This is a genomic window from Pedobacter sp. AK013 (assembly GCF_014205835.1).
Lineage (GTDB): Bacteria > Bacteroidota > Bacteroidia > Sphingobacteriales > Sphingobacteriaceae > Pedobacter.
The window spans coordinates 1-57,671 of the sequence record NZ_JACHCQ010000023.1; the positions used below are offsets into that span (position 1 = coordinate 1).

The following is a 57,671-nucleotide window of genomic DNA, read 5'->3' on the forward strand; positions in this document are numbered from 1 at the left end:
GATCAAAGCTTTTAGGGCAACCTCAAGAGGTGTAAGGGATATTAAATTCTTCTTATTCAGATTGTCGAAAATATATGCTTAAAACATCCCCCCCCCAACTTTTCCGCTTGATCCAACTATCGCTATATTTTAATCTCTGTTTTAAATACTACCGTAGCATTCCCTTTTATTTTAATTATTGCAGGGAGGTCATTTTCGATTTTAACACTCACATTTATCACTCCAGGCCTTTTCATTTTTTCGCCTTGTTTACCATTAAATTCGAATAGGTCATTCTTAGCGTCAATGATTTTATTCTGTATTAAATATCCTCCGAATGGCCCGTTTGCATTACCTGTAACCGGATCCTCGTTTATTCCGATTGCCGGAGCAAACATTCTTCCGTGTATCAATATGTCGTTATCATCTGAGTCGAATGTAAATACAAAGTACCCATTACATTTAATCTGTTTGCTTAGATCAGTCAAACTGGTGTAGTTTGGGTTTAAATCATTAAGTTTTTTCCTGCTTTTTATCCCAATCATCACTTTAGAATGTCCTGTAGAGGCAATTTGAATAGGACATCTTTCATCTGTATCAGAATAATCAAGTCCTAGGGCATTTAATATTTTTTTAGCGGTGTTGGTATCGAATGTAGGACTGAGTTCAAATTTACCCTGGGTCATGATTACCTGGTAATCTTCATTTTTCTTAACGATTTCAAAAGGAAGTATGCCAACCTGGGTTTTAAACCTTAAAATGCAAGAGTCTAAATTGTGTTCAATAGCTTTTGCATACATTGCGGCAATCGTAGCATGACCGCAAATCGGAACTTCTGCTAATGGTGTAAAATATCTGATTAAGCCGTCAGAATCATGATCATCAGGTGAAAAAAGAAAAGCCGTTTCAGAATTGTTTAATTCTTTTGCAATCTGTTGCATTTGTGTGTCTGTCAATCCATCGGCATTTACAACCACGCCAGCTGGATTTCCACTAAATCTCTCCTTTGTAAAAGCATCTATCTGATATATTTTAAAAGTTTTCATAATCTTTTCGGGGTTTTACGGGCTTCTTCTCTGTAAATAGTTTGCTTGGTGCGTATAGATCAAATATATTGAAATTTACAAGCAGGACTGAGATTCTGGATAGATAAGATGAGTAAAGACTTATTTTATGACGATTTGTTGAAAAAGTAAAAAAAACTTTTAATAAAACTTGCGTAGTTAAATGACTACATTTATATTTGTAGTCAAATAGCTACATAATGAATTTAAGAAGAGATGTATTTCAGGCCATTGCCGATCCTACCAGGAGGGCCATATTATTGTTAGTGGCTTCGCAGTCTATGACGGCGGGGGCCATAGCGGCCAATTTTAATACGGCAAGGCCAACTGTTTCAAAACACCTGCAAATTCTTACCGAGTGTGAATTGTTAGCACAAAAACAAAATGGGAGGGAGATTCATTACCACACTAACGCAAAAAAAATGAAAGAAATTGCCGATTTTATTGAGCCGTTCCGCAAAATGTGGGACGACAGATTTAATAAGCTGGAAGATATTATGAAAAACTACAGACCAAGTAAATAACATGGAGCAGAAAACAAAAATTGATGCCGAAAATGGCAAGCAGGAAATAATCATTACAAGAGAATTTGATCTGCCTGTAGCATTGCTTTTTAAGGCTTACATTGAGCCCGAAATTATAGCGCAATGGATGGGGACCAAAGTGTTGAAGCTTGAAAACAAAAAGTATGGTAGTTACCAGTTCGAAACAGCTGATGTCAAGGGAAACGTAGCTTTTGTGGCCACTGGAGTTATACACGAGTTCATAACCGATGAAAAAATTACGCGTACATTCGAAATGGAGCATACCCCTTTCGGTGTTCAGCTCGAGTTTTTAACCTTCGAAAAACTGACCGATAACAGAAGTAAACTTACTATGCATGTGGTTTATAAGTCGGTAGTGGTGAGGGATCAAATACTTGCTTTACCTTTTGCTCAGGGTATTAATATGGCACATCATCGTTTAGAAAACATTTTAAAACAAATAAAATAATGCATCATGGCAAAAAGTAATAAAATTATCTATTGGATTGCCACTGTTTGGCTTTCGCTAGGCATGTTATCAACTGGAATAGTACAGTTAATCAAAATGAAAGAAGAAGTAGCGTTATTTACCCAATTGGGCTATCCGCTTTATTTTCTGACGATATTAGGTGTTTGGAAAATTTTGGGTGTTATTGCGGTCTTAATCCCTAAATTTATGTTATTGAAAGAATGGGCTTATGCCGGCTTTTTCTTTGCCATGTCTGGCGCTGTTTTTTCGCATATCGCCATTGGCGATACCAGTGTTTCAGCATACTTTGGACCAATATTATTGCTCGTGTTAACCGTGTTGTCGTGGTATTTCAGGCCAGCAGATAGAAAGATTAATTTCGGTTAACTTTAATGATCAAAAGTTGAATAGTTAAAATGGAACAGCACAAAAATACAACTGAACCAGACCATACAGCTGTAAGGACTGCTTTATGGAGAGCGTTACATGTGCAGGTAGATGCACAACCACACATTCTCGAAGATGAAATTGGATTGAAATTGGTTATGCCTCCTGATGATTGGATGGAGCGCCCCGATATGAAATACACCAGGCGTCTTCGCGCTTCGATTGTTGCACGCAGCCGTTTTATCGAAGATTTAATTGTTGCACAAAGCCAGGAAGGAATTGATCAATATGTTATCCTTGGTGCTGGGCTTGATACTTTTGCTCAGCGTAGAACGGATGTTGCTTCCAAACTACAGATTTATGAAATTGACCAGCTTGATACATTAGTATGGAAACAAAAACGCTTAGCTGATATTGGTTTAGCTAAACCCAACAATTTACATTTTGTACCAGTAGATTTTGAAGTGTCTTCCTGGTGGAGAGAATTGTTAAAATCGGGCTTCGATATTAGGAAACCAGTGGTGATTGCGTGTACCGGAGTAACTTTATACTTGAGCAAAGCAGCAATTCTTGATACACTAAGTCAGTTGGCAAAACTTGCCCCTGGCTCAACGCTGGCTATGGCATTTTACCTACCTGTTGAATTACTGGATGAAGAGGATAAAGCTATGCAGGAAATAGCAGAAAAAGGTGCCCGTGCTAACGGAACTCCATTTGTAAGTTTTTTTTCGCCCGAGGAAATAGTAGATTTAGCGCATACAGCACAATTTAAAGAAGCAGAAACCATATCAACCAAAGATATGGAACAACTTTATTTTATAAATAGAGCCGATAGTCTTTCCCCGGCGAGCGGAGAAGTATTTTTATTGGCGAAAACATAACCCGCAAAATTCGACCGATATGCAAACGAATCCAAAAGTTGATTTTTATTTTGATAAAGCTAAAAAGTGGCAGGAAGAACTGTTGCTATTAAGGACAATCGCCTTAGATTGCGGGCTTACTGAAGAATTGAAATGGGGCTGTCCCTGTTACACTTTTAACGGAAACAACATCGTTTTAATACATGATTTTAAAGAATACTGTGCGTTTTTGTTTTTTAAAGGTGTTTTATTGAATGATGCAGCTGGAATCTTGATTCAACAAACGAAGAATGTACAGTCGGCGAGGCAGGCGCGTTTTACCAATGCCCTCAAAATAGTAGAACTGAAAGCCGTTTTGAAGACTTATATTTATGAAGCTATTGAGGTAGAAAGAGTTGGTTTGAAAGTTGAACTGAAGAAAACTACCGAATATAACATTCCTGCGGAGTTTCAAAGTAAATTGGATCACATTCCTGATTTAAAAACAGCTTTCGAAGCCTTAACCCCAGGACGCCAAAGGGGATACCTTTTATATTTTTCGGCGGCCAAACAATCTAAAACGAGAGCGGCGAGGGTCGAAAAATTTATACCGAAGATTTTAAACGGTAAAGGATTGGACGATTAGTTTTAAAGGATTGTCATTTCGACCGTAGTGAAGAAATCTATATGTTTAATTTGTATTGCCAGATGGCAACCAACTAAATAGTCAATGCAAAGTAGTAGTCGAGAATCACAAAACACCCTGGAGGAGCTAAATTTGCCTATATAGATCTCTCTATTTCGCGTTGCACCAGTCGAGACGACTTATTTGTACGAGCTGCTACTCCTTTTTCACTACATTTAGTTCCAAAACTGCAATATGTAGGAAGCTTATTATTTACACAGGCCTTACGCTATATATAAATTGGTATTTTTAAAACTAGGAACCTGAGCAACTATAACTGAACCATCATCATGAGCAAAAAAGAACTATCTGTAGAACAAACGCATGAATTGTTGAATACGCTAAAAACCCGTTTCGAGAAAAATATGAGTCGCCATAAAGATATCGAATGGGCTAAAGTAGAAGAAAAATTAATTGGAAGGTACGAGAAATTCTGGGTACTCAACGAAATGGAAGTAACTGGTGGCGAGCCTGATGTCGTTGATTTTGATAAAGAAACAGGCGAATACATTTTTTATGATTGTTCGGCGGAAAGCCCTAAAGGCCGTAGAAGTATTTGTTATGATCAGGAAGGGCTAGAATCAAGAAAGGAACATCAGCCTGAAAATAATGCGATTGATATGGCCGCTATGATGGGGGTAGAGCTCTTAACAGAAGAACAATATCGCTTTTTGCAACAACTCGGAAAGTTCGATACTAAAACATCGAGTTGGATTGTTACCCCTCCCGAGATCAGAAAATTGGGTGGCGCCATTTTTGGCGATCGCCGTTACGATCATGTATTTGTGTATCATAATGGCGCACAATCTTACTATGCTGCAAGAGCATTTCGTGGTTTGTTAAGAGTGTAACTCATGTTTACAGCAACTTTTGATAACAAAAGAAATGTAGGCCTGGGCGCTTGGCCAGGCTAATTTCACCACTAAATTGATAACCAAGCTTCAGGAAAAGTGCTTGGGTTGTCATGTTTTTGCTATTGGTATCAACCCTTAAGATAGAAACGCCTGAAGCTTTTGCCACCCGCTCGGCCTGGTTCACTAAAGCTTTGGCAATGCCTCTGCCCTGGCAATTAGGATCTACCGCTAAGCGGTGTGTAACAATGGCTTTTTCGGTAATGTCCCAACCCGCATCGGCATACTCGGGATCTTGATCTGTAGTAATTGCAGAAACACCAACAAGCTTATCTTCCAGCTCAGCTACTCATAATTGACCGATAGTAATATCGTTGGCAAATACTTCTGGGTTGGGGTAATCATCTGCCCACTGGAAATTTCCAGCAGCATGCATTAAAGGTATAACCTCGCGTACCAGTTGCATAATAAATGGTATATCTTCTGTAACGGCTAATCTTATTGTCATGGGGGTAAAAATAAGTTTTTTGGTCGACTGTTTAAATTGCTTGATCGGTTAATTGTAGCCAAGCGCTAAACTGAAGTAACTATTGGTGCATTAGTCTCCTGGTCATTAATCATTTGTTAACAGATGCAGGTTTGAGCAGTGCTTAACATGGTCGTCACCGCCAGGCGCCAGGCTTCAGCCCTAACTGCTTTAATCTTCTTGGTGCTGCATACTAAACACTCCAAGCTTCCTGATAAGTAAATCTTCATGTAATCTTCATCTTTATGCCTGATATTTGATCATATTGCTCTTTATCATATTCCGGCTTCTAAAGGGCTGTTAAGGAATTGTTTTCGCATTGTTTAATTTCAATTTTCATATTGTTAACCTAAGGTTAAACTTAATTTACTGTTAATATTGAATTAACATTAAGACTGTTGTTTTGTGCCAAAATAAAACAACAGAAAATGAAATCACGTATACTATCCCTAGTAAGTATTCTTGTGCTCCTGGTCACATTAGCTCAGGCGCAGGTTACAACATCTAGTATTAATGGAAAGATTAAGGATAACAAAGGTATCATCCCAGGGGCAACCGTTGTGATGGTGCACGTTCCAACGGGTACTGTATCTAAAGGTTCGTCAAACGAATCAGGGCTTTTCCGTATTGGCAACTTAAACCCAGGCGGACCATACAAAATCACTGTAACCTTTGTGGGTTATAGCCCAGTGGTAAAAGAAAATATTTATTTAACATTAGGTTCGGATGTAAAGCTTGATATTGATCTTCAGGAGCAAGGCAATCAATTAGCCGAAGTAAGTGTTAAGGGTCAAAAAGGCGGAACAAAATCTGGTGCAGGTACAAGCATTGGCGAAGGCCAGATTAAAACCCTGCCTACTATGAACCGCAGTTTGCAGGATGTAACAAGGGTTACTCCTCAAGGCAGTAAAGATAATACCTTTGGTGGAACCAATTTTAGGTACAACAACGTAACTATCGATGGTGCAATTAACAATGATGCTATCGGTTTTAGTCCTTCATTGGGAGGTCAGAGTGGAAGCTCTGGTATGCCAGGAAGCAGCACACGTACCAATCCGGTTTCGCTTGATGCGATCCAGGATGTTACTGTTTTACTTTCTCCATATGATGTTAAAGTGGGTAACTTTTTAGGTGGTAGTATTAACGCTGTTACGCGTGGTGGTACCAACGAGGTAGTGGGTTCGGTTTACGGTTATGGCCGTAATGCAGCATTGATCGGTAGAAATAAAATCGGCGATAACAGCAAAGAGCCTTCTGCTTTTCACGATTACCAAACTGGTTTCCGTGTTGGTTTTCCGATTATAAAAGATAAATTGTTCTTTTTCACCAATGAGGAGATTACCCGCCGTCAGGATCCGGTAATTTTAGGTGCAGGATCATCTGACATGAAATTGCTTACTGCAAGTGATGCGCAACAGATTTCTGATCGTATGGCAAGCGCTTATGGTGTAGATGCAGGTGCGTTCGGTAATTATAACATTTATTCGCAATCTAATAAATTCTTTAACCGTTTAGATTGGAATATCAGTGAAAATACCCAGTTAACCATCAGAAATAATACCATCATTTCGAAAGCAACAAACTTAGAAAGAGATCAGCTTAACTTTAGGTTTGGCAGTATCGATTTCAGACAGAACAATAACCAAACCTCAACCGTTGCTGATTTGAAAACCCGTTTCGGGAATTCGGCCACCAACAACCTGATTGTAGGTTATTCTACCATTCACGATTACCGTGATCCGCTTTCTAATCCGGCTTTGCCACAGATTGAGATTGCTGCTAACGGAGGAACATTGTTTTTAGGTACAGACCGCGAGGCGAGTATCTTCAATATGAAACAGAATACTTTCGAATTTACGGACAACTATACTTATAGCAAGGGTATCCATACTTTTACGGTTGGTACACACAATGAGTTTTATAACATCAACTATGGTTTTGTAAACTCATGGAACGGCCGCGTAGCTTATAGCAGTATTGCCGATTTCCTTGCTAACAAGCCGAATAGGGTGCGTACAAGTTATAACTATGACGACAATACGCGTGATAACATTATTGCGAACCCAACTGCGAAATTTAACGTGAACATGTACAGTGTTTATGGTCAGGATGAAATCCGCATAGGCGACCGTTTTAAATTAACACCTGGTTTGCGTTTTGATATGGCGAACCTACCTGACATGCCATCATTAAGTCCAAAAACAACCAATTCACCGGTTGACCCGAATTACGGTACAACTTATACTTATACAAAGCCATCGTCAATTACCGGAAAATTCCTGAACAAAATCCAGGTTTCTCCACGTGTTGGCTTTAATTTCGATGTATTGGGCAACCAAAGCCTGGTGATGCGCGGTGGTACCGGTTTATTTACCAGTCGTGTGCCTTTTGCATGGATCGGTTATGCTTATTACAATAATGGTGTAAACTATGGTGCTTTTGATAAATCGTACGTTTATGCAAATGCAGATCCTAGCAAAATTGTTATACCGGCAGCAGGTTCTGATCCGATTAAAGATGCTTTAACTGGTAATGGCGAAGCTGGTTATGTAACTAAACAGAATGTTAATGTTAAAGATGCAAACGGGGCTACGCAGGTAGATTTGGTTGATAACAACTTTAAAATGCCAAAAGCCTGGAGAAGTAACCTGGCTTTTGATTATAAAACAGACGATCAGTGGAAATTTACAGTTGAGGGAATTTTTAGCCAGGTGATTAAAGATGTGCAGTTTCAGCAGATTAACTATGTAGATAACCCTACTTACATGGTTTACGATACACAGAAACAACAGCCGATCTACTCTGGTGCTAAAATCAATCCATTATATACCAATGCTTATTTATTATCGAACACCGATAAAGGATATAAATACAGTTTAACGGCACAGGTAAGCAAATCACTTCCTTTCGGTTTGGATATGATGGTTGCCTACACTTATGGAAGATCGAAAGATATTGCCAACGGTATCCGTAACTCCATGGAATCTAACTGGCAGTTAAACCAGTCGCTTAGCCCGAACAATGCAGGTTTGGCTTATTCTAACTTCGATATTCGTAACAGGATTATCTCTACCATCAATTATAGGTTAGATTGGGCTAAAAACGGTAAATATGTATCTAACTTCTCATTATTCTTCAGCGGCCAGTCGGGTTCTCCATATTCATTGGGTTTAGTAAATACCAGGATCAACGGAACTGGACAAACGGTAAGTTTGATGTACGTGCCGGCTGTAGGCGAAACACAGAAATTCTTTGCCAATACACCTGATGGAATTGCACAGGCAGCAGCGTTTGATAGCTATATCAACGGTGACAAATACCTAAGCACCCGTCGTGGCAATTTTACAGAACGTAACGGTGCACGTACGCCTTGGAATGTTCAGGCTGATTTCCGTTTCTCTCAGGATATTCAGGTAGCAAAAGGAAAACACCCGCACGTTTTAACTTTAACTTACGATATCATCAACCTGACCAATTTGGTAAATAAAGACTGGGGTATTCAGTATTTTTCTCCTAATACTTATAACTCTATGGCTAGCATGGGTATCAAAGTTGCAACTGCGGGAACACCAACTGCTTACCCGGTTTATACTTTTGCGCAAAAAGATGTAACCTCTTATTCAAAAGATTTCTTTGCCTCTCGTTATCAGATGCAATTGGGATTAAGATATAGTTTCTAATCTTTTTTAATATCAATATACAACGGTCTGATCTTATAAGGTCAGGCCGTTTTTTGTTTGGCCGTGAACACCATAGTAATAATCCTATTTACTGCAAAAGCCTATAAGCAAGGCATGAGCGTGGACTTGTAACGGAAAGAAGGAATAAAGTTACCGATGAAATACCAACTTTCATTTTCAAATGATGGAAACATATTGATGTCAAGCATAGATATCTCCACTTTGCATTACTTCGCTCGGGTTGACGACCATTCGAAAACGCAGAAAATCTTTTTGACGTATCTAATTAAACCTTTCTTGTGCGCTCCCCGTCAAAATAAAACACACAGCGTAAAGCTTGATTTATTTTTCACTTAAAAGGTTAGGTTATGAAAAGGATTGTAAATGCATTGCTCTTATTGGTTATGGCAGTTAATTTTAGTGCATGCGTGGTAAACGCACGTGCACCAAGGGCACACTGGGTACGTGGGCATTATACTATTGGCCCTTATGGTGGCCGGTATTGGGTACCCGGACATTACCGTTAAGTTTTTATTATCGCCGCCATCAAGAAAATGGCGGCGATTGTTTTCGTAACCATGTTAAAAAATGTGGACATGCAACTTATGCGATTGTTGATTTAGATTGTAGGAATAAAATAATACATTAGCGTTATTAATACGATTTTAGCATATGCAAGATGAAATTCTTTTACAGATAAGCGGAAAAATTAAGGAAAGACGTAAAGAACTTGGCATTACCGTTCAGGAGCTTGCAGATAAAGCAGAGGTAAGCAAAGGCCTTATTTCTCAGATCGAAAACAGCAGAACTATTCCATCATTGATGGTATTGATGGATATTATTAAAAGCCTGCAGATAGATCTGAACAGCTTTTTTAAAGATATCAATTTTCATAAAAAAGATGCTCCTGTTCTGGTGAAACGAAAAGATCAATACCAGAAATTCGAAAAGGAACAGGCTTTGGGTTTTAACTACTCTCGTATTTTAACCAAGAATATTAAATTTTCTACTGCCGATTTTGTATTGCTCGAGTTGGAGGTAAATGCGCATCGCCCAATGGTGAAAACCGAAGCCTTCGAGTTTAAATATATGATAGAAGGTAAGGTAGAATACCAGTTTTCGAAAAAGAAAATTATACTCGAGAAAGGAGATTCTATGCTTTTCGATGGAAGGCTTTCGCATACCCCGGTTAATGTTGGCGATAGCAAGGCGCTAATGCTGGTAATTTATTTTTTTGAGTAATATTTTTATAAACAAAGTTTATTAATACTTAACAAATATTTATCTTCATCTTTATAAACCAACCTTTGGTTCGGTAATAGAAATATGAAACCATCATGATTTTTCAAACCACATAGTGGGACGAACGGATTCTGATGGCTTTACAACAATTGAACTAAATTATAAATTGATGAAAAAGTTTTTGAAAAGTACATTAGTGTTACTTTGTTTATGTGTATTTGCCCAGGCACAATCTAAAAAAATTAAACACGTTATCTTAATCGGTTGCGATGGCTTTGGCGGCTACGCTTTGCCAGAGGCGAATATGCCTAATCTTAAAGCATTAATGGCCAATGGCTCCTGGACCACGCAGGCGCGCTGTGTATTGCCTTCTTCCAGTGCTGTAAACTGGGCTTCTTTATTAATGGGGGCAGGACCGACTGAACATGGTTATACCGAATGGGATAGTAAAGTACCCGAAATTCCATCTATCACCAAAACATCTTGTGGTCTGTTCCCTGGCATATTTAGTGTAATCAGAGATCAAAAAAAACAGGCTAAAACCGCTATTGTTTATAGTTGGAGTGGTATTGGCTATTTATTCGAAAAAGAAGCAGTAAATATTATCGTCAACGGGAATGATAACGATGATTTTTGTACGGATACCGCTGTTGCGATTATCAAAAAAGAAAAGCCCTATTTTACTTTTCTTCATTTAGATGAACCTGATGGTACAGGACATTCTATCGGCCACCGCACACCGGCTTATTATAAGCAACTGGAGTTGGTAGATCAGCGGATTGGTAAAATTGTAAAAGCGGTTAATGATGCAGGAATAGCAGATGAAACCGTTATCCTGGTTACTGCAGATCATGGAGGTAAGGGCAAAGGCCATGGTGGTAAATCGCTCGATGAAGTGCAGATCCCGTGGATTATCTCAGGCCCTGGCGTTCGTAAAAACCACGAATTAAAAGATGCGATTATTACCTACGATACGGCAGCAACACTGGCCTGGTTAATGAGGTTGCAACAACCGCAAAGTTGGAGAGGAAGGCCGGTATTAGAGGCTTTTACGAAATAAAATACAAGTCTTACACGGTAAAAACTTAACAATTTGATAACCTTGATATTGTTTACTAATAATAAACAATGTTTACTATTGTGTTTTTAAATAAAATACATATGTCAATCAAATTAGTGGTGTTCGGTATGATAAACAACATAAGCAGATATTAGGATGAGTTTACTTCATCTTGCCCGCAAAAAAGCACTTAATTGGCCTTATTGGTTAATTACAATGCTTGGTGGTATAGCAGCATTTGGTTGTTATACCAGTATGTATGCCTTTCGTAAAGCTTTTGCTTCTGCTACTTTTGAACATCAGGAATTTCTGCATATCGATTATAAAGTTTGGTTGGTTATTGCACAAATGGTAGGTTATACCTTAAGTAAGTTTTATGGTATCCGTTTTATTTCCGAATCGGGGAAAAGTAACCGGGCAAGGAGTATCATTTTTCTGATTCTTTTTTCTTGGCTTGCCCTGCTCGGATTTGCTTTGGTACCTGCTCCCTACAATATTGTATTTCTTTTCCTCAATGGTTTCCCTTTGGGCATGATCTGGGGTTTGGTGTTCAGTTATTTGGAAGGAAGAAAAACAACCGAATTTATGGGGGCCTTAATGTCGATCAGTTTAATATTTGCTTCAGGTTTTGTTAAAACGGTTGCACGTACGCTGATGTCGTTTGCTTTGGTAAGCGATTATTGGATGCCTTTTCTAACCGGACTGGTTTTTCTGCTTCCATTGTTCCTGTTTGTTTTTTGTCTGGAGGTTATTCCGCCGCCTTCCAAAGAAGATCAGGAGTTACGTACCAAGCGGGTGCCAATGGATGCAAAACAGCGCAGAAAGTTTATCACCACATTTTTGCCGGGTATCATCTTAACCATTATCATCTACGTATTGCTTACCTGTATCCGCGATATGCGCGATAATTTCGAAGTAGAAATCTGGAACGGCTTAGGTATTCATAACAACCATATTTATACGCAGATCGATACCCTGATTTCGGTTGTAGTATTGGTGATGATGGGGCTTTTGATCCTGATTAAAGATAATCTCAAAGCTTTTACTGTGATCCACGCCATGATTATTTCGGGCTGTTTGCTAATTGGCGTAAGTACATTCTTTTTCGATAGGGGCTACATTGGGCCTGTGAGCTGGATGGCTATACTCGGGATGGGCCTATTTATGGCATACATTCCGTATAATGCTATATTTTTTGAACGGATGATCGCCAATTTTCATTACAAAGGCAATATCGGTTTTATTATGTACGTGGCCGATTCTATTGGTTATGTAGGTAGTTTTTCTGTATTGATGATGCACGAATTTGGCGAAACTAATATTAGCTGGATGCATTTCTTTAAACAGTGTTTGTTTGCTGTGCCACTCATTGGAGGAGCTTGCAGTGTGCTCTCGCTCATTTATTTCAGGAGGAAAACATTCGCTACAAATAAAAAGATGCAGGTGGCTGGGGGTGCAATTTTAGCAGGAAAGTGAAAAGATGTTTTTTTGGATGTCATTTTTACCATGTAAGTAATATAAGGTCATAAGCTTATATGTTTCTAACATTTCTTAAATGGTAGAAGTACAGGGCGCGGTGGCTCGCAAGAGATCGTCATTCTTAACTCGACTGGGAACCAGGTAGTGCTCATGAATGCTTTTGAAGAGAAGAAAGCTTATGTATAATCGTAAAATAGGCTTTAAGATTCCCGCCTGCGCGGGAATGACGCATAATTTTTAAAAGATAAAGCAGCTAAACAATATTAACTTAACATTGATGCCTGGATGAATTAAAACATCTTGACATCAGCAAAAAATAAACAATGAATAAACATTTCGATCTTATTGTAATAGGCGGGGGAATTTTAGGGACTTTTCATGCTTACCATGCTTTACTTTTAGGAAAATCGGTTTTACAGCTCGAAAAAGATAATTTTCCGGTAGGTGCTACTGTGCGCAATTTTGGTCAGGTGGTACCCTCGGGTATGGAAGCCGAGTGGTTCGGATATGGTGTTGCTGGTTTAGATATTTATAAATCCATTCAGCAGGAATTCGATATTTCCGTGCAGCAAAATGGCAGTGTGTACATCGCATCAGATAACGATGAGCAGACCTTGATCCATGAGCTGAAAGCACATTACGATACCATCGGTTATGAAACCGAATTGCTTAGCAAGGAAGCAGTTTTAAAGAAATATCCTGCTATTAAATCTTCTTATGCCAAAGAAGCCATCTTTTTTCCGCAGGAAATTAGTGTAGCGCCAGATCAAATGATCCATCGCCTGCATAAATATATGCAGACTAAATTTGAACAGTACACACTTCAATACAATAGCCCAGTAACGGCCTGCGAAAGCAAAGGTACTGGCATAGCGGTTGGTTTAAGAAACAATAGCGAACTTTTTACGGCAGAGAAAGCTATTATCTGTAACGGTTACGAATTTAAATTGCTTTATCCTGAACTGTTTAGTGAAAGTGGTATTGTGGTAAGTAAGCTACAGATGATGCGCAGTATCCCTATGCCAGAGGTTGCTTTAGCTGGTAATATTTTAACAGGACTAACCACCAGGCGCTATGAGAGCTTCGAGCACTATTGCCCTTCTTTCAAAAGCATTACAACTCCTGAACATTACGAAGAATTGAAAAAATGGGGTATTCATATCCTGTTTAAAAAGGCTGCAGATAATACGATCATTATTGGCGATTCGCACGTATACGCTGATGTAAATCATTTCGATGAGCTTGGTTTCGATTTAAGCCAGCATATTAATGAGCTCGTGCTCGAAGAAGCGGCCCGGATTGTTGATTTCGATGTGCGCAAACTGCAAAATACCTGGGCCGGATTTTATCCGCAGCACGCAACAAAACACATTGTAACTTACGATCTCGACGATCGAATCCATATCCGCACTGCCATTGGCGGCAAAGGAATGACCGCGAGTGCAGGTTATGCTGCAGAAAGCATTAAGAAAATATTTAGTTAACAAATACTAAACAAAAATATGGTTTTTTGTTAACTAAAAGTTGGCATTAGGCTAACATATACATCTTATCATTGCATCTATAAAACCTAAAAAATTATAGATAAATGAAACATCTCTACAAGATGAAGATGTGCATGGTAGCTTTACTGCTGTTATGCCTCACGCCTTATTTTACTTGGGCACAAACAAAAATTGCCGGTCTGGTTAAAGATGATGCTCAACAACCAATTCCTGGTGTTAGTGTACTGGTAAAAGGGACTAAAAAAGCTACTTCTACTGATCAGTCGGGTCGCTTTACCCTTGACGCCAAAGCAGGCGAAACACTTGTTTTTAGTTCGATCGGATTCCTTCCGCAAGAAGTTCAGGTTACAGGCGCAAACCTAACTGTAACATTAAAAACAGACTCAAAAAACTTAAACGAGGTAGTGGTTACTGCGCTGGGTATCCGTAAAGAAAAACGGAACCTGGGTTATGCCATTCAGGAGGTAAAAGGTGCCGATCTGGTAAAAGCCAGGGAAGCTAATCCGGTAAACGGTTTGGTGGGAAAGGTTGCCGGTTTAACTGTTGGTGTATCTTCAGAGCTTTTGGGCCGTTCGTCGCTTTACCTTCGTGGCAACGATGTTAATTTGGTAGTGGTAGATGGGGTGCCGATCAATTCGGATACCTGGAACATCAATCCCGATGATATCGACACTTATACTGTGCTTAAAGGGCCAGCAGCTGCTGCGCTTTATGGTTATCAGGCTTATAATGGTGCATTATTAATTACCACTAAAAGAGGTAAGCTAAGCGATAAGGGTTTTACTGTAGAGTTAAATTCGAGCACCCAATTTAACAAAGGATTTATCGCTTTGCCGAAAAGCCAGGATGAGTACGGACCAGGCGAGCACAGTGCCTATGCCTTTGGCGACGGAAAGGGTGGTGGCTTAAATGATGGTGATTATGATATCTGGGGGCCAAAATTCGATGGTCAGTTGATTCCTCAATATGATAGCCCGATTGTAAACGGTGTGCGCCAGGGTACACCTTGGGTAGCGCGCGGAAAAGATAACTTAAAACGTTTTATCCAAACGGGACTGCTTTCTGCAAACAACATTGCCTTATCTTCTGCAACAGATAAGTATAATTTAAGGGTTTCTATTTCTAATAATTACCAAAAAGGAATTATACCGAACACACAATTAAATATCAACAATTTTAATTTGAGCGGTTCGTATAACATCAGCCCGAAACTAAGGGCCGAAGCCTATATCAATTACAGCCGCCAGTTTTCTGATAATATTCCGGATGTAAACTATGGTCCGAACAGTATAATTTATAACATGACCCTTTGGGGCGGTGCAGATTGGAACATCGACGATATGAAAAATTACTGGCAGCCGGGCAAAGAAGGTATCCAGTCTATCTATGCCGAATACCAACGTTACCATAATCCTTATTTTATGTCATACGAATGGTTGCGCGGACATAAAAAGAACGATATTAACGGTTATGCCTCATTAAACTATAATGTAACCAAAGGATTGGATGTGTTGTTAAAAACGCAGATTTCGACTTACGATCAGTTAAGAACAGAGAAAATGCCATTTTCTGCTCACCCTTACGGACGTGAAGAAGGTTTGGGCGATTATAGGGAAGACCGCCGTAGCATGTTCGAAAACAATACCCAGTTGATATTAAAATTTAACAAAAACATTGGTGATTTATTCGAAATCAGTGCTTTTGGTGGCGGTAATGCCCGTAACTTCAGTTACAATTCGAGTTTTACCACAACCGATTATTTAAACGTTCCGGAAGTGTATAACTTCTCTAACTCTAAAAACCCTGTAAAGGCATTCAATTTTAATTCTAAAATGTTGGTGTTAAGTGCTTTTTACTCAGTTGATTTAAGCTTTAAAAAATATTTAAACATCAATACTACTGGTCGTGTAGATAAAAACTCTGCGCTTTCGCCACGTAATAATTCAGCGTTCTATCCTTCGGTTTCATTAAGTTCGGTAGTGTCGGATTATGTAAAAATGCCTGCTTTTATCTCTTTTGCAAAAGTAAGGGCATCGTATGCCAATGTTAAAGACCCTGGTTTGGGCACGCAGGACTATATCGGTGCCACGCCATTACAAACTTATCCAATCGGTTATGGTGCAGAGTACACTTCATCGTACGGTGGTCCAAGATACAGTCTTTCTTCTCCGTATAACATCAGGCCAACCTATAACAACCAATCGGGAGCTTATTATGCCAATAACCTGATTGATCTAAATACCATAAAAGCACAGAGCAGAACCAATTACGAGGGTGGTATCGATCTTAAGTTCCTGAAAAATAGGTTAGGTTTCGAGGCTACTTATTTCAGGTATATCGATGGGCCGAAAATTGTCCAACAACGTATCACAACAGCTACGGGTTATGAAACAAACACCATCAACGGCCGTAAAACGCAGAACAGTGGTGTAGAGTTGAGCCTATCAGGTTCGCCGATTTTGACCGACAAATTTGGTTGGGATGTAATGATCAACTGGTCTACCTACAAACAGGTTTACAAAGAGCTGGCAACAGGAGAAACCTCAGTTGATCAATTCTTTAAAGCGGGCGATCGTATCGATAATATCTATGGCTCTGTTTTAGCTAAAACCCCAGGCGGACAGGTGATCCATACTTCAAGCGGAACACCCATTTCATTGCCGGTTAACCAGTTGTTAGGCCATGCCGATCCAAACTGGGTATGGAGTATCGGTAATAAATTCAGATATGAAAATTTCTCTTTCAGCTTCCAGTTAGATGGTAAAGTGGGTGGCGTGATGCAAGATTATGTGCGGCTAAAATCGTTCCAGGGTGGTCGCCAGATCGAAACTATCCAAGGTAAAATGGGCGAAGCCAGATACCAGGATTACTTGCGTGTAAACGATCCAACTTACAAAGGTACATGGGTAGGCGACGGGGTAGTGATTGCCAATAACGGTAAACTTAATTTCGATCCGATAACGGGTGTAATTACCAATTATGGCGACCTTTCTTTTAAACCGAATACAACTCCTCAGTTACTGCAGGATTATTTGGGTGTTTTTTATGGTGCCAAAGAAAACACTATGATGAGCCGTACCTATGCCAAATTACGCGAAGTAACCTTTGGCTACCAGTTGCCCAAAAAGTTATTGGAACGCACGTTTATCAAATCGGCCAATATTTCGGTAGTAGGGCGTAACCTGTTGTATTTTATCAATTCTACCTATAACGATGTGGATGTAGATCAGTATTCGGGTAGGGAAGGGACTTCTACGCTGCAAACACCAACTACAAGAAGTGTAGGCTTTAACCTTAATGTTACTTTTTAATCACTAGAACATGAAATCAATATATAAAATACTGTTCCTCTTCATCATCGTTGCTGTTTGTGGCGGATGTAAGAAAGAATTTGAAGAAAATTTTAAAAATCCAAACCAGGCCGAAACTGTTCCGCCGAACTTATTGTTGAACGGTATTTTGTTCGATATGTATGAAGCACCTTTTTCGGGCTCAGAAAGATGGAACCAGTATACTGCCGCCAACTATTTCTACTATGCAACCAATAATTATGATTGGACAGGTGCTTCTTTAGATTATACTACCCTAAAAAATGTAGTAAAGATGGAAGAAGAAGCCAACCGTTTAGGTGGTGCAGTAGCTAAACCTTACCTGGCTTTAGCTAAATTCTTTAAAGCGTATTTCTTTGTGAAAATGAGTTTGAAAGTGGGTGATTTACCGATGGTGGAAGCCCTAAAAGGTTTTGCCAACCTTACTCCAAAGTACGATACCCAAAAAGATATCTTTAAACAATCGTTAACCTGGTTAGAAGAATCGAACAACGATTTAACGACTTTAATTGCTGCGGGCAACAAAGAATTAAAAGGCGATATTTACCTTAAAAATGACCTAATTGCCTGGCAGAAAGTCGTGAATACCTTTAAATTAAGAACCTTGATTCAGTTGAGTGTTAAAGTAGACGATACTGACCTACAGGTAAAACAACAGTTTGCTGCGGTATTGAATAATCCTGGTCAATACCCGGTAATGGATAGCATGGCCGATAACCTGCAGTTTGTGTACAACGAAAGTTTTAACAAATATCCAAACAACAAAGATAACTTTGGTAACGATGCTTTGCGTTATAACATGGCTGGTACTTATTTGAATACGCTTTCGAGTTATAAAGACCCTAGAGCTTATATGGTTGCTGAGCCAGCAAGAGGAGTAGCAGAGGCCAACGGTTATGCCATTACCGATTACCGCAATTTTGTGGGTGCAAGTACGGGCGAAGATCAGGGTGTGATGTTGGATAAGGTACAAAAGGGTTTGTATTCGCTTATTGGCCGGAACAGGTATTATAGTGGTTATACTGCCGAAAATACCTTCATTATTTCTTATCCCGAGCTCTGTTTTATCAAAGCGGAAGGTATTAACCGTGGCTGGGCTACAGGCGATGCCGAAAGCTGGTATAAAAAAGGTATCCAAGCCTCTATTGGTTTTTATGGTATCAAGGATGGTGTTAATGTGGTTACTTTCCTTAAAAAAGATGGTAAACTCGGCGAATTTGAAACTTACAATGTAAACTTCACTTTCGAGACAGATTATTATGCACAGCCCGTAATAAAATATGCTGGCAACACAGCTGAAGGCTTAAAGCAGATCCTTACCCAAAAATACCTGGCCTATTTCCGTAACTCTGGTTTTGAAGCTTATTATCAATATCGCAGAACGGGTATCCCTGAATTCCAGGTAGGGCCAGGTATAGGTAATAGCCAAAGGATTCCGAAACGTTTTCAGTATCCTACTATTGAAAGAACGACTAACGGCGAAAACTTAAAACAGGCTTTACTTCGTCAATATAACGGAACCGACGATATTAATCTGGCACCGTGGATTGTTAAACCTTAATTGTTAACGATCTGATATTCAGTTTGAAATATGGAAAACAATCCTCCGCTATAAAGGGAGGGTTGTTTTCTTAAATAATAATTGAATTAATTTTTGCATAAATAGTTTAAAAGCGCTAATATTGCACTCCCAAAACGAACAAGGGTGTTTAACTACAAAGTGTAAATAAACCTCGTTTTAGGAAATGACCAGTACTCCTTCTTAGCTCAGCTGGTTAGAGCATCTGACTGTTAATCAGAGGGTCGCTGGTTCGAGCCCAGCAGAGGGAGCCAAAACCCGCAACGAAAGTTGTGGGTTTTTTGCGTTTAGAGCTGAGCGAGAAGTTTTCAAGTCTGAAAATCGTATAAATCCTCATTTTCTGGCTAATTTTTGGTGTTAATTGAGATAATCTTTGAAGGTTACCCCTTTAATAACTTCAGCTTTTTAGAATAAAGCATTTGTTAAATGTGAAAGCATGAAGGAACACTAGTCGTTTATCTTGTTAATATTTTGCATATCTAAATATTTTATGTATTTTTATAATAAGATAAACGATATTTAGTCGTTTATCTTGCTAATATTTTACAATGGATATTCGAACAGCATTAAGAGAACTATCTAACCAACCGCTGACCCACCAGCTCCTAGCGGGTCTTCTGAAAGACTATAAACGGCCAAATGATAAAATATTATCTTTAAAATCGGATGGCCTGATCGAGCCGATCAAAAAAGGACTTTACATAGCGGGTAGGTCTCTTGGTGCTGAACGGCCTGAAAGCGCACTGTTAGCCAACCATATACTCGGACCAAGCTACCTTTCAATGGAAAGTGCACTCGCTCATTACGGGCTAATTCCAGAGAAGGTTTTTGCGGTCACTTCAATGACTACAAAAGCCTCAAGGAAATTCCAGACCAACATTGGACTATATACCTATACCAACCTATCATTGCCTTATTACGCATTCGGCCTTGCCACTGTGAGCTTGTCTAAAGACCAGCAAGCCATAATAGCAATCCCCGAAAAGGCACTATGCGATAAAATAGCTACAACAGCAGGCATAACCTTAAGAAGCCGATCTTCTGCAAGGGATTATGTTTTTGGAAACCTGAGAATGGAGGAAGAAGATCTAGCTAAATTTGATCTAAATGTGATGTTGAGCTGGCTCGAAAATGCACCCAAAAGGGAAAGCCTGGAAATGTTAATCAAAATGATCGAAAAAATATGATAAAGGAGTGGCTCGAAGATTATCATCCCGTAAACAGGGAAGAAGCCAAAGATGCATTGAGAGAAATCATGCAGGAGATCACATTAGCGGGACTTAACCGTGCCGGTTTTTTTGAAAAGGCGGCATTTTATGGCGGAACTGCGCTCAGGATATTCTACGGACTCGACCGATTTTCAGAGGATCTGGATTTTTCGTTGCTTGCCGTTGACCTGGATTTTTCATTGGAAAAATACCAAGATGCTATCATAAATGAGTTCGCTGCCCTCGGGATGCAGGTATCTATTTCGGAAAAACAGAAGGCAGTGAAGAGCAACATCAACTCTGCCTTTTTAAAATCGGAAACCATTTGGAAGGAACTTGTGTTGGAGGGTATCATCCCGCAGAACGGACTTAAGGAAGTAGCCAGCATCAAGATCAAGATAGAAGTTGATACAGCCCCTCCATTGGGGTTTGCTACTGAGGAAAAATTATTACTCAAGCCTTTTTCGTTTTATGTGAAGTGCCTGTCGCTCCCTGACCTTTTTGCCGGAAAGATGCATGCATTACTTTTTCGCAAGTGGGGCACGAATGTAAAAGGGCGGGACTGGTATGATATGGAATGGTACATCAAAAAAGGATATCCTCTTAATCTCGACCATTTCCTGCTAAGGGCGATAGACAGCGGGGACTGGAAAAAAGAGACCATCAATGAGGAGGAGTTCAGGAAATTATTGAGCGAAAAGATCGAAAGTGTCAAAATGGATTTTGTCAAGGCTGACATCTCTAGATTTATAAAGGATTCAAAGGTACTTGAAATATGGTCCCCAAGTTATTTTCATGACCTGAGTGCAAAACTAAAAATCAATAGATCGAATTAAGGCTCAGACCTTTTTTGTTTAAAATTTACGTTGGACAAGAAGTTTATCCTGAGCGCAGGGCAATGTCATTAAGTTATAGGATAAATCACAAAAAGACGTCACCTTGAGGAGTAATTTATCTTATAAAAATTAATATGGATGACAGCCCTCTCCGGGGTCGTCATTTCGAGCGGAGTGCAACGCAGTCGAGAAATCTGTCTCTATAGATTTCTCCATTTCGCTGCGGGAAAAAAAAACGGCTAGCTTCAGTCGAAATGACGATTTTTCTATAAGATCTGTCAATGGTAGCGTACTATTTGCAATTTATCAAGCTCAAGAAGTCTTCGACCTCGCTCAGACTGACACTGCCGCGCTTAACTTAATGACATTGAGGTGTAAGGAGCCATGAAGAAGGGGGAAATTCTGTTTTAGCCCTTTGACTAGAACGGTCAGTTAAACTTTGAGTGCCTTGCCATTTAAGAAGTACAAGCCCATTTAGGCTGATTGTTCTTATATGATTTAGCCTTTAGCCCAAGAATATCTACATTCAATTGTTGAGCATTATTTATCTCTGGTTTTAAAATCAATCAGGTAAGGTTTGATCTTTACGCCATTCAAATCTCTAAAACTCTCTCCAAGTACAATCTGATATTGTCTATTGGGTTTTAACTGAACATCGAATTCGGCAGTGACACCGTCCGCCGAAAAGCCAATAAAATTTTTAATAAACATTGCGTTTTCCTTGCCCAAAGGTCCAAAATCAAAGTTTCTGAAGCGCCTATCCATGGGTTTTGAAAAAACGACTTTAAATTTGTAGTTCAAGGTATCACCTAAATCTGCTATTTCTTCTGGGGTGGCACTCACCACAAAAGGACGGCTTTTTTCATACCCATCTTTTAATTGCTTAACGGTTTGATCAAAATAACCAGATTGATCTACGTATGTAGCTAGGGCTTCTATATTATTATAATCAAGCTCAATCATTTCGCTAATCGCCTTGGTTTTATCTTTTGCTTTTGTATAATATTGGTCGGCAATGGCATAACCCACATAATATCCTAGATCCCTTATCCCAAATTGATTTTCAGCATTGCTGTATAGCCAAAAACCATTTCCGGTATTGAACATCTGCAGTGCAAATGCCTGTTTGATACTTTCGTTATGTGCTTTGCCATAGGCAAGTGCAGGAAGTGTAGAAGGAATGGCCATTACCTTTTCAGAAACAAATTCTGCAACACCTTCCAATACACATTGCGCCAATAAATTGTCTCCGATATTTGTTTTTTGTTGGGTATGCACATATTCGTGGATATTGGTGAAAACCAAATTATCAAGATGTTCTTGTGCCATGGCAATTTCACTTCCAATCAATACCATCTTACCCATGGTAGTTCCGCCGCTTCTAAAGGCACCTACAGTGAAATAGATTTCTGCAGGTTTTAAAGCTGGGTAAAGTTGTTTAAGCTTGTTAATTTTGAGAGCAATGGCTTTTGCATAATCTTTCGCTTTTAAGGTATTGGAACGGATAGAATTAAAATAAGTTTGCTTTTGGGTAATGGCATCCAGGTACTCTTTTGGGGTATAATTCCTTGCCTGTATCATCGCTTTTTGTCCGGGTGTTCCCTTCTCCAGAAATAAATTTTTAAGATAGTTGTATTGTAAACTCGTATCTTTTGTTGAACTGATTTTATCGTAAGCCTGCCAGAAATGATCCAGATCTGTGGTGATCAGGTTTACGGTTCGTTGCGCCCAAAGATTCTGGGTAATGGAGGCGCACAAAAGGGTTGCAAAAAGTATGGCTCTATTCATATCCATAAAAGACACCTAAAAAATCTTTGTGTGACAGTATGATTGTTTTTTTTGATCAATTAACTTTGGTGTTCAGGTGCCTCATTTGGACACTCTATATATTTCCAATGGTGGCCAACAAGATCGTTCAAAATTAAGGGGGCAAAAGCGACTAAAGATTTTGGTTAAAACAAGGTCCGCCTGCTTAACTGTGGTTTTCCTGCTCCTGCAAAGCGATCCGTTCTCTAAAGGATTTATATCGCGACCGGCCAATAGGTAAAATTTCTCCGTTTTTAAGCTTTAATGCGTATTTGGTGCCCGAAGAGATTAAGATCTGCTCCATTTGTTTCATTTGAACCAAATACGATTTATGGATGCGTTCGAAACCAGCCGGCAAAATTTGCTCCAGTGTATCAAGTCCCTTATCGTGCAGCGTGCTGCTGCCATCCAGAAGATGCAGTTCGCTGTATATACCTGCACCCTTAATATAGTTGAGCTGGCTAAGTTCGATGAGGCGGACACTGCCGTTTTTTCGCACGGTGAGGTAGCGTAAGTTGCTGCTGAGTTCTTTTTTTGTAGCTGTTGCCCTGCTGAGCGCCAGTGTAAGCCGTTCCTGATCGAAAGGCTTTGGAACAAAATCGAGTACACCCAACTCGAAAGCACGAAGTGCATTTTCGGTATTGGCCGAAACCACTATGGTTTGAAAAGAGCGCGAGGTTAAAGATTGTAATACTTCAAAACCGTCTTTCCCATTGAGGTTAAGATCAAGTAACAAAATATCAATGCTGTTCTTTTCCAGAAAATCCATTCCCTTTTTAAGCGAATCGCAGATCTGGATTAAAGCATTACCTTCGAAATGAGCGGCAGTCATTCGTTCAACCCTTTTCGCTATCCGTGCCTCATCTTCTATTATCAGTATTGTCATTTTGATTTATTGTTTATTTTAATGATACTCGTCCAGCCCTGTGCTGATGCTGCGGATGAAAATTGCCAGCAGCCCGGATAACTTTCTTCGAGCCTGGCCTTAATGTACCTAAAACCGTTTCCACCACTGCGGTTGGTTTGTAATTCTCTATTTTTGCCTAAGGTTTCGAAGGTGTATTGGCAAAAATCATCGTTTTGGCTAAAAGAAAGTTTAAATCTAATTGTACCATTGTCTTGTGGTGTATTGTGTGTAATGCCGTTTTCGAGCAGGGTATGGATAACGGCCGGTGGTATGGTTGCCGAAGTACTAATTCCGCTATCTTCCCATTCGTAACTAATTTCTTTTCTAAAACCCATCACTTTGAGGTGCATCTGGCATAAAGCAATTTCCTGTCTGATGGGGATTAAACTTTGTTCAGATATGGCATTCATGATATCAAACTCATTGGCCAGTGCCTGAATAAATTCGGTTCCTTTTTTAGGCGACTCTTCTACCCAGTCGATAAGCGAGGTTAAGGTGTTTTTGATAAAATGCGGCTGGATGTTTTTCTTTAAAAGTTCGAGCTGTAACCTCGATGAAAGCAGCAATGAATTGGAATGTTCCTGTTCTATTTTTTTCATCCTGATGGTATGCAGATAAAGCATAGACACAACAATAAAAGTATAGAAGATAAATATGCCAAAATCGTAAAGCAAATAATAATTCATGCCGGCACTTGCTAAAATGCCTGCCATTAGCAGCCAGCTGCCTTTTTGTTTCCGGTAAACCGCATCGAATGCAATAAGCAGCATGGTAAGCCACATGGCCCTACTGTAATAAATGGCCGATAGATCGTAGTGGCCATAATTGCGGATATAAATAAATAGCAGCACACCAAAAAGTAAGCAAAGCAACAGGTATTTTCTTTTAATGCCGAACTGGATACAGAAGTAAAGGGGCACCAGGAGCGAAATAGAAAAAGTTAGCCACCCGATTACTTCCATTCGGATAAAGAATTTGGGATAGGGGATTTCAATATAAAATTTAATGTACTCGGTAATCAGGAGTAAAAAGAAGAGCAGGCAAATTACAGAAAAGATAAGTACCGGATATTGTTTTTTATGGCTGTTGAAATATAGAAAAATATAATATAGCGAGGCAACCAGAAAAGCACCAGCCATGATAAACATGAGTGAAGAAATAAGCAGCGGCCTGCGAATGAGATTAACATATGTATCAAGCTTTACGCCCACGTTACGCTGCACCCTGGGGTAACTAAACTGTGTGCTGCGCAAGGCTACGGTGTGCTTGCCAGGTTTGGAAAGTGAATCGGGAACAGGAAGAATTATAGTTTCGTTACCCGGAACTTCATCAACAATGGGCGAGCCGGGTTTCCCATTGATCCCTATTTTAACCCCATCCCAATAAATTTCATAAGCCCCAAAGGCAATTACCTGAAGGCCCAATGCACCTCCGCTGTTGGCAATCAGTTCGGTTTTTTCCCTGATCCAGAAAACCTGCCGGCCGGTAGCGCCACGCTCTTGTCGCCAGCCAGTTTCGTTTAAGCTTTTAGCAGCCCAGGCCACATCATCGCCTGTTTTAAATATGGGATCGTATTCTTCGTACAATACCTGTCGTTTGCAGGAGCAAAATAAAACTACGGAAAATATAAACAGGATAATACGTTTCATAATCCAAATGTAAGATAAAGATAAACCGACTTGATGCATTTCAAAAGGATATAGAGCTGTTTGCATGTTTTTTTATTTAGTGCTCAGTTGGGAGGACTAATCTTGCAGTATGAAACATATCGCTATCACCTTTACCCTCTTTGTTTGTTTTTGGTTAAACAGTACCGCACAATTAAAAGAGCGTTCGTTTTCCGGTCATGTTAAAGAGAAAACAACCAACGCAGCAATACCTTTTGCAAGTGTTACCATTTTAAATGAAGCCGGTAAACTACTGGTATCTGGCATTGCCGATGACAAAGGGAAGTTTACTTTAGGCACCACACAACAAGGCAAGCTGAGCATCGAATTCAGTTTTATGGCCTACCACAAAGTAAGTGTAACCATTGAGGCTGATAAGAATAAAGTTGATTTGGGAACTGTTTTAATGGAACCCGATACAAAGATGTTAGACGAAGTCTCTGTTACGGCAGAAAAAGCAGCTGTAAGTTTAAAGTTAGATAAAAAGGTTTTTGAGGTTGGAAAAGATATTCTTTCGCAATCGGGTTCGGTAACCGAATTACTGGCGGGGGTGCCCTCGGTAAGTGTTGCACCCGGTGGTGGCATAAGCCTGCGCGGAAACAGTAGTGTTTTAGTGCTGATTAATGGCAGCCGGTCTGGTTTAACTGCAGGAACGGCGCTTGAACAATTGCCTGCCGACCAGGTAGAAAGGGTAGAAGTTATTGCCAATCCTTCTGCACAATATGATGCTTCGGGCTCGGCAGGGATTATTAATATTGTGCTGAAAAGAAATAAAAAAAGTGGTTTTAACGGGCAGCTTCGGCTGGTGGGCGGCATTCCGAACGATAACCGGATTTCGCCGAGTTTAAATTATAAATCAAATAAATTAAATCTTTTTTCAACCATTGGCTTACGCTTTTCTGATTATGTGGGTTTATATAAAACTAATCAAACCGTGAATCAACAAGGTTTCAACTCTATGCTTAACCAGCGCCAGGATGAAAACCGACATGACGATGGCCGTTTGGTTTATTTCGGGGCCGATTATCAGCCCGATAGTTTAAACACCATCACCATGGCTTACCTGCGCAATGCTACAAAAGACCACGATAAAACCACCCTGGGTTATAATTATTTCAGTTCGGCTCCCGATAGCTCACTGGTACGTACAGGCGAATCGTGGGAAAACAGAAATTACAATCAAGTCGAATTTAACTACACCCGGATCTTTAAAAAGCCTGGTAAAAAATTAACGGTAGATATGCAGTACGATTTTTGGAATAGTGCTAAAAACTGGAATCTTGCCACGAGCAAAATATCGCCATCGGTTGAGCAACGGCCCGAAATAAGGACAAGTAATATTGGTTCGAGCAAAGATTTTGCTGCGCAAAGCGATATGGTTATCCCCCTAAATAGCAAAGCTACCTTAACCTATGGCATTAAAGCCGAAAACCGGAGGGTAAACAGCGATTTCTTGGCAGAAGGAAGAACGGCGAATGGCTGGGCGGTAATTGATAACATTGACAATGGCGTGGGGTACAATGAATTTATTGGAAGTGCTTATTTACAATTCAACAGTAAAATCAGCCATTTTTCTTATCAATTGGGGCTACGTAGCGAATATACCGAAGTGCGTATCGACGATCGGAAAGATGTATATGACAGTAAAAAGGATTATTTAAAACTGTTTCCAACCCTGCATTTGGGTTACGAAATGAGCAAAAGCACTTCGTTGCAGTTGAGTTACAGCAGACGCATTAACCGCCCGGCTTTAAACAACCTTTATCCTTTTAACGAAATAACCGATTACAATTCGAGGTATGTGGGCAATCCCGGTCTTAATCCATCCTATGCCAATGTATTAGAACTGGGTTTGTTAAAACGTATAGGTACGCTTATTATCAATCCATCAGTATATTACCAGCATAACACCGGGGTAATGATCGATTACAATTACCGCGAAAAAGGGCTTTTTATTTCCATGCCCGTTAACATTAAACAAGAAGAACGCTCGGGGGCAGAACTTTCGGTGCTCTATAATCCTTACAAATGGCTGCAAATGAATATGGAATTGAATGCTTATCACTTCAGCCAAGCTGGAATTTATGCTAACCAGGATTTCGCTTTTTCGGGCAATACATATACATCCAGATTAGGTACGCAGGTAAAATTGCCTAGTAAATTTAGTGTGCAGGCCCGTTATAATTTTACCGGTGCAATTAATAACGCACAGAGCAATATGAAAGCAATCCACTCGATCGATATGGGGATTGGTCAGAACTTTTTAAAAGATAAGGCTAGCTTGTTGTTCGATGTGAGCAATCTGTTTAACCTGCGCAAATTTTCTACCACTACAACGGGGCAGGGTTTTAGCATTACTCAGGTAAACAGTCCCAATGCGGCCAGGTATCGCCTCACTTTTGTTTATAGGCTTAATTTAAGCGATGGTCAGGGGATTAGACAGGCCAAGAGCGGGAACAGAAGTTAGGGAGACAGTGTATTTTTTACCACCTAACACATACAAGGTTACTAATGACTAGCCAATAGGCATACAGGCAATTTATTCAACACTTAAGACATATATGTCTGCAATGTTTATTGTTGTTTTAGGACACAGCAATCGATAATGTCATAAAAAGGCAAGTGACGGATTTTTCGTACTTGCCTTTTTTACTTAAGTTATATATAAATTAACTCTGGTGCTCAGGCATACCATTCGGGTCCATCCATATATATTCCCAGTGGTGGCCGTCAAGATCGTCAAAACTATGCTGGTACATAAAGCCATAATCGGTAGCTGGATTAGGTATAGTGGCGCCAGCAGCTACTGCTTTATCTACCATTTCGTTAACCGCATCCTTGCTATCTGCCGATAGGGCAATAGAGCATTCTATTGCTTTGCTGGTATCCACAATTTCTTTGCTGGTAAAAGTTTGGAAAAAGGTTCTGGTGAGCAGCATGACATAAATGGTATCGCTGATGATCATGCAGGTTGCTTTCTCGTCGGTAAACTGTGGATTAAAAGTATAACCCAGTTTGGTGAAAAATTCTACCGATTTGTTAAGGTCGCTAACAGCCAGGTTCACAAAAATTTGAGTTGCCATATTGTTTTCTAATTTGTTTATTCAAAGGTATAATAAAGCCAAATAGGTATTAATGTGTAAAAACGACAAGTTAAGGGGTTAAACGCGACTTATGTGATACCTAACGCATTTGATCTGTCTGGTTAGTACAATTCTCAAAAATTTGCATAAGGCCTTATAATGGTTGTAATTCTTTTTATCTTTAGTTCTGGTTTCCGGTGGCAGCCTTAAATACCAATTCTTTACAAGCTCTAAACCTTAAATATCATTAATTGCTCATGAAACGAATATTGCCTATTTTAATCGTCTTGCTTTCTCTTTCTGCTTTAGCTCAACAGAAATTACCAGTTGTAAAAGCAAGTGTTGGCCAGGCAAAAATTTACGAAGAAAATAACGTTGTATCGAGCTGGTATATCAATCCCAAAATAAAACTAGATGTGTTTACAACAGGTAAATTCATAAAACCGAAAAACATAAAATTCAAAACTGATATTGATTCGATTGTTTTTAATATCAGCCCCGGGCAGAAAAAGGAATTTATTGTTTTGTTAAACGGCAAAGATTCGTGTCGCACCCAAATTACCGCTCCTGAACTAAAAAACTTCAGTAAGGTATCTCCCGAAATTCATGATTCAATACCTTTTTTTGTAAATAAATACAATACGAATTTTTTGCCGGTCGTTTTTAATGGTATTGATTCCCTGTTAATGAATTTTGATTCGGGAGCAAATGATATAGATTTTACCACCGCTGCATTGGCGGGAAAAGTGAAATCGAAACCCAGGCTTTATAACACAGATTATGATATTAAAATAGGAAACCACACTTACAAAAGCAAAATTTATGATATCAAATTAGCTGGAAATGAAGTTGATGGCTTGGTGGGATGGGATATATTCGATGGAATGATTGTAGCGTTAGATTATGATCAGAATAAAATGATGGTGCATTCTACCATGCCAAAACAGATTTTACAGGATAAACAATACACCAAGTTTAAGATCACTTATATCAAAAATAAACCTTTTATAGAAAGTGAAATTTCGCAAGATGGAACCAAAAATAAAAGCCTGTTTTTCTTCGATCTAGGTTACCAGCGCACGGCTATGCTTGATAACGATTTGCTGCGGGAAATGAAGTTCCCAACCGAGAAGATGGAAATTATCAAAAAGGTAATTATGCACGGAATAGGCGGTAATGAGATCCCAGTAACTACTGTAAAACTGCAAAATTTGAAAATTGGTAATTTTGAATTAAAAAATGTTCCCGCTCAGATAATGGAACAAAACAAACCCATGCCCGGTGTTAACGTTCATTACCTTGGAACGGATATTCTGAAAAGATTCAATACGGTTTTTGATTTTCAAAATAATGTGATCTATTTAAAGCCAAACCATCACTATGATGTTGCTTATGCAGACCAAAAGACTTAATATCCTTATTTTAATCGCAAAGATGACGAAGTGAAGGCGCAAAGACACAGCCTTAGATCATTCCGACTCAAGCGTAACGAAATAGAAAGATCTTTTTTCAGTCCATCTATATTTTAACCGCTTTATGCAGCTGTTTTAGATATGTGGTAACATGTACGTATTATCCATTAATCAATAAATTTAATCTGCTTACCAAATAACCCTTCCCAAACTTCTGCTAATCGTTTACCACTATAGCTTAATGGCTTTGGGTGTTGATTCTTACCATAGTTTATAGTAAATCAGCTTCATTTTAGTTCAAGGCCACCAGCGCTTACATCTTAAATAAGTTCTGTTAAGCCGTTTTAAAATTACTACCGCATTTTTAATTTATTGTTTTCTTTACACAAGACCATACTTTGTCTGTTTTTTCTTCAATTTCTTAATAGAAAGTTTAATATTTCATATTGCGTATTAAACATTCTCATAATGTAGTGCTTCTATTTTTGCGCAGCTTATCATTTATAGAACGCTTCATGGAAAAAAACTTACTAATTTTATTCAGGGCCTGCTTTTTGTTTGTGCTATTAACGCATACATCAGGTTTATTTGCCCAACGCACCCAATATAAGGGTATTGTTAAAGATGGAACTCAGGCAATTGTGCCAGGTGTCAGTATTGTGATCAAAGGGAGCACCATGGGCACTTCCAGTGCTGCTGACGGAACTTTCTCTATCTCAGCAGAAAAGGGACAGGTACTTATTATTTCTTCAATAGGCTTTACCACTCAGCAGATTGTGCTAGGAGACCAATCGATAATAAACATCAGTCTGAAAGATGATGCAAATGTACTGTCTGATATAGTTGTTACCGCGCTGGGTATTAAAAAAGAAATCAAAAAAATCGGTTATGCCACACAGGAAGTTAAAGGTGCAGATCTTGTAAAAGCACGCGAGCCAAATGCAATCAACTCATTAGTGGGAAAGGTTGCAGGGTTAACAGTTGGTGGTAATGCCGAAATGCTTGGCCGGCCACAGCTTGTTTTACGCGGAAGTACCGATCTGCTATTTGTGGTTGATGGTGTGCCTGTAAATTCAGATACCTGGAACATTAGTGCTGATGACATTGAAACCTATACCGTTTTAAAAGGCCCGAATGCAGCAGCACTTTATGGATCGAGAGGACAGAATGGCGCAATATTGGTCACAACCAAAAAAGGCGCTAAAGACAGCCGCGGGTTTACCGTTGATTTTAACAGTAGTACCATGATTGAAAGCGGATTTGTGGCTTTGCCCGAAAATCAGACTCAATACGGTTATGGAAATGATTATAAATATGCTTATGGATCTGATCTTTACGATCTGGATGGTAGTTACAGAAGGACAAATATCTGGGGACCAAAGTTCGATGGACAGGGTGTAGCACAGTATAACAGTCCGCTGGATGCCAATGGCAAAAGAACTTTAACACCATGGACGGCCAAAGGCGTAAACAATTTTGAGAATTTTATGCAAACAGGGGTACTATCTACCAATAATGTTTCGGTGGGTGCTTCTGGCGATAAATATGATTTAAGGGCATCGCTTACCCATACCTATCAAAAAGGCATGGCGCCAAATACAAAGCTCAACATCGATAATTTTGCCCTTTCGGCAGGTTATAAATTCAGCGAAAAGTTACGCGTGGATGGAAGTTTGAACTTTAACTCGCAGTATACGCCCAATATTCCAGATGTTTCGTACGGCCCCAACAGCTATGTGTACCAGTTTAAGGTGTATGGTTCGGCCAGCTGGGATGTTGCAGAAGTTGAAGATTATTGGGGTGGAGAGCGTGGTAGAAAAGGACTTGTTCAGAACTTTGTTGAATATGGAAGACATAATAACCCTTATTTTACCGCTTACGAATGGCTGCACAGCCATAATAAAACCGATATAAATGGTTATGCGAAACTGAGCTATAAGGTTGATGAGCATTTAAATTTTCTTGCCCGTACCCAAATTACCACATGGAACCAGTTGAGGACAGAAAAAGTACCGCCATCAACCAATTTAAACCAGTACGTTAATGATTATGAGTTTAATAAAACCGGTGGTATATATAATATCTGGTATGGTGATTATCGCGAAGATCAGCGTCGTTTATTAGAGCACAACCACGATGTACTGGCAAATTACAATAATAAAATAGGCGATTGGCTTGACCTTGGCCTATCAGTGGGGGGAAACCTGAGAACTTTCGAATATAACTCTAACTGGGAAACAACTTTTGCCATGAATATTCCCAACGTTTACAATTTTGCCAACTCCAAAGGGCCTATCAAAGGTTATACATTTGGTTCAAAAATGCAGGTGTACAGTGGTTACTACTCGCTGGATCTAGGAATTAAAAACTGGTTAAACATTAATACCACTGGTCGTGTAGATGATCTTTCTACGCTTCCAAAAGGACAGAGTACCTTCTTTTACCCATCTGTTTCATTAAGCAGTGTAATTTCTGATTATGCCAAGCTACCTTCTTTTATGTCCTTTTTAAAAGTAAGGGCTTCATTTGCTGATGTAAAAGGTGCATTAACCAACCCAACAATTGGTACAGCTTATCAGGCCTTAACAGGAAATACCGTAGGCTCATTATTAGGTGGTGGACTTTATGGTGGTTATGGAACCGAACTGATCTCATCTTACGATGGACCATCATACGATAACCAGAATTCTTACAGTTCAACTACCTATTATAACAATACACCATCGGTAGATTATTCTAAAAATATTGCAAACCCATCTATCAAACCGTTTAACGTAAAATCTTACGAAGCAGGTGTTGATGTTAAATTCTTAAAAAACAGATTGGGTGCCGAATTCACTTATTTTACTTCGGTAAACGGCCCGCTTATTTATCAATTGGCTTTGGCGCCCTCTACCAGTTATGCTACAAGGAGTGTAAATGCCATTACCTCGCAAAAGAAAGGTTGGGAGCTTTCGGTTAACGGAACACCTGTTAAAACAGCAGGTGGTTTTTCTTGGGATATAATGGCTAATGTATCTACTTACAAAGAAACCTTAAAAGAAATTTTTGGGGGTGTAGATGCTTTGCCAATTAACGGTCATAATTATAAAGTTGGCGAACGTTTAGATGCCTTTTATGGCCGTGCTTATGTGCGTTCCCCAGATGGGCAGGTAATCCACGATGCAAGTGGTTTGCCTTTAGCACAACAGGCAGGTATTAACAACAACCAGCTTTTAGGTTATGCCAACCCTGATTTTGTATTTGGCTTAAACAACAGGTTCACCTATAAAAATTTAAGCTTTAGTTTCCAGTTGGATGGGCGCTCGGGCGGAAAAATATTCGATTATGTGTATGCACAGATGATGAATGCTGGTAACGCCATTGAATTGGTAGAAGGCCAGTATGGCGATGCCCGTTTAAAAGAGTGGCAGAGCACAAACGGTGGGGTAGTCAATGCTACTGCAGCCATGGTTGGAAGCGGTGTGGTAATTACATCGGGTACACCTCATTATACCAACGGAAAAATAGATAACTATAACGAATTAACTTTTGCCCCGAACACAAAAGCGGTAACCTTAAGAAGTTATATCCAGAATGGTGTTTATGGGCAATTCGATGAGCCATTTATGGTTAACCGTTCTTATATAAAACTGCGTGAAGTGGTAATCGGTTATTCTTTATCGAAAAAATGGCTTGAAAAATCGTTCATCCGTTCAGCTTCATTCTCACTGGTAGGCAGAAACCTGCTTTACTTCGCAGAACGTAAAGATATCGATCTTGATCAGTATGCTTCAGGGTTTAATTTAACCAATAGAAGTTTGGGTGGAAAGCAATCGGATTTACAGAGTTCTACTGCCCGTCGTTACGGTTTTAATATTAACATAGGCTTCTAATGCTCAAAACTTTAAAATATGAAATCTAATATATTCAAAATATCAGCTTTGGCCTTGCTGCTTGTTGGCACATTCGGCTGTCAAAAAGGAGATTTATTGCCAAACCCAAATGTTGCAAATGAAAACTCTACCATTCCAGCTTCATTATTATTAAACCACATTACCTGGAGTTTTTATAAAGGTGGGGGTTTTGTTGATAAGGCTGCAAATGCCGTTGAGGAAGATCCATTTGGGCAGGTAATGCGTTGGAACCAGTTTACAACTTCTTCTAACGCGTATTACCGCGGGGCAAATGCCTATGCATTTAGCAATACCGCCACTACTTACGATATTATAAGGTACGTATCTAAAATGGAAAGTCAGGCAGCTGCACAGTTTAATTCAGCAAATACCATATATGCCGCTCTTGGAAAATTCTTTAGGGCCTATAGTTTTATCTGGCTTACACAAAGGCTTGGTGATATTCCGATGACGGAAGCGGGTAATACAAACATCTTCCAACCAAAGTTTGATACCCAGCACGATGTTTATAAAAATTCTTTGCAGTTATTGGAAGATGCAAATAACATTATGTCTACATTGATAACACCCTTAAATTCTTCTACAGCAGTAGGTGGAGACATTTTCGGACTCACCTACCTGCAATGGCAAAAGGTAATAAACGCTTATAAACTTAGGGTATTGATTTCGTTGAGCAAAAGAGCCGATGATAATGCTGATCTGAATATCAAAACACAGTTTGCGGCCATCATCGCAAATCCTGCAAAATACCCAATTCTAAGTGGAAATACAGATAACCTCACTTTCAAATTCAATGCTACTGTAAATAAGTATATCTATAATCCTGATGAAACTTACAACCTTTTTGGTAACGTCAGTAAAACCTATCTGGATATTGCCACCGCCAACAAAGATCCGAGAACTTTCATCGTAGCTACACCTGCACCGGCCCAGATTACCGCTGGTAAAACCGTATCTGATTTCTCTGCCTATGTAGGTTCTGATATTTCACTTACGCAGGCAGGCTTAACGGCAAATGATGCTTTGGGGATGTATTCTTATGTTAATTTTAAAAGGTATTATGCATCTTTTGTAGGGCCGGAGCCCCTAATTTTGATTGGTTATCCAGAAATGTGTTTCAATATTGCCGAAGCCATTAACAGGGGTTGGTTAACAGGGTCTGCCTCTACATGGTACAACAACGGAATCAATGCCTCATTAAGTTTTTATGGAGTTGTTAATGGCCAGACCTATACAATTGGTAACCGCGAAGGCTTAACCCTTGGAACCGTTACCTTAAACACAACTGATTTTCTGAACAATAACAATGTAGTATACAAAGGCGATAATGCTGCCGGATTAACGCAGATCCTTCAACAAAAATATGTCGCTTTTTGGCAAAACTCGGGTTGGGAAGCATTTTACAACTGGAGAAGAACCGGTGTGCCTGCATTTTCAAACAACGGTCCCGGCATCAATCCTTCTCAAAAAATCCCTGTTCGTTGGCAATACCCTGTTGATGAGCAAAACAATAACAATGCAAACTACAAAGCAGCAATTGCCAGCCAATATGGAGGCAATGATGATGTAAACCAACTGATGTGGTTGCTTAAGTAATATATAATAATAAAGTTTAAGATAAGGAGCATCCTTGAAAAGAGATGCTCTTTATTTATCATTTAAATAAAGAGAAATGAAAAAGAACATGATCCTGTTTTTAAGCCTGATATTCAGCGCGCAGTTTACTTTTGCAGCGGTTATTGATAGTACGAGGGCTGTTGCGGTTAAAGGTGCTACAAATTTTAGAGATCTGGGTGGCTACGCAACCAGGCAGGGCACCCACGTAAAGTGGGGGAAAATTTACCGATCTGGAGAAATCAGTAAGCTTACTGATGCAGATCTCTTACTCCTTGATCAAAAACACATTCGCTCTGTAGTCGATTTTAGAGGTAATGATGAAGTGGCAAAGGCAAAAGACCGTTTGCCTAAAGATGCAGCTTACCTGCAATTGCCAGCTGGAAGCGAAAACCTGGGCAGTTGGATGATGCAGATAGCTAAGTTAAATTCAGCCGATTCTCTGATGGAATCTTTTTATGGTCAAACCGCACATCTGAAAGATAAATATCAGCCATTTTTTAAAGCCCTGCTCAAACAGCCTGATTCGTCAGCACTGCTTTTTCACTGTACGGCAGGAAAGGATAGAACGGGTATAGGGGCAGCTTTGTTACTGTATGCTTTAGGAGTTCCGGAAGAAACCATTTTAGAAGATTATTTATTGAGCAACGAATTCCGTAAAGAAGAAAACGAAAAAATGATAAAAGGTATGGTGCAAATGGGTATTAAAGAGCAGGTAGCCAAAGATCTTGCCAGTGTAAAGAAAGAATACCTCATGGCCACTTACAATGCTATTATTTCAAAATATGGAAGCGTTGATGATTTTTTGAAGACTGAAATGGAGCTTAATGATAACGATCTAAAAGAATTGCGCAAAAAATACACAAACTAGTATGCTTCAATACAATTACCAAAAAGGAGAATGTGCTAAAACCATTCTCCTTTTTGCATTACCTATTAATCAATAAATTGAATCTGTTGTACTAAATAAGCCTTCCCAAACTTCTGCTGATCATGTACCACTGTAGCTTTAATGGCCTTCCATTTTGGTCGTTGTCCTTTTTGCCAGTTTGCACGGATTTCCTGTGCATTTTGCCAGATTTCTTCAAGCTCGTTCTGAACGGTACTATTTGCATAAGTGAGCTGTAACTTATCTGGAATCATATAATAATCGGTTCCTGTTTTGCTTAACCTAATATTTGGTCCGCCAACAACGTAGTTAGTAATGAGTTGCACAGTGAAAGATTCACTTCCTCTATATTGTTCTTTACTAATTATCTTTTCGAAAATAAAGTAATATTCAGGCCCGTCTTGAAGTGGCTCTTTATCGCGGTTGAACCTGGCTTTAACCCGGTAAGTATAACCAGGTTCCCTTTGATCAAAACCCCAAAGCGAAGCACCCGCATCTACATTGCCGGGCAACTTTAAAAGTACATCATTATCTGCGGCATAGCGAGGGCTTACCAGCAATTCAACTTCCTGCCCGTTTTTTAGGTTCAGCGGACCATATCTTTCCGATTTTTTACAAGAAACAAGAGCAAAGGCTACAAAAAGAAAAAGTATGTTTTTCATAGGTGGGTGGTTTTTAGACTAATAGTTCTGATATAAAACGTAATAATACCAATAAGCGCTACACCATATGGATCATTTTGTGCGATCATTTATTCCTGTTTTTAAGTGCCGGTTTTTGACGATGGTTAATCCTTAAGCGAGATCTGAAATTTTTGTTCCGCCTGGTTTCTGAAAATGACAATTTCAACATGTCCTTTCCAACGAACTTCGCTATAAATCTTTAGCAGTTCGGCAACAGATTTTATTTCATTATTATCCAAACCTATAACAACATCACCTTTCTTTAATCCATTTTTTTCTGCAATTAATCCTTTGGTTAATTGAGTAAGTAAAGCGCCATTATTGTCTGGCAGCCCGGCGGCAGATCTTTCGCCCAAACTTTCGATGTTTTTAAAGCTGGCACCTAACCATTCGGCAGTTATCGTTTTTTTACGGTTTAAGTTGTTACTTAAAGGTTTTATTGGAGGTGATGCGGCCAGTTTTTTTAATCGTACATCTGTTACGCCAAAGTTCATATCAAAGTCTTTAAAACCGGTTTTTAAAGCTGCTGAAGTTTTTTTAAGGTGATAATTGCCGGTATTTTCGTCAACAAAAGCTACCTCACCAGTTATGCTGTTGGCATCTATGTTTAATTTTTGCGTTTTGCTTAGTGCATCTTTACTTAAAAAGAAATTATGGTCAACCGCTCTTCCCCAGTTTTCCATCTGTATGGGGGCGTATGCTGCACTTAAAATATTATTTTTAAAAACATCACCACTTTCTTTTAGCCATACATGTGGGTGAAAGGTATTGTTGATGATAATGTTATTATATACGTTGCGGTGGTAGCCTTCACGGAGTTTTAATCCTCCACTTAAGCATATGTTATTAAAAATCTGGTAATTGGTGCTTCCATCATCCAGGTCGATATCCCAGCCATGGTCGCACTGGAAACGGTTATTACGTAAAACAATTGGACTAATCACATCCAGAAGTTCTATGCCCGGCTTTGCGGCAACAATACTATCTATAAGATTTCTCTCAGGTCTCCAATAACGGTCTCTGCCCCATGAATTAAAAGCGCCATGATCTCCCGTTTCTAGTACGGTATCAAAAACATCATTAAATTCGATTAAATGCCCGCCCCATGTACCCTCACTAATATTAATACCTGCCCTTGGTAGATGGTAAATGGTATTGTGACTAACTAGGATGCCTGATGACATGGAAATTTGAATTCCTGCAGATTGTTTTTCGATCTGGCCGGTATGATGAATCAGATTATTTATTGCCTGGCAATGTTGCGGATAATCGGCACTTTTTGGCCCGCGTTGCATATCCATTTCAGTATACGGCACAAAATTTTCGTACCTGAAAGAAGGTGAACGTACCGCACTGGGATTACCAACAAATGCAATTCCATTTGCCCCAATGTTATAAATATGATTGTTGCTGATACGATCTTCCTTGTTGTAATTACTTAGAAAAATAGCACTTCCGCCTAAGTCATAAAAGTTACAGTTTTTAATGACGCAAGATTCACTACCATCTAACAATATTGCTGCCCCGCGGTATATGGCCCAATCGCTTCTTAAAAGAGGCTCCTTTACCTGCATAAAACTTCGTGCTGTTTGTATAAAATCGATGCCTGTTATGGTTATGTTTTTAATAGGATTTGCTAATGTTCCTTTAATATGTAATATGTCGCTAACCATGGTAAAGGCAAAATCGGCTGTTTGCAGGTTACTTCCCGTAGGGGGGATCAGGTATAGCATCTCCTCTTTTTGATTATAATACCATTCGCCCGGATGATCGAGTTCTTCGAAAATATTCTCCACATAACGGTATTTTGCGTGCATTTTAGCAGGACGGTTGTTCTGCCAGCCACCTTCGTAAAGCAGTTTTCCTGTGCTATCTTTTCCGGTAATGAGGTAATGGAAATCGCCCCACTCGCCTTGGTGTAAGGCATGTATATAGCCACCCGCAGGATCGAGCCATTTTTTTGCGCGCTCGGCAGAAATCGCATCTGCTGCAGTTCCGTTAAATACCCGGGCCGTGGCATCGAAATCAGGGTACCTCGCCATCGGTAATTTTTTGCCATTCATAAATAGCTCATCAGGGGCTTGAGCCAGCTTCATTTTGGCCGATAGAATGTTGTTTTTATAGGGTTTCCAGGAAAGTTTAAAATGCTGAGATCCGGAAATGACTACTTTTTGGTTTGCCTTAGCTCTAATCGTAAGCGACTGGAAATGAAATTTTTCTGAAGTAATTTCAACCGTTTTATCTACCGGATAGGTGCCGCCACTAAGCTCGATAATTACTTTTTTGTTTTTATGTGCCATAGCTTTTGCTATACCTGTAGCAAAGGTTTTTACAGGTTGATAAACAGAGCCCGGATTTTTGTCATTCCCTTTAGGCGAGATAAAAATAGTTTGCGCCTTACAAAGGCTAAATGCGAATAAAATAGTAACAACTAATGAAAATTGTTTTATCATTTTCTGAGATTTTGAGGTGTTAAGATCTGCTTCTGTAAAGCCTAGAGAATTTGAATGAATGTTTGGCAAGATAGCTTTGAACCATCTGTTTATGACAAAAATTAGTAATTAAAGCTCTATATCTTAGTGTATTGCAATTAAACAATAACTATTTAATATAAATTTAATCTTTTTGGTAAATCGTTCTTAAATATTGTCGTATTAAACTTGCCAGAATCAATTCCTTCTTAAATTTTCCATTCTGTAACCACCAAGCGCACAAAGACAATTTTTTTTTGCACTATAGACCCCAGCCCTCCGACTTCCGGTTACAGGGTAAAAAACACTCATCCCCCAAAAACCTACGCTCCTGTACTTTATCTTTTTTCTTAAAATTAGTTTTCGTTGCTTTGTTTTACTCAGAAAATTTTGGAAAAGAAACCCTATATATCGCTTTATTGGAAATGCCAGCTAATTGGTTGGTCGATAGCTGCTTTGTATTGGACATTTCAAGGTTGGACTGCTGCGGGTAATTTTAGATTCGATCTGGCTGTTGTTCAGTTTGTTTCAGATGTGGCGATGTATATTCTGCTTACACATTTGTACCGTAATTTTGCTAATAAAAACAATTGGCAAGATTTGGCGATTGAGAAGCTGATCTGGCGAATGTTGGTTGTTATTCCGGTGATGGGTTTTTTTTATACCTTGGTTACCATTAGTAAATTGTATCTGGTAAGGCAGCTGTTTCTAAGCCATCCACCACAGCCATTTACCAGTTTTTTTAGTGTAAATACGGCGAGTATTTTTATGGCCGGTATCCGCTTAATGGCCATATGGCTTTTAGCCTATCATCTTTATCACTACGCGAAAAGAGAAGTCAGGTTATCGGTAGAAAATGCCAGATTGGAGCTTAGTTTTAAACAATCGCAACTAGACAACCTTTCGGCTCAATTAAACCCTCATTTTTTATTCAACGCGCTCAATAACATAAAATCTTTAGTGTATACCCGCCCCGATGCTGCAGCTAGGGCAATCGATCTATTAAGCGAATTGTTGCGTAGTGGATTATATAAAGGCAACGCTATGCTCATTAGGTTAAATGAAGAATTAGATTTGGTGAGAGATTACCTGGAACTGGAGGGTTTGAGAATGGAAGAAAGATTACAGTATGAGTTAGATATCGATATTTCGCTCTCCGGAGTGATGGTGCCACGCCTATGCGTTCAAACATTGGTCGAAAATGCGGTAAAACATGGGGTTGCATTAGAGAAACAAGGTGGGAAGATTAATATAGTAATTAAAGAGCAGGATGGATTGGTAAGTATCCGTGTTTTAAATCCTGGTAAATTGGAGCAAGATAAAAGGGCTGCAGGAATCGGGCTCCAAAATCTGAAAGAACGGCTCGATCTCGGTTACCATCGCCAAGCAGCTTTCAGTCTTTATGAAATGGATCAGCAGGTTTGTGCCGAAATTAAAATCCCGATCAGATGAATAACATTAGGACACTAATCATTGACGATGAACGTGGCGCAAGGCAGGAACTGGTCAGAATGCTGAAAAGCTACCCACAGATTATTGTATTGGGTGAGGCTGCCAATGCCGATGAAGCTGAACAGCTTATCGAACTTTTAAAGCCCGACCTGATTTTTTTGGATATACAGATGCCCGGTCGTTCGGGTTTCGACCTGTTGGAAAATTTGTTACATGTGCCACAGGTGATTTTTGTAACCGCTTTCGATAACTATGCGGTGCAGGCTTTTGAAGTAAGCGCGATGGATTACCTGATGAAACCTGTACGGGAAGAACGCTTTAAAAGTGCAATGGATAAAGCCATAGAAAAGATCGTTACGAATGATGGCGCAACTGTTTTTATAAAGGACAGGGGCAAACATCACCTTATAAAATGGAAAGATGTGCATTTAATTGAGTCGGTAGAGAATTACGCACGACTCTTTTTCGGCGAGGAGCAGGTATTGCTTAAAACCTCGTTAAATAAACTAGAAGAAAACCCCAATTGCCAAAGATTTTTTAGGGCCAGCAGAAGTATATTATTTAACATTGATTATATCAGTTTGGTGAAAAAGGATGATAATGGCACCTTGGTAGAACTTAAAACAGGAGAATCGATCCGGATATCAGAACGTCAGGCTATTAAATTCCGGAACCTGATTAAACTATAAAAGATTAAATTTTTAATTATGAAAATAAACTTGGTAAAACTGGGTGTGGCTGCGCTATGCCTCGTAATGGGCATTGAAACTTTTGCACAGCAAAAACTAACCTTGCCCGATACTACTAATTATATCATCAACGATAGTGTGATGATTAAAACAAAATATGGCATTACTTTATCCGCTGTAGTGGTCAGGAAAAAAGGTGTGCGACAGAAATTACCTGCTGCATTATTTTATTTTATCTACTCAAATACCAACAGAAGCCTGATGGAAGCCAAATATGCTGCCGATCATGGTTATGTAGGCATTGTTGCCGATGCTAGGGGAAAAAGACTCAGCCCTGATAGGCCAGCGCCTTACGAACATGAAACCAAAGATGTAAATGCAGTGATCGATTGGATTATTGAACAATCATGGAGCGATGGCAGGGTGGGGATGTATGGTGGAAGTTATTCAGGATTTGCACAATGGGCAGCAGCTAAACACCTGCATCCAGCACTCAAAACCATTGTGCCCTATGTTGCAGCTATTCCGGGGCTTGGTTTGCCCATGGAAAATAATGTTTTTTTAACTGCCAATTACCAATGGGCCTTTTATATTACCAATAATAAATATACCGATGACGCGGTAAATAATGACAATGCGCGCTGGCGCAACATGAAGTTTAATTGGTGGTATAGTGGGGCAGCTTACAACAAAATTGACAGCATTGATGGCACACCAAATCCATTATTACAGAAGTGGCTTAGTCACCCAGATTACGATGCCTATTGGCAATCGATGGTGCCCTATGGACGCGATTTTAAACACATTAATATTCCGGTACTCAGCATTACCGGCTATTATGATGATGGGCAGGTTTCGGCATTAGAATACCTGCGCGAACATTATAAGTATAATCCATCGGCCGAACATTATTTAATTATAGGCCCATATGATCATTTTGGATCGCAGATAGGTGGAGTAGCCAAGCTGAAGGGCTATGAGGTAGATTCAATTGCACTAATCAATACCCGCGAAATCACTTTCCAATGGCTCGATTATATCCTCAAAGGCGGAAATAAACCCACATTGTTAAAAGATAAGATCAATTTTGAAGTAATGGGCGCAAATAAGTGGAAACATGTTTCTTCATTGGCAAAGATGGAAGACTATCGTATCCGGTTTTATTTGGATAGTACAGTGAATGGAACGATGCTGTTAGAGCAAAAGCCAGATACAGAGGTTTTTATGAGCCAACAGGTTGATCTGGCAGACAGAACTAAGTTCTACAATGATTATTATCCCGATCCGATCATCAAAAAAGAAATTGACAGATCCAATGGACTCTTTTTTATCACGAAGCCATTTAATCAGCCTGTTTCTGTATCGGGGGCGCTAGAGGGACGGCTTAAAGCCATCATCAACAAAAAGGATATGGATGTAGGTTTGGTTCTGTATGAAGTTACCCCCTCTGGCGAGTATTTTCAGCTCTCTTATTATTTAGGAAAGGCCAGTTATGCATACGATATGAGCAGAAGGCACTTGCTTAAACCTGGGAAATTAGAAACCATACCTTTTTATAGATCGAGAGTATTCAGCAAGCAGCTGCAAAAAGGGAGTAGATTACTTTTAGTGCTCAATATTGATAAAAATCCTTTCGCGCAGATTAATTATGGGACTGGTAAGGATGTGAGTAAAGAAACCATAAAAGATGCAGGCACTCCACTCAAAATTAAATGGTCTACACAGAGTTTTATCGATCTTGGTTTTTCAGTAGGTGCAAAAAGTTTGTTTTAAATAAATACTATTGCTCATTATCAATATACACTTAGGCTTGGATTTGCGTTTCAGGCCTAAGTATTTTGTGTTTTTCCATCGTTTAATTCTTGCCTTCAGACTTTTCTTAACAGTTTAATTACGTGGCTTTCATCTACAAGGCCAAACTCTGCGGCAATTTGTTTCAATCCAAATCTCCCGCTTTCTATTCGCTGCTGAATTAAATTTTGGCGATAATCCTGAACATATTGACGCAAGGTTATGCCTGTATTTCTTTTAAAATAAGGCCCTAAATAATCTTCTGAAAGATTAAAATGTGCCGCCATTACATTCGCCTTTAAATTTTTAGGCTGGTAAATATACTTGTGTAAGTAACAGAAAATGGCTTGAATGTCTTTTGAACGTTGAGCGCTACTTCTGATTTCGGGCATGTTGCGCTGCATAATAGTAGAAAGCATTAAGATCTGTGTCCAGATGAAAGCTTCATTTTGCAACATGTTTACGTTGAGTGATAAAATGAGCGCAATGATATTTTCTACAATCAACTGATCGTCGACAGTAAAGTTAAACCCCAGAAAATGTGTTTCGCGGCTTTTAATCAGGTATTCCAGGTATTGCAAACCTGTTGGGTTAATTTCCTTTTGATGGATGTATATATCGGTAAACTTAATGTAAATGAAATGTGTTTTTTCAGCAATTCCGAAATGGTGCTCATCTTCCGGACCAATTAAGAAGAGATTTCCTTTTTCGTAAACAACCGGGATTTCGTTAATAATATGACGTCCAGACCCATTTTTAATGTAAATCAGTTCGTAATGATTGTGCCGATGCACAGGATGCTGCCATTTGCTTACTTCAAATTCTGAAATAACAATAGGTTGAAACTGGACATATCGCTTCATCATAGATTTGTACAAATCTATGATACTTTTTTACAAAAACATATCTCCGGTTTGTCAGGATCTTTACTGAACATAGATCAATTTAATTAAAAGACATGAATAAAAGTAAAACAGCACTGGTTGTAGGGGCAAATGGTGTAATTGGCAGTAATTTAATCAGCCATTTAGAAAGTCTTGGCGATTGGGATATTATAGGTTTATCACGTCGGGGAGGGCTAGATACAGATAAGACCAGGTACATTTCTGTCGATCTGCTCAATCTAGAGGATAGTAAGAAACAATTGAGCTCCTTAACCAGTGTAACACATATTTTTTATGCCGCATATCAAGATAAACCTACATGGGCGGAGCTGGTAGCACCTAACCTGGCGATGCTTGTAAATGTGGTTAACACTATTGAAAGTATTGCAAAAGGCTTACAGCACATCAGTTTAATGCAAGGCTATAAAGTATACGGGGCGCATTACGGTCCTTTTAAAACACCTGCAAAAGAAACCGACGGGAGGCATATGCCTCCAGAATTTAATATAGACCAGCAACAGTTTCTTGAGGCACAACAAAAGGATAAAAAATGGAGTTGGTCTGCGCTCCGTCCATCGGTGGTTGCGGGCACGGCTTTAGGCAATCCGATGAATTTACTTTCTGTAATTGCAGTTTACGCCTCTATATCGAAAGAATTAGGTTTGCCTTTGCGCTTTCCCGGTAAATTAGGTGCTTACGATAAACTTTTAGATATTACTGACGCCGGATTATTGGCTAAGGCAACAGTATGGGCGGCTACAAACCCAGCATGTGCCAATCAGGCTTTTAACATCACCAATGGTGATTTGATCCGTTGGAACGACCTTTGGCCTAAAATTGCAACTTATTTTAAAATGGATACTGCCCCTCCGCTTCAGATGCCTTTGCAAACCATTATGGCTGATAAATCGGCTGTGTGGGCCCAGCTGCAAGGAAAACATAACCTGGTTAAACACAGTTATGAAGAAGTGTCTTCATGGGCTTTTGGTGATTTTGTTTTCTCGTGGGATTACGATTTTTTCTCTGATGGTACCAAAGCCAGGCGATTGGGCTTTCATGAATATATCGATACCGAAAAAATGTTTTTCGATCTGTTTGACGAACTTAAACGTAAAAAAGTTATCCCGAACTAGTTTTCTGGCCTTACGGATTTGTTGTCTGTTAATAAAAATTATTTGTCAGCGGATGCTGAACTTATTCAGTGTCTATTTTTATTATAGAACTAATGTTTCAATAAAGTTGGATATTTGTAGCTACAAATAATTTAACTGATGAAACCCTATCTGCAACTTTTCGATTTTTCTAGGAAGATAAACTATAAAACTGAAATTCTTGCAGGTTTAACGGTGGCCATGACCATGATCCCCGAATCATTGTCGTTTGCTATTCTTGCGGGTTTCCCTCCTTTAACAGGTTTATACGCTGCTTTTATTATGGGTTTAGTTACAGCCGTTTTAGGCGGCAGGCCAGGTTTGGTTTCGGGTGGGGCAGGAGCAACGGTAATTACCCTCATTGCTTTAATGAAAAGCCAGGGTATAGAATATGTTTTTGCGGCAGTGGCTTTGGCAGGCGTAATTCAGATTATAGTAGGGTTGTTTAAACTTGGGAAATTTGTAAGGTTGGTTCCGCAGCCAGTAATGTTTGGCTTCGTTAACGGTTTGGCAGTTATTATTTTTATGTCGCAGCTAGAACAGTTCAAAACTCTTGTTAACGGCAAGATCGTGTGGTTAAGCGGCACCCCTTTATATATTATGCTGGCTTTAGTATTGCTCACCGTAGCAATAGTGATTATTCTGCCAAAAATAACCAAGGCCATTCCATCCTCATTGGTGGCTATTATTGTGGTTTTTCTTATTGTTTTAGGTTTTGGAATCGATACCAAACTGGTTAAAGATATTGCTTCGGTAAATGGTGGTTTTCCGCCATTTCATATTCCGAAAGTGCCGCTGAATCTCGATATGCTAAAGATCATTTTTCCCTATTCACTCATTATGGCTGGTGTGGGCTTAACAGAAGGCCTGCTTACCCTGAATCTGGTTGATGAAATTACAGAAACCAAAGGTGATAGGAACAGGGAGAGTATTGCACAGGGAATTGCCAATATTACGAACGGTTTTTTTACTGGTATGGGCGGCTGCCCAATGATAGCCCAAACGCTGGTTAATCTCTCAGCAGGTGCCAGGGCACGGTTATCGGGTATTATTGCCGCCTTAACTATACTGGTAATTATTTTGGTAGGTGCTCCGGTAATAGATCGTGTACCTATGGCTGCTTTGGTTGGTGTAATGATGATGGTAGCCATTGGTACTTTTGAATGGATGAGCTTTAAAGTGATTAATAAAATGCCGGTACAGGATATTATCATTGGTATCCTGGTGGCTGTAATTACAATTTGGCTGCATAATCTGGCACTTGCCGTATTAATAGGTGTAATTATTTCGGCACTTGTTTTTGCCTGGGAAAGTTCTAAGCGAATACGCACCAGTAAACATACTGATGCCAATGGTGTAAAGACCTATGAAATATTTGGCCCCTTGTTTTTTGGATCGGTTGCCAATTTTAACGGGCTGTTTGATGTGGCCCATGATCCCAAGCATATCATAATTGATTTTAAGCACAGCCGTGTTTTTGATATGTCGGGTATTGATGCGCTGAATAAACTAACCGAACGCTACCGTTCGGTTGATAAGGAACTCCAATTGAAGCACCTGAGTAACGACTGTAAACGCTCGTTGAAAAATGCTGATCAAATTATAGCAGTGAACATTATAGAAGATCCTACCTATCGGGTAGCTACCGAAAGATAAATAATTTAACTTTTAATTTTGTGGTATTAACCCTTATCATAGCCCGGTTAATTTTAGAGGCTATTGTAGGGGAATGGCTATGCCCTTGCCCAAAATTTGTTTGCTGTTTAATTTAACTGCTTTCTTCATATTTCATGCTTTTACTAAAACGTTTAAGTTTTTAAAGAAACAGCAACAAAAAATTGTTCGAATTATTGTACTTGCTGGCTAAAAATATCCTTATTTGCTGTTTTATAGGATGTTACTTTCTTAAAATATTTTGATAATATTTATTTTTTTACCTGTCTAGTTGACAATTATTTTAATAGAATTAAATATTATTGCCCTGTTTTATAAAAATTTCATAAAAATGACAATTCGTTATTAAAACGTTTTAGTATATTATATATTTGAGTTAACCAAATCCTAAATTTTATGAGAATCCTTAACTATTACTACCGAAGTACCTGTCTTTTTAACCTAGGACATATCTTGCCGTTTCCGAAAAAATAAGTTTTAGAAATCATTTTTTTACCAATTAAAGATCCATTAACTATGCGATACTTATGGGCGTGCCTTGGCTTTTTTGCGGCGTTTACGTTAAACGTTTTACCAGTTTTTGCTGGCGCTAATGAACTGCATAAAGGCTTAGCGATTAAACACTTTGTTCTGCAGGATACGACTAAAATTATGTTCGTTTCCTTAAAAGATTCATTGAGAAAAGACAGCTTAAACCAGATTAAGCAAAAAACACTTTACAACAAGTTATCTGGCGGTGTACAGAAAAACACTAGAGATTTATCTCTTTTCCCGGCCATTTCATTACAGCAAAATTTAAAGGGCAATTATGCTGGCCTGTACGTTCAGGAGCCATCGGGCGAACCTGGTACCATACAGAATATGTTTTTAAGGGGAGCGCCTATGCCGCTCTTATCTAAAAAGGATGTATATGCCTCGCAGCCTTTGGTTGTACTGGATGGGATTCCACTCATTGGCGAGCATCCATTCGCTTTTGATATCCAGCAGTACGATTTCAACAGGATTGGTCCGGCCACCAATTTGCTCAGCACCATAGATATTAACAATATCGCATCGGTAGAGGTATTAAGCGATTTAGCCAGTACAGCCATTTATGGGCCAAGGGGTGTAAATGGTGTAATCCTCCTTAAATCTAAAACGCCTGATGGCATTGCACGTAGCATTAGCTTTAACTCGTACATCGGTATGGTGCAAAAACCAACCGTTAATACCATTAATGGTAAGTACGAAAATGCATTCAGACAACGCTTTTACGACATCTATACTACAAATGGCAGGTACTCTGACGACGAGGCTTACCCGGTTTATCTGAGCGATTCATTAAATAATGTATATAGTGGTAAATCAGACTGGACCGATTTATACTATAAAAATGCATTGGTTTATGGCATCAATTTAGGCTTAACAGGAGGTTCGGACAGGGCGAGTTTCAGGTTCTCGCTGGGTAATACCAAAAGCGAGGGCGTAGCCGATGGAACTGGTTTAGACCGTTACAGCGCTATGTTTAACATTAATATGAAGCCTGTTAAATGGTTATTGTTTTCTGCAATGATTAACGGTAACCGTTTAAACCGCAACCGCAACAGGAGTTTGAGGGATCGCTTTGCACAAATTAACTATTTCCCTGATTTGAGTGCGCCACTGGCACCTAATAAAGATTATTATGCCAGTTACCTGAATGAGTACACGAAAGGTTTTGATGATAATAAAACCAATAGTATACAGGGTTTCGCCAAGTTGGTAGGTACTTTGGGCAAATTTAAAATGAGCTCTTCGTTTAATGTAGATTATAACGAAGGTTACAGGGATATTTTTTACGCCCGTACATTATTGCAGGGAAATAGTTACGCATCTAACTATTATGGCTTTAACCAGCGCTTAATGATGGACAATAAGGTTACTTATGATCTGAACCTTAAAAATGTACATGATTTTCACTTTGAGCTGGGCCAATCGATGATCTGGGATATTTATAAGTACAACTACGCTTATGCTTATAAAGGCGCCAACGATTATATCAAAATTAACTTATTGGATTCTAAACCTAAAAATGATGATGGTTCAGATAATGGAGCTTATTTAACACCGGTTGCCTTCCCGAGAGAACTTACTTACCGGTTTTTAGATAAGACAGTAGATAACCTGCTATCATTCTATGGTAAGGTAAATTATTCGTACAACAATAAATATTTCGTTTCGGGCACTTTGCGCTTGGATGGTTCCTCTAATGCACAGCCAACCAAACGCTGGTTTTATTCTCCAGTAATCTCAGCAGCGTGGAATATGAAAAACGAATTGCGGAAGGATACCAGGTTTGTTGATGATCTGGTTTTAAGGGCAAGCGTCGGCCGTTTAGGTAGGACTTTTACCTACGATAACTATGCACAGGGACCACAGTATACCGCATCGGTTGGTTATGCCGGAAACTTAACTGTACCAGGTTATAACGGCATCGGTGTGCTTACCAGGCCTTACTCTTTTGGTTGGGTAGGTTATAACGTGCCATGGTCATATTCCGATCAGCTCAACATTGGTGTAGATGTGGCAATGCTTAAAAACCGCCTGCATGTATCTGCTGATTTTTATACCAAAGCAGAGAAAAACCAACTGCTGGGCATCCCATCATACGCTGAGTATGGCTATAAACAATCGATAGAAAGTGGACTGAACATGACCAATACCGGGGTAGATTTAACCATTAGCGCATTGGTAATTGCACAAAGCAAATTCTCATGGAATTCAGCACTTAATCTTAACCACAACAGCAATAAGTTAACGGCATTGCCAAGAGGCTTAAACGAAATTATTATCGGCAACAGATTCTTAAAAGTTGGTCAGCCGGTAGATCAGTATTGGCTTTTGGAGAATGAAGGTATTTACACCGCAAATAACCAGGTGCCCGTAGTAAACGGCCAGCCTTTAAAATATAACGGTACACCTTTAAAAGCCGGAGATCCGCGCTGGAAAGACCAGAACGGCGACAACATTATCGACGAAAGAGATAAAGTATTAAAAGGCCATTCGTTACCGGTTTTATCGGGTGGTTTCGATAACGCTTTTACCTACGGTAACTGGAGCTTAGGTACCAACCTGTATTTCAATCTGGGCCGCAAACTGATTAACCAGGATATGGCCAATCGCTTTGATTTTGTAAACCGTGAGGGCAATACCGATATGACCTCGGTAAAAGAAATTACTTTCTGGGAAAAAAGAGGCGATTACAGCAAATACCCACTGTATAACCCATGGAGTACGGTAATCCCTTACCGTACCGATCAGGATTTGTTTTTGGAAAATGCATCATTCCTGAAACTGAGATCCGTTTCAATCGGATATGATTTAGGAACCGTACTGAAAAAGAAGAACATTAAAATCAACAAGTTTTTTGTATACGGATCGGTTAATAATGTATTTGTAATTACCCCTTATACCGGGCAAGACCCCGAGTTGGTAAGTTACGATGGTATTGATACAGGTTATGGCCAGCCTATACCAAGAACGTATACCCTGGGTTTTAAAATGGAATTATAATATGGAAAGCAATACAAACAAAACATCAACAACGATGAAAAAGATATTATACACATTTCTGCTGGCTATAGTGGCTTTATCGGGTTGTAATAAAGCCCTGGAAACCGATTCGACCCGCGTTGTGGGCGAAAAAAATATGTGGAACACTGTTGAAGATGCAAGAGCAGGTATTATGGGCGTTTATGCACTTACCCGTGCAGCACTATCTGATAACAACAGCCACTGGATTTATGGTGATGTAAGAACGGGCGAGTTTACCAGCCCGAAAAGACAAGACCTTAAAGCCGTTATTAGCAACAATTTAAATGCATCATATCCTGTGGTAGAGTCACTTTCAGATTGGACCAGGTTTTATGCTATTGTTAACGGAGCAAATGTTTTTCTGGAAAATGTTGCCCATGTTAAAGCAACCGATAAACGTTACTCGGATAACAATATGACTGTAGATATGGCACAAGCCCGGTTTTTAAGGGCCTTTGCTTATTTTTACATGGTACGTATCTGGGGCGATGTGCCTTTCATTATTTCCTCAAACGAAGGCGTATTTGAAAACAAGCCACGTGAAAGCCAGGCCAAGATTTTAGCATGGGTGGAAAGCGAAATGCTAAGGGCCGCTGCTGATCTGCCATACATTTACAGTGGCGGGGATATTCAACAGCCCAGCAATTACTACAACGAAGACAGGACCCGCTGGGGTGGTGCCCTGGCTACAAAAGTTACGGCCTATGCTGTTTTAGCTCATGTTGCAGCCTGGACAGCCGACTATTCGAGCGTGGCCAAATATGCCAAATTTGTTGAAGATAATTATGGCAGAAGCGGTGGTGGTTTTACATCGGTAACCGATTTAAGCAATTCGAATGGCTTTTTCTATAATAAAAACACAAGGCAAATGTTTGGCTTTAACTCCGACTACGGCCATATTGATGGTTCATCAACCGGGCACTTGGAAGAACTGACACTGGCTGAACCAATTATTACCAAAGCCATACCAGATATTTATTTGCCCAAAGATTCGATCTTAAAATACTTCAACCTTCCGAAAGATGAAAGATTTGCTGTTGATACTTTAGGTCAGTCGAAATTCGACAGGTATTTTACCAACTTAAATGGTAAGTATCCCATCTTCAGTAAAATAAAGGTCATTCAGGGTGGGGGTACCGATCCAAACTTCAGGTACTTTACCAGTGCTTTAATTTTTACCCGCTTAGAAGATATTGTGCTTTTGCGTGCCGAAGCCTTGTCGGTATTAGGCGATCAGGAAGGTGCTAAAAATGAATTGCTCCAGGTAATAACCAGAAGGGTAACATCAGGAACAGAGGTTGTGATAGACCTGACCAAGGTTGATATTCTGAAAATGATTTTTGAAGAGCGGCACCGCGAATTAATGGGCGAAGGACAGCGCTGGTACGATATGATCCGCTACAATAAAATCAGGCAGAACGATGCCAAATTTATGGCCCTGATTAATTCGGGCGGTATTTACTGGCCAATTTCGCGTAAGCTTTTATTGCAGAATAATTTATTAACACAGAACATTTACTGGCGCTAACAATAAGGATATGAAACCATCATCAGCTTTCAGATCGCATGGCGAAATGTTTAAGCTCATGATGGCTTCGTCACCATTAAAATATAATCAGATGAAAAAATTTGTAAAATATGCGGGAGCCATAACCATGCTTTTATTGCTCGCCCTGGTGTATTCGGCCTGTAAAAAGAACGGTGGCTATTACGATGCTGCCGATGAGGCCGCGCCGTTTTCGGGAAATATATATGAATATCTAAAAAGCAAGCCTGGTGTTTACGATTCGCTTATTGTAGCGGTTGACAGGATGGGACTGAAAAAAACACTTACGGATAGTAATGTTACTTTGTTTGCCGTGACCAATCCTAGTTTTCAACTGGCTTTGCGCAACTTAAATACCTTAAGAAAACAATCAGATAAAGATCCTTTGTTCCTATCGAATATTGATGGTGTACAGTTGGATACCATGATTTCTTATTACATCATCAGGGGAGTAAAACCAACTGATTCTTTAAAACTGCAGGATGGTTTGAATTTAACCAGCGTAAAGGTAGCTTATCCTATGCATGCCAAATCGGTAAAAGGATCGGCATCGGGCCAGGTCGGCGCCGGACCTGAAGTAATCGAATTCAGCAATACCAAAAAAAGTAAGTTTATCAGAAACTGGTCTACCAGTACAACGGCTTCCAATAATATCCGTACCAAAAACGGAATTGTACATGTAATCAGCCCCGATCACCTTTTTGGTTTCGATGGCTTTGTTACCCGTTTAACCTTTGTGCCACCACCACCAAACTTAATGGTTACCGTGGGTGGAACTTTTTCTACCAACCGAGAAAATGGTGGTGGGCCAACCAGTGGCGAGAACTCTAAAAAAGTAATCGATGGGGATGATCACACCAAGTTCTTATGCGATTTGCAGGGCTTCTTAACCATGCAGTTTAAGCTTAAGACACCAGAAGTATCGTCGGTTTATACCCTAACATCGGCTAACGATGCAGTAGAAAGAGATCCGAAAGCCTGGACTTACGAGGGCTCTCAGGATGGTGTAAACTGGACCGAGCTGCACCGCGTTACCAACTTCTTCTTCGAAGAAAGGTACCAGCAAAAAGTGTTCAGGTGTACCAATACTGTGGCCTACCAGTATTACCGGGTAAATATTACCGAGCTAAGAAGCGGTGGCGTATTCCAGCTGGCAGAATGGACAATTAATAAAACGAAATAGATGATGGAGTACGGAAAAAATAAATTAGAAAAACTTATGAAGTCAATCGTAAAAAAAGAACATCTTTTTATAGCGCTTGCGGTGGTTGTTTTTAGCGGATGTAAAAAACTATACAATTTGCCTGACGAAAAAGATTACTTAAGTAACAATGTAAATTTTAGCAATAAAATTCTGGAGCCAATTATTGGCCGTAATAATTTAATAGGCGGTTTTAATGGTGATAATTCAACAGCCCCAATCACTTTCGAAATTGTAAATGCAAGGTTTGGAGATGGACGGCCGGTGAGCGATATTTTCCAAAGGGTACCTACTTACGTCTGGACTGCCCCTTACACGGGTTTGGAAAAAAGCCTGGCCGAAATCGAAGCCAAAAGAAAATTGGAAGAGCATTCGCTATTGGAAATCCGTTCTTCAGGGCAGTTTATTTTATGGGCATCGGCAACCAATCAACTGATCAACCCTAGGCCAACAGATAGTACCAATTTTTCTCAGGATACCCGTTTTTTTGATGTGAAAGTCAAAAATACAGGTGGAGAGCGATTAATTAAAGATTTTCAGATAAGGCCATTCAGAGAACGCCCTTACGAGCCATCTAACGATTTTAATGCTTACACAGGCTTGCCTGCCCCTGACCCTAAATTTCCGCTCGATAAAAAACTAAGGGATTATATCCGCCCTTATTTAAACAACGTAATCGGAGCCAACAGCAATAAAAACCTGGTTAGCAACAACGATCAGAAAGATGTAGTGGTTTACATCCGCCCGTTTACAGGTGGTAACGGACACTCTTTAAGAATAAAAGCTTTAAATAAAGATTCGGTAGAAATCAATCCAGCCTTTTTTAACGAAACTGTGTGGGAAAAAATGATACATGGTTTTAACATGCAGAAAACCGATAAGTATGTACAGTACGATGTAGCTTATCCCATTCCGCTGGTAGAAATACCAACCTCGTACGCTACCGGCGGTTCTAGGGCAAAGGCCGAGCTGAGTTACTCGAGAGGTTCATTTGGTGGCGGACGTATCATTGCCAACTTCGGTATCGATTTCGCCATTTATAGGGCAGGCGACTGGGAAATTGTATTTCATTTTAAAACAGATAACCCAAAATTTGTCAGCGAGTAAGCACCATTTTAAGCTAATATTATGAGAAGAAATATACTTTTTTATGCATTACTCATCGTATGCATAATGTTAGGAACAAGTGCTTATTCGCAAGAAAAATTCATTATTGTGAATGGTACGGTTTTAGATAAAGAAACCAAACAGGGGGTACCTGGGGTTTCGGTAATTTTAGAAGAAACCAATAAAGGTTTAACCCAAACTAATGGCAAAGGCCAGTTTAGCGTAAATGTACCCGTTGGCGGAACGCTTATATTTAAATTTTTAGGTTTTAATACCCAGAAAACCAAAATTACCGGGGCCACCAATATTACAGTAACCATTAGCGAAGATCGTAAGGCGCTCGATGAGGTAATTATTGTGGCTTACCAGAAGAGAAGTAAGGAAACCACCACTGGTGCATCAACTTCAATTTCGCCAAAAGATGTTCAGGATATTCCGGTATCGAATATCGAGCAGCTTTTACAAGGTAAAGCTCCTGGATTAAACATTCAGAACAATACCGGTGCACCTGGTTTCAGGGGTTCTGTACAGGTGCGTGGTCTTTCGAGCTTAAGTATCTCGGGCAGCGGTAACGAATCTTTCCTGCAGCCTACATCACCTTTATATATTATTGATGGTGTGCCATTAGATGCCGATAAAGCTGCCGAGTTTGGTTTTCAGAGCCAGGGCCCGGGGGTAAGTCCGCTTTCTTTAATCCCACAGGAAGATATCGAGAATATCCAGATCCTGAAAGATGCCCAGGCAACTTCGATGTACGGATCGAGAGGTGCTTACGGGGTAATTATCATCACCACCAAAAGGGGTAACTCTAAAGTGCCACGCATCAGATACGTAACTAATGCCTTTGTTAATGCACCACCTAAACTGCGCGAAACTTTGGGGGGAAACGCCGAGCGCTCATTAAAAATTCAGCAGATTATCCTCAATGCGCAAAACGTAAACGATATCCGTAATATTTCTAACACACCGTTTTTAGCCGATAGTTTAAATGCCTACTGGAACAACTCTACCGACTGGCAGAACGTATTTTACCAAACCACTTACAACCAGAGTCATAATTTGGCCTTAGATGGTGGCGACCCAAAATTTAACTATAAAGCCAACGTAGGTTATTATACCGAAAAAGGGGTAATTAAAAATACAGGTTACGATCGCTACAACCTGAATATGAACATGGAATTTAAGCCAAATGATAAATTCAGGTTTTTTGGTTTCATTAATGGTTCGGTAGGTAAGCAGAATAAAGGTAATGGTGTGGGCTTACTTCAATCAGGTGTTGCTGCTAACGGGCAGGCTTCTACCTTACTGCCTCCGCCTTCTTTCTACCAGGCTTCCGGAGGCGTATTATCGGCTTTACAAACTTTAAACGATAACAACTCACGGAACTTACGTACCAACGTAGAGGCACGATACGAATTTATACCGGGTTTGGCGGCTTCTTCTACTTTAAGTTACGATTATACTTCCGATACCGAATCTACCTTTACGCCGGCTGCTGCCAATGGCCAGTATGCCAAACTATACGATTACGTGGGTAGAAACTTTCAGTTGTACAACCGTAATGGTATTACTTATGCCAAAACCTTTGGCGAAAAACACAACATTTTCGTAAATACCTTTAACGAGATTTATAAACAAGGTGCACAGGCCGGCATTACCCGCCAGGAAAGACTACCTAACGACCAGTTACAAGGTCCTGTAGGTTACGATGATTATAATTCTAGAGGTGGTGGTGTATTAAGCAATTACAGAAATGCAACCATTGCATCGTTTGCCGGATCACTTTCTTACGATTATGATAAAAAGTATGTAGCCGAATTTTCATACCGTTTAGATGGTACCTCATCAAGTGGATTAGAAAATCCTTATTCTAAAAATCCATCGGTAGGTTTAAGGTGGAACTTTAACAAAGAAAACTGGTTGGCCGATTTAAAGTGGCTATCGTATGGTAGTTTGAGGTTAACCTGGGGACAGAACATAGTACCGACCGGAAACCTGCAAAGTATTTATGGTATTTATAATCTTAATGGCAACTTTAACAACAACCCTACTATTGGTATCAATTACGATCTGGTTCCTAACCCGAATCTTAAACCAACCACCACTACCCAATACAACCTGGGTTTCGATTTAGGTTTGTTTAACGACAGGTTATCGCTAAACTTCGATACCTATTACAAAAAGGTAGATAACCTGTTGTTTGATAGGTTTTTATCGAATACTACAGGCTTTAATAAACTGGCTAGTAACGATTTGGGTATTGCCAACTATGGTAGTGAGCTCATGATAACATTCAGGCCGGTAACAAGCAAAGACCTCGATATTTCAGTATCGGTAAATGGCGCGTTAAACCGCGATGTACTGTTAAAACTTCCGGCCGAATATAACGGGCAGTACATCAGGTTCGACGGTTCAGGTTATTTACAGCACAATGTTTTCCGTGTAGGCAGAAATACACTGTCAAACTATTTAAGAATTAACCAGGGCGTTTACAAAACCGATGCTGATGTACCTGTAGATCCGGTTACCGGAAAAAGGTACCAGAGCAATGGCCAGTTTTTCTTAGGTGGCGATCCGATTATTAAAGATGTTAACGGCGATTATATTTTAGATAACCGCGATTATGAAATTACCGGCAACTCGCAGCCTTTGGTTACAGGAGGTTTATCTACCAACATCAGGTATAAAAACTGGGGTTTAAATGTGTATGCAACTTATACTGCAGACCGGACGATCTTAAACAATGCCCTGGCCGATAGGATTGCCATTATGCGTAACCCTTTTTCGCAAACCTCTGTGGTGCCATTAAACGATCTGAATATCTGGAGAGCACCCGGCGATGTAGCGAAATATCCTTACCCTTACGATTATGCCCGTTTCGATCAGATTCAGCCTTTGCGTGCAGATCAAACCCTTTGGCAGGAAAGCGGAAGCTATTTAAAAGTGAGTAATGT

General features: G+C 39.6%; 41 protein-coding genes and 1 tRNA gene (1 of these 42 running past the window's edge). 32 read left to right on the forward strand and 10 right to left on the reverse strand.

Annotation, left to right across the window (positions count from 1 at the left end):
* Nucleotides 1–122: 122 nt before the first annotated feature.
* Nucleotides 123–1,025 carry a PhzF family isomerase gene (locus tag HDC90_RS15595; RefSeq protein ID WP_221451871.1) on the reverse strand — a complete coding sequence of 301 codons (903 nt, stop codon included), beginning with the start codon at nt 1,023–1,025 and terminating at the stop codon, nt 123–125.
* Between the two features lie 218 nt (nt 1,026–1,243).
* On the opposite strand from HDC90_RS15595, the gene HDC90_RS15600 reads away from it, so the two are divergent.
* The 6 genes from HDC90_RS15600 (at nt 1,244) to HDC90_RS15625 (ending at nt 4,798) form a co-directional block, all read left to right on the forward strand.
* A complete protein-coding gene (locus tag HDC90_RS15600; RefSeq protein WP_184467956.1) occupies nt 1,244–1,567 on the forward strand; it encodes a helix-turn-helix transcriptional regulator in 324 nt (107 codons plus the stop codon).
* A 1-nt stretch (nt 1,568) separates the two neighbouring features.
* Nucleotides 1,569–2,036 (forward strand): SRPBCC domain-containing protein, encoded by a 468-nt coding sequence (locus tag HDC90_RS15605; RefSeq protein ID WP_184467958.1) that lies wholly within the window; start codon nt 1,569–1,571, stop codon nt 2,034–2,036.
* 6 nt (nt 2,037–2,042) lie between these two features.
* Nucleotides 2,043–2,423: a DoxX family protein gene (locus HDC90_RS15610; RefSeq protein WP_184467959.1), complete on the forward strand. Its 381-nt coding sequence runs from the start codon at nt 2,043–2,045 to the stop codon at nt 2,421–2,423.
* 29 nt (nt 2,424–2,452) lie between these two features.
* A complete protein-coding gene (locus HDC90_RS15615; protein ID WP_184467961.1) occupies nt 2,453–3,304 on the forward strand; it encodes a class I SAM-dependent methyltransferase in 852 nt (283 codons plus the stop codon).
* Between the two features lie 19 nt (nt 3,305–3,323).
* Nucleotides 3,324–3,908: a YdeI family protein gene (locus HDC90_RS15620; RefSeq protein WP_184467963.1), complete on the forward strand. Its 585-nt coding sequence runs from the start codon at nt 3,324–3,326 to the stop codon at nt 3,906–3,908.
* 329 nt (nt 3,909–4,237) lie between these two features.
* Complete coding sequence (locus HDC90_RS15625; RefSeq protein WP_184467965.1) at nt 4,238–4,798, forward strand: DUF4256 domain-containing protein; 561 nt, start codon at nt 4,238–4,240, stop codon at nt 4,796–4,798.
* A 7-nt stretch (nt 4,799–4,805) separates the two neighbouring features.
* On the opposite strand, the gene HDC90_RS25755 is transcribed toward HDC90_RS15625, so the two are convergent.
* Both HDC90_RS25755 and HDC90_RS25350 read right to left on the reverse strand, forming a co-directional pair.
* Nucleotides 4,806–5,138: a GNAT family N-acetyltransferase gene (locus tag HDC90_RS25755; RefSeq protein WP_221451875.1), complete on the reverse strand. Its 333-nt coding sequence runs from the start codon at nt 5,136–5,138 to the stop codon at nt 4,806–4,808.
* A gap of 9 nt (nt 5,139–5,147) precedes the next feature.
* Nucleotides 5,148–5,306 carry a hypothetical protein gene (locus tag HDC90_RS25350; protein WP_221451872.1) on the reverse strand — a complete coding sequence of 53 codons (159 nt, stop codon included), beginning with the start codon at nt 5,304–5,306 and terminating at the stop codon, nt 5,148–5,150.
* Nucleotides 5,307–5,752: 446 nt separating this feature from the next.
* Here HDC90_RS25350 and HDC90_RS15635 point away from each other — a divergent pair, with 446 nt between their 5' ends.
* The 11 genes from HDC90_RS15635 to HDC90_RS15685 all read left to right on the forward strand — a co-directional run bounded on the left by HDC90_RS15635 (nt 5,753) and on the right by HDC90_RS15685 (nt 21,242).
* Nucleotides 5,753–9,004 (forward strand): TonB-dependent receptor, encoded by a 3,252-nt coding sequence (locus HDC90_RS15635; protein ID WP_184467967.1) that lies wholly within the window; start codon nt 5,753–5,755, stop codon nt 9,002–9,004.
* A 368-nt stretch (nt 9,005–9,372) separates the two neighbouring features.
* Entirely contained in the window at nt 9,373–9,531 is a 159-nt protein-coding gene (locus HDC90_RS15640) for a hypothetical protein (protein ID WP_184467969.1), read from the forward strand.
* 145 nt (nt 9,532–9,676) lie between these two features.
* A complete protein-coding gene (locus HDC90_RS15645; protein WP_184467972.1) occupies nt 9,677–10,246 on the forward strand; it encodes a helix-turn-helix domain-containing protein in 570 nt (189 codons plus the stop codon).
* A 169-nt stretch (nt 10,247–10,415) separates the two neighbouring features.
* Nucleotides 10,416–11,306: an alkaline phosphatase gene (locus HDC90_RS15650; protein ID WP_184467974.1), complete on the forward strand. Its 891-nt coding sequence runs from the start codon at nt 10,416–10,418 to the stop codon at nt 11,304–11,306.
* Between the two features lie 156 nt (nt 11,307–11,462).
* A complete protein-coding gene (locus HDC90_RS15655) occupies nt 11,463–12,782 on the forward strand; it encodes a DUF5690 family protein (RefSeq protein WP_184467976.1) in 1,320 nt (439 codons plus the stop codon).
* A 326-nt stretch (nt 12,783–13,108) separates the two neighbouring features.
* A complete protein-coding gene (locus tag HDC90_RS15660) occupies nt 13,109–14,269 on the forward strand; it encodes a TIGR03364 family FAD-dependent oxidoreductase (protein ID WP_184467978.1) in 1,161 nt (386 codons plus the stop codon).
* 104 nt (nt 14,270–14,373) lie between these two features.
* Nucleotides 14,374–17,601, forward strand: a complete 3,228-nt coding sequence (locus tag HDC90_RS15665; RefSeq protein WP_184467980.1) for a SusC/RagA family TonB-linked outer membrane protein — start codon at nt 14,374–14,376, stop codon at nt 17,599–17,601.
* 10 nt (nt 17,602–17,611) lie between these two features.
* Nucleotides 17,612–19,180 (forward strand): SusD/RagB family nutrient-binding outer membrane lipoprotein, encoded by a 1,569-nt coding sequence (locus HDC90_RS15670; RefSeq protein WP_184467982.1) that lies wholly within the window; start codon nt 17,612–17,614, stop codon nt 19,178–19,180.
* A gap of 195 nt (nt 19,181–19,375) precedes the next feature.
* Nucleotides 19,376–19,452 (forward strand) — tRNA-Asn (locus tag HDC90_RS15675).
* A 294-nt stretch (nt 19,453–19,746) separates the two neighbouring features.
* Nucleotides 19,747–20,385 carry a hypothetical protein gene (locus tag HDC90_RS15680; protein WP_184467984.1) on the forward strand — a complete coding sequence of 213 codons (639 nt, stop codon included), beginning with the start codon at nt 19,747–19,749 and terminating at the stop codon, nt 20,383–20,385.
* Nucleotides 20,382–21,242 (forward strand): nucleotidyl transferase AbiEii/AbiGii toxin family protein, encoded by an 861-nt coding sequence (locus HDC90_RS15685; RefSeq protein ID WP_184467986.1) that lies wholly within the window; start codon nt 20,382–20,384, stop codon nt 21,240–21,242. Before HDC90_RS15680 ends, HDC90_RS15685 begins: the two co-directional genes overlap by 4 nt.
* Before the next feature lie 540 nt (nt 21,243–21,782).
* On the opposite strand, the gene HDC90_RS15690 is transcribed toward HDC90_RS15685, so the two are convergent.
* The 3 genes from HDC90_RS15690 to HDC90_RS15700 form a co-directional block, all read right to left on the reverse strand.
* Nucleotides 21,783–23,030, reverse strand: coding sequence for an Ig-like domain-containing protein (locus HDC90_RS15690; RefSeq protein ID WP_184467988.1), 1,248 nt, complete (start codon nt 23,028–23,030; stop codon nt 21,783–21,785).
* A gap of 184 nt (nt 23,031–23,214) precedes the next feature.
* On the reverse strand, nt 23,215–23,934 hold the full coding sequence (locus HDC90_RS15695) for a LytTR family DNA-binding domain-containing protein (RefSeq protein WP_184467990.1): 720 nt from the start codon (nt 23,932–23,934) through the stop codon (nt 23,215–23,217).
* Nucleotides 23,931–25,604 (reverse strand): histidine kinase, encoded by a 1,674-nt coding sequence (locus HDC90_RS15700; RefSeq protein WP_221451873.1) that lies wholly within the window; start codon nt 25,602–25,604, stop codon nt 23,931–23,933. Before HDC90_RS15700 ends, HDC90_RS15695 begins: the two co-directional genes overlap by 4 nt.
* Before the next feature lie 109 nt (nt 25,605–25,713).
* Between HDC90_RS15700 and HDC90_RS15705 the strand changes: the two genes are divergently transcribed.
* Nucleotides 25,714–28,089, forward strand: coding sequence for an outer membrane beta-barrel protein (locus HDC90_RS15705; RefSeq protein ID WP_184467994.1), 2,376 nt, complete (start codon nt 25,714–25,716; stop codon nt 28,087–28,089).
* Between the two features lie 202 nt (nt 28,090–28,291).
* Here HDC90_RS15705 and HDC90_RS15710 read toward each other — a convergent pair whose 3' ends face one another.
* Nucleotides 28,292–28,705 (reverse strand): VOC family protein, encoded by a 414-nt coding sequence (locus HDC90_RS15710; protein ID WP_184467996.1) that lies wholly within the window; start codon nt 28,703–28,705, stop codon nt 28,292–28,294.
* A 257-nt stretch (nt 28,706–28,962) separates the two neighbouring features.
* Here HDC90_RS15710 and HDC90_RS15715 point away from each other — a divergent pair, with 257 nt between their 5' ends.
* From HDC90_RS15715 to HDC90_RS15730, 4 genes are all read left to right on the forward strand, one after another.
* The gene (locus tag HDC90_RS15715) at nt 28,963–30,117 is read left to right on the forward strand and encodes an aspartyl protease family protein (RefSeq protein WP_184467998.1); all 1,155 of its coding nucleotides are present in this window, start codon (nt 28,963–28,965) and stop codon (nt 30,115–30,117) included.
* 515 nt (nt 30,118–30,632) lie between these two features.
* Nucleotides 30,633–33,992: a SusC/RagA family TonB-linked outer membrane protein gene (locus HDC90_RS15720; RefSeq protein WP_184468000.1), complete on the forward strand. Its 3,360-nt coding sequence runs from the start codon at nt 30,633–30,635 to the stop codon at nt 33,990–33,992.
* 18 nt (nt 33,993–34,010) lie between these two features.
* A complete protein-coding gene (locus HDC90_RS15725; protein WP_184468002.1) occupies nt 34,011–35,609 on the forward strand; it encodes a SusD/RagB family nutrient-binding outer membrane lipoprotein in 1,599 nt (532 codons plus the stop codon).
* Nucleotides 35,610–35,685: 76 nt separating this feature from the next.
* Nucleotides 35,686–36,498 carry a tyrosine-protein phosphatase gene (locus HDC90_RS15730; protein WP_184468004.1) on the forward strand — a complete coding sequence of 271 codons (813 nt, stop codon included), beginning with the start codon at nt 35,686–35,688 and terminating at the stop codon, nt 36,496–36,498.
* Nucleotides 36,499–36,563: 65 nt separating this feature from the next.
* Here HDC90_RS15730 and HDC90_RS15735 read toward each other — a convergent pair whose 3' ends face one another.
* Both HDC90_RS15735 and HDC90_RS15740 read right to left on the reverse strand, forming a co-directional pair.
* A complete protein-coding gene (locus tag HDC90_RS15735; RefSeq protein WP_184468006.1) occupies nt 36,564–37,178 on the reverse strand; it encodes a hypothetical protein in 615 nt (204 codons plus the stop codon).
* 125 nt (nt 37,179–37,303) lie between these two features.
* Nucleotides 37,304–39,652 (reverse strand): PDZ domain-containing protein, encoded by a 2,349-nt coding sequence (locus HDC90_RS15740; protein ID WP_184468008.1) that lies wholly within the window; start codon nt 39,650–39,652, stop codon nt 37,304–37,306.
* Between the two features lie 408 nt (nt 39,653–40,060).
* Here HDC90_RS15740 and HDC90_RS15745 point away from each other — a divergent pair, with 408 nt between their 5' ends.
* The 3 genes from HDC90_RS15745 to HDC90_RS15755 are packed head-to-tail and all read left to right on the forward strand — an operon-like array spanning nt 40,061 to nt 43,584.
* Nucleotides 40,061–41,122 (forward strand): sensor histidine kinase, encoded by a 1,062-nt coding sequence (locus HDC90_RS15745; protein WP_184468010.1) that lies wholly within the window; start codon nt 40,061–40,063, stop codon nt 41,120–41,122.
* Complete coding sequence (locus HDC90_RS15750) at nt 41,119–41,811, forward strand: LytTR family DNA-binding domain-containing protein (RefSeq protein WP_184468012.1); 693 nt, start codon at nt 41,119–41,121, stop codon at nt 41,809–41,811. Before HDC90_RS15745 ends, HDC90_RS15750 begins: the two co-directional genes overlap by 4 nt.
* A gap of 18 nt (nt 41,812–41,829) precedes the next feature.
* On the forward strand, nt 41,830–43,584 hold the full coding sequence (locus HDC90_RS15755; protein ID WP_221451874.1) for a CocE/NonD family hydrolase: 1,755 nt from the start codon (nt 41,830–41,832) through the stop codon (nt 43,582–43,584).
* A gap of 95 nt (nt 43,585–43,679) precedes the next feature.
* Here the strand turns inward: HDC90_RS15755 and HDC90_RS15760 are convergent, their stop codons facing one another.
* The gene (locus tag HDC90_RS15760) at nt 43,680–44,468 is read right to left on the reverse strand and encodes a helix-turn-helix transcriptional regulator (RefSeq protein WP_184468014.1); all 789 of its coding nucleotides are present in this window, start codon (nt 44,466–44,468) and stop codon (nt 43,680–43,682) included.
* A gap of 92 nt (nt 44,469–44,560) precedes the next feature.
* Between HDC90_RS15760 and HDC90_RS15765 the strand changes: the two genes are divergently transcribed.
* From HDC90_RS15765 to HDC90_RS15795, 7 genes are all read left to right on the forward strand, one after another.
* Nucleotides 44,561–45,619, forward strand: coding sequence for an SDR family oxidoreductase (locus tag HDC90_RS15765; protein WP_184468016.1), 1,059 nt, complete (start codon nt 44,561–44,563; stop codon nt 45,617–45,619).
* Between the two features lie 138 nt (nt 45,620–45,757).
* Nucleotides 45,758–47,293 (forward strand): SulP family inorganic anion transporter, encoded by a 1,536-nt coding sequence (locus tag HDC90_RS15770; RefSeq protein ID WP_184468017.1) that lies wholly within the window; start codon nt 45,758–45,760, stop codon nt 47,291–47,293.
* Between the two features lie 534 nt (nt 47,294–47,827).
* Entirely contained in the window at nt 47,828–50,842 is a 3,015-nt protein-coding gene (locus HDC90_RS15775) for a SusC/RagA family TonB-linked outer membrane protein (RefSeq protein ID WP_255497700.1), read from the forward strand.
* Between the two features lie 34 nt (nt 50,843–50,876).
* Nucleotides 50,877–52,391: a RagB/SusD family nutrient uptake outer membrane protein gene (locus tag HDC90_RS15780; RefSeq protein WP_255497702.1), complete on the forward strand. Its 1,515-nt coding sequence runs from the start codon at nt 50,877–50,879 to the stop codon at nt 52,389–52,391.
* A gap of 10 nt (nt 52,392–52,401) precedes the next feature.
* Nucleotides 52,402–53,592, forward strand: a complete 1,191-nt coding sequence (locus HDC90_RS15785; protein ID WP_255497703.1) for a fasciclin domain-containing protein — start codon at nt 52,402–52,404, stop codon at nt 53,590–53,592.
* A gap of 36 nt (nt 53,593–53,628) precedes the next feature.
* Complete coding sequence (locus HDC90_RS15790) at nt 53,629–54,717, forward strand: DUF5007 domain-containing protein (protein ID WP_184468019.1); 1,089 nt, start codon at nt 53,629–53,631, stop codon at nt 54,715–54,717.
* A 21-nt stretch (nt 54,718–54,738) separates the two neighbouring features.
* Nucleotides 54,739–57,671 carry the 5' portion of a SusC/RagA family TonB-linked outer membrane protein gene (locus tag HDC90_RS15795; RefSeq protein ID WP_255497705.1) on the forward strand. 217 nt of this gene lie beyond the right edge of the window, so only the first 2,933 of its 3,150 coding nucleotides appear in the window; it begins with the start codon at nt 54,739–54,741; the stop codon falls past the right edge of the window.

What these genes read in the sequence shown, in the direction of transcription:
- HDC90_RS15650 (WP_184467974.1), top strand. Translation starts at nt 10,416, where the DNA reads ATGAAAAAGTTTTTGAAAAGTACATTAGTGTTACTTTGTTTATGTGTA.
- HDC90_RS15605 (WP_184467958.1), top strand. Translation starts at nt 1,569, where the DNA reads ATGGAGCAGAAAACAAAAATTGATGCCGAAAATGGCAAGCAGGAAATA.
- HDC90_RS15600 (WP_184467956.1), top strand. Translation starts at nt 1,244, where the DNA reads ATGAATTTAAGAAGAGATGTATTTCAGGCCATTGCCGATCCTACCAGG.
- HDC90_RS15680 (WP_184467984.1), top strand. Translation starts at nt 19,747, where the DNA reads ATGGATATTCGAACAGCATTAAGAGAACTATCTAACCAACCGCTGACC.
- HDC90_RS15730 (WP_184468004.1), top strand. Translation starts at nt 35,686, where the DNA reads ATGAAAAAGAACATGATCCTGTTTTTAAGCCTGATATTCAGCGCGCAG.
- HDC90_RS15690 (WP_184467988.1), bottom strand. Translation starts at nt 23,030, where the DNA reads ATGAATAGAGCCATACTTTTTGCAACCCTTTTGTGCGCCTCCATTACC.
- HDC90_RS15770 (WP_184468017.1), top strand. Translation starts at nt 45,758, where the DNA reads ATGAAACCCTATCTGCAACTTTTCGATTTTTCTAGGAAGATAAACTAT.
- HDC90_RS15670 (WP_184467982.1), top strand. Translation starts at nt 17,612, where the DNA reads ATGAAATCAATATATAAAATACTGTTCCTCTTCATCATCGTTGCTGTT.
- HDC90_RS15645 (WP_184467972.1), top strand. Translation starts at nt 9,677, where the DNA reads ATGCAAGATGAAATTCTTTTACAGATAAGCGGAAAAATTAAGGAAAGA.
- HDC90_RS15725 (WP_184468002.1), top strand. Translation starts at nt 34,011, where the DNA reads ATGAAATCTAATATATTCAAAATATCAGCTTTGGCCTTGCTGCTTGTT.
- HDC90_RS25350 (WP_221451872.1), bottom strand. Translation starts at nt 5,306, where the DNA reads ATGACAATAAGATTAGCCGTTACAGAAGATATACCATTTATTATGCAA.
- HDC90_RS15740 (WP_184468008.1), bottom strand. Translation starts at nt 39,652, where the DNA reads ATGATAAAACAATTTTCATTAGTTGTTACTATTTTATTCGCATTTAGC.
- HDC90_RS15755 (WP_221451874.1), top strand. Translation starts at nt 41,830, where the DNA reads ATGAAAATAAACTTGGTAAAACTGGGTGTGGCTGCGCTATGCCTCGTA.
- HDC90_RS15615 (WP_184467961.1), top strand. Translation starts at nt 2,453, where the DNA reads ATGGAACAGCACAAAAATACAACTGAACCAGACCATACAGCTGTAAGG.
- HDC90_RS15715 (WP_184467998.1), top strand. Translation starts at nt 28,963, where the DNA reads ATGAAACGAATATTGCCTATTTTAATCGTCTTGCTTTCTCTTTCTGCT.
- HDC90_RS15775 (WP_255497700.1), top strand. Translation starts at nt 47,828, where the DNA reads ATGCGATACTTATGGGCGTGCCTTGGCTTTTTTGCGGCGTTTACGTTA.
- HDC90_RS15640 (WP_184467969.1), top strand. Translation starts at nt 9,373, where the DNA reads ATGAAAAGGATTGTAAATGCATTGCTCTTATTGGTTATGGCAGTTAAT.
- HDC90_RS15695 (WP_184467990.1), bottom strand. Translation starts at nt 23,934, where the DNA reads ATGACAATACTGATAATAGAAGATGAGGCACGGATAGCGAAAAGGGTT.
- HDC90_RS15625 (WP_184467965.1), top strand. Translation starts at nt 4,238, where the DNA reads ATGAGCAAAAAAGAACTATCTGTAGAACAAACGCATGAATTGTTGAAT.
- HDC90_RS15720 (WP_184468000.1), top strand. Translation starts at nt 30,633, where the DNA reads ATGGAAAAAAACTTACTAATTTTATTCAGGGCCTGCTTTTTGTTTGTG.
- HDC90_RS15660 (WP_184467978.1), top strand. Translation starts at nt 13,109, where the DNA reads ATGAATAAACATTTCGATCTTATTGTAATAGGCGGGGGAATTTTAGGG.
- HDC90_RS15760 (WP_184468014.1), bottom strand. Translation starts at nt 44,468, where the DNA reads ATGATGAAGCGATATGTCCAGTTTCAACCTATTGTTATTTCAGAATTT.
- HDC90_RS15765 (WP_184468016.1), top strand. Translation starts at nt 44,561, where the DNA reads ATGAATAAAAGTAAAACAGCACTGGTTGTAGGGGCAAATGGTGTAATT.
- HDC90_RS15665 (WP_184467980.1), top strand. Translation starts at nt 14,374, where the DNA reads ATGAAACATCTCTACAAGATGAAGATGTGCATGGTAGCTTTACTGCTG.
- HDC90_RS15710 (WP_184467996.1), bottom strand. Translation starts at nt 28,705, where the DNA reads ATGGCAACTCAAATTTTTGTGAACCTGGCTGTTAGCGACCTTAACAAA.
- HDC90_RS15790 (WP_184468019.1), top strand. Translation starts at nt 53,629, where the DNA reads ATGAAGTCAATCGTAAAAAAAGAACATCTTTTTATAGCGCTTGCGGTG.
- HDC90_RS15610 (WP_184467959.1), top strand. Translation starts at nt 2,043, where the DNA reads ATGGCAAAAAGTAATAAAATTATCTATTGGATTGCCACTGTTTGGCTT.
- HDC90_RS15780 (WP_255497702.1), top strand. Translation starts at nt 50,877, where the DNA reads ATGAAAAAGATATTATACACATTTCTGCTGGCTATAGTGGCTTTATCG.
- HDC90_RS15655 (WP_184467976.1), top strand. Translation starts at nt 11,463, where the DNA reads ATGAGTTTACTTCATCTTGCCCGCAAAAAAGCACTTAATTGGCCTTAT.
- HDC90_RS15750 (WP_184468012.1), top strand. Translation starts at nt 41,119, where the DNA reads ATGAATAACATTAGGACACTAATCATTGACGATGAACGTGGCGCAAGG.
- HDC90_RS15785 (WP_255497703.1), top strand. Translation starts at nt 52,402, where the DNA reads ATGAAACCATCATCAGCTTTCAGATCGCATGGCGAAATGTTTAAGCTC.
- HDC90_RS15735 (WP_184468006.1), bottom strand. Translation starts at nt 37,178, where the DNA reads ATGAAAAACATACTTTTTCTTTTTGTAGCCTTTGCTCTTGTTTCTTGT.
- HDC90_RS15635 (WP_184467967.1), top strand. Translation starts at nt 5,753, where the DNA reads ATGAAATCACGTATACTATCCCTAGTAAGTATTCTTGTGCTCCTGGTC.
- HDC90_RS15705 (WP_184467994.1), top strand. Translation starts at nt 25,714, where the DNA reads ATGAAACATATCGCTATCACCTTTACCCTCTTTGTTTGTTTTTGGTTA.
- HDC90_RS15595 (WP_221451871.1), bottom strand. Translation starts at nt 1,025, where the DNA reads ATGAAAACTTTTAAAATATATCAGATAGATGCTTTTACAAAGGAGAGA.
- HDC90_RS15700 (WP_221451873.1), bottom strand. Translation starts at nt 25,604, where the DNA reads ATGAAACGTATTATCCTGTTTATATTTTCCGTAGTTTTATTTTGCTCC.
- HDC90_RS15685 (WP_184467986.1), top strand. Translation starts at nt 20,382, where the DNA reads ATGATAAAGGAGTGGCTCGAAGATTATCATCCCGTAAACAGGGAAGAA.
- HDC90_RS15620 (WP_184467963.1), top strand. Translation starts at nt 3,324, where the DNA reads ATGCAAACGAATCCAAAAGTTGATTTTTATTTTGATAAAGCTAAAAAG.